This is a genomic window from Salinisphaera orenii subsp. halophila YIM 95161 (assembly GCF_003732545.1).
Classification (GTDB): Bacteria; Pseudomonadota; Gammaproteobacteria; order Nevskiales; family Salinisphaeraceae; genus Salinisphaera; species Salinisphaera orenii_A.
Genome location: NZ_AYKF01000143.1, coordinates 57,031 through 107,438, shown reverse-complemented (window position 1 = coordinate 107,438; position 50,408 = coordinate 57,031). Strand labels below are relative to the sequence as shown.

The window sequence follows — 50,408 nt, the reverse complement described above, 5'->3', positions numbered from 1 at the left end:
TCTTGATCGTGGCGCGCCACGATCGGCGACTCGCGCCTTGCAGAACACGATTTGAGGTCTCCAACGCGGTGTTCGTATGAGGTGTTAACAGGCCCTAGAACACGTCGCTCTTGTCCGTCTCGGCCTCTTTCAGCAGTTCGCGGGCGGTGTCCAGATCGTCGTTCATCGCCGCGATGCGATCGGCGACCGCCTTGCTGTCGGCGCCGCGTTCGATCAGCAGCGGCAGGGTGGCGTTGAAATCCTTCTCGAGACTGGAGACCAGGTCGGCGTCCCGTTCGATGAGCGCGCCCTCGACGCCCTCGAAGCGCTGCATATAGGCCTCGTTGACGAGGGTGGTGGCGCGTTGCCCGTCGCCCTCGCGATAGGCTGCCAGCACCTCGTCGAGCCGCTTCTGGATGATGTCGATGGTTTCCGGGCCGCTGGCAGGCGTCGCCTTTTCGGTGGCCGTGTCCTCGGAGCCGGCGACCGTGTCGCGCTGCTGCGCGGCGTACTTCAGCGCGCCCATGCCCTGCCAGAGCGCGGCCTCGGTGCGCTGCTGCCATTGCCGGACCTCGGCCTCGGCGCCGTCCTTGTGGATCGCCTCCTCCAGGCCGCCGAGGGCGACCCAGATCGGCGGATAGAGCGAGATCGCGTGGGTTTCCAGCGCTTCGTGAAAATCGACGTGCTCCCAGTCGTCGACCAGGGCGTCGGCTCGCTGGCCCAGCTGCTCCGAGGCGACGCCGTCGCCGGCATAGTCGGATGCGATCGAGTCGACGGTGGCGACGAGTTGCTCGATCTCCTGCTCGTAATCGTCGAGATGCGTCTCGAATGCATCGACGTGCGCGCCCTTGTCGCCGTGCGCGAAGGCGGGGGCCGACAGCCCGGTCGCGCCAAGGATCAGCGCGGCGGTCAGCGCGGTATTCAATCCGGTACGTGCTCTCATCGTGCCCTCGTGCAAAACAGCGGTTACCGGAATTTAACTGATAATCATTCCCATTCCAATGCCGCAACGCGAATCGACCGCATGTCGAGGTCGCGCGGAGGCGCCGGCATCGCCCTTTCGTTACGGGAAAAGCGTCCCGGGTACCGGCGATCGCCCGCGCCGGCGTCTCCGCTTTATGGTTGTCCGCGCTTGCGCCCCGGTAGGTGCGGCGGCGCGCGAGCCGATGTCGCCGGGCCCGCGCCGGCGGTTCGGCGGCGTTGCGGCCTACCACTTTGGTCGCAGCTGCGCCGCGTTCAAGGCCCGTGCGACGGGACCCTTAAGTTCAGTCTAAGTCGCTTAACGTCGTCTTCGTTGAACGCCGCCAGCGCCTGTGGGATCACTCCCGTCACAACGAAAGCGAAAGGAGGAGATGAATGGTCATCTACGGTGTGGCCCTGCTGGCGGCGTGCATGCTCGTCGGCAAGCTGATCGGCGAAGTCATCGGCATCGCGATCGGCGTGGATTCGAACGTCGGCGGTGTGGGTCTGGCAATGCTGCTGCTGGTGTTCGTGGTCTATCGCATGCAGAAGGCGGGCTGGCTGGACACGACGTCGCGGCGCGGCGTGGAGTTCTGGAGTTCGCTCTATATCCCCATCGTGGTCGCTATGGCGGCGGGCCAGAACGTGGCCGGCGCGATCGCCGGCGGCCCGGTGGCGCTGGTCGGCGGCCTGGTGGTGGTCGCGGTGAGCTTTGCGCTCGTGCCGGTGATCGCGCGCCTGGGCAAAGGCAAGTACGCCGTGCCGCTCGACGATCTCGACACCGCGCGGGAGGGCCGTCATGAGTGAACGCCTACTCGACGTGATCGCCGGCAACGGCCTGATCACCGCCTTCGCGGCGGTGGGCCTGCTGATGCTGGTCTGCAACCTGATCTCTAAACACCTCACCGCCGGGCGTATCCACGGCTCGGCGATCGCCATCGCCGCCGGTCTGCTGCTGTCCTACATCGGCGGGGTGAGCACCGGCGGCGAGGACGGTCTGGCGGATATCGCGCTGTTCTCGGGGCTGGGTCTCATGGGCGGCTCCATGCTGCGCGACTTCGCCATCGTGGCCACGGCCTTCGGCGTGGATGTCGAGGAGTTGCGCAAGGCCGGCATGAACGGCGTGCTCGCGCTGCTCGTGGGCATCGTGGTGCCGTTCTTTCTCGGCGGCGCGATCGCCTATGCCTTCGGCTATACCGACGCGGTGTCGGTCACCACGATCGGCGCGGGCGCGGCGACCTATATCGTCGGCCCGGTCACGGGCACGGCCATCGGCGCGAGCTCGGAACTGATCGCGCTGTCGATCGCGATCGGCCTGGTGAAGTCGATCTCGGTGATGATCGTCACGCCGATGGTGGCGCGCGCGATCTCGCTGAACAACCCCTCCGCCGCGCTGGTGTTCGGCGGCATGATGGACACGACCAGCGGCGTGGCCGGCGGGCTCGCGGCCACCGACGCGCGCCTGGTGCCCTACGGCGCGATGACGGCCACCTTCTATACCGGCTTCGGTTGCCTGCTCGGCCCGTCGGTGCTGTATCTGATCGTGCGCGGGGTGCTCGGTGGCTAGCGCGCGGCCGGACCTAGGCGGTGACCGCGATCGCTGCCTCCTCGAGTGCGGCGATGCGCGGGTCGGCCGCCCGCGACTTCAGATAGCACAGCCCGAGCGTCTGGGTGACGCGCTGGGCTTCGGTCACCGGCGTGAACGACAGCGCGCCCGGGTAGATGTCGTCGATGCGCCCGGGCAGCAGGGCGTGGCCGACGCCGCCCTTGACGAGGCTCGTGAGCGTGAAGATGTCGTTGGCCCGCAGCGCCACCCGCGGCGTGATGCCGGCGGTCTGGAACATGCGGTAGCTGTCGCGCCCGGTGGAGAACTCCTGGGAGAGCACCACGAACGGCGCGCCGTCGTAGCGCGCCAGATCGATCGACCCGGCGGGGCGGCGGGGCGCGTCGCCCGCACGACAGGCAAGCTGGATCTCGTCGTCGAACAGCGGTTTGACGATCCGGTGGCGCTGGCGGCCGAGTTCGTGCACGCAGATCAGCGCGGCATCGATATCGCCCGCGGCCAGCTTGGCCTCGAGATCGGCGTTGGAGCCGAGCACCAGCTCGATATCGCACTCCGGCACGCTCTCCTTGAGCGCGTTGACGATACGCGGCACCAGCGCAACCGTGAGCGAGTACAGCGAGCCGATACGAAAGATGCTCGGCGAAATGCCGGCCGCCGCGCGCGTGTCGTCCACACTGCGCTGGATGCGCTCGATGATCTCGCTGGCATGGCGTTCGAGCACGAACGCCGAGTTCAGCGGTTCGAGCGAGCGGCTGCGGTGCGCGAACAGCGGGCAGCCCACGGCGGATTCCAGCGAATGGATCGCCTTGTGGATGGACACGCTCGACAGCGACATGGCTTCCGCCGCGCGGGCGAGGTTTCGTTCGCGCATGAACACGAGAAAGATCTCGAGCTTGCGCAGGGTGATTTCGTCGCTGCTCAACACAGGCCTCGTGGTGGCCGCGCATCGCCGGAGCGTTCGGTGCCCGGCTCGCGCAACTCGACGTTAACAAACCCAACGACCGGTTTATTGAACCGCCGCACTCCGCATTCTAACGTGAGCGCGGTTCGCGCCAGCCAGGATTTCACATGACACAACGCAACTGGACGACCCGCCGCGACGACAAGCGGGCGCGCATGGCCGCCGCCGAGGCGTGGCTCGACGGCAAGGTGCTCGAGCGCGATCGTGTCGGCGACGCCCTGCAGGCGCTGATCCGCTCCGGCGATCGCGTCATCGCCGAGGGCAACAATCAGAAGCAGGCCGATTTCCTGTCGCGCGCGCTCGCCGAGCTCGACCCCGACCAGGTCCACGATCTGCACATGATCCAGCCCAGCGTCGGCCGGCCCGAGCATCTGGCGGTGTTCGAGAAGGGCATCGCGAAGAAGCTGGATTTCGCCTTCTCCGGCACCCAGAGCCATCGCATCGGCCAGCTGATGATGGACGGCACGATCGAGGTCGGCGCCATCCACACCTACATCGAGCTGTATGCGCGGCTGTTCGTGGATCTGATCCCCAAGGTGGTGCTGGCGGCCGCCTTCAAGGCCGACCGGGCGGGCAATCTCTACACCGGGCCCTCGACCGAGGACACACCGGCGCTGGTGGAGGCGGCGGCCTTTTCCGGCGGCATCGTCATCGCCCAGGCCAACGAGATCGTCGACGACGTCTCGCAGCTGGATCGCGTCGATATCCCCGGGTCCTGGGTGGATGTGGTGGTCGAGGCCGACAAGCCGTTCTATATCGAGCCGCTGTTCACCCGCGATCCGCGCCACATCACGCCGGTCCAGATCTTCATGGCGATGATGGCGCTCAAGGGCATCTACGCCGAGCACGGGGTGACCTCGCTCAACCACGGCATCGGCTTCAACACCGCGGCCATCGAACTGCTGCTGCCCACCTACGGCGAGAAGCTCGGCCTGCGCGGCAAGATCGCGACAAACTGGGTGCTCAACCCGCACCCGACGCTGATCCCCGCCATCGAATCCGGTTGGGTGGAGACCGTGCACTGCTTCGGCACCGAACTGGGCATGGAGCACTACGTCGCCGCGCGGCCCGACGTGTTCTTCACCGGCGCGGACGGCTCGCTGCGCTCGAATCGTGCCTTCTGTCAGCTCGCCGGGCATTATGCGGCCGACATGTTCATCGGCTCGACCCTGCAGATGGACGCCGACGGCAACTCCTCGACCGTGACGACCTCGCGCGTGTCCGGCTTCGGCGGCGCGCCGAATCTGGGCTGCGACGCGCGCGGGCGCCGTCACGCCACGCCGGCCTGGGCGAACCTCGCCCCCGAGGGCGACCCACTGGCCCGCGGGCGCAAGCTCGTGGTGCAGATGGTCGAGACCTTTCAGGCGGGCCTGACGCCGACTTTCGTGGACACGCTGGATGCGGTCGCGGTCGCCGAGAAGGCCGGTCTGGATATCGCCCCCGTCATGGTCTACGGCGACGACACCACGCATCTGCTCACCGAAGAGGGTCTCGCCTATCTCTACAAGGCCGGGTCGCCGGCCGAACGGCGGGCCATGATCGCGGCCGTCGCCGGGGTCACGCCGCTGGGGCTGTCGGCCGATGCGACGACCACGCAACGCCTGCGCGAGGAGGACAAGGTCCGCATGCCGGAGGATCTGGGCGTGTCCCGCACCGAGGCCACCCGGTCCCAGCTGGCGGCCTCCAGCATCGCCGACCTGGTCGACTGGTCCGGCGGCCTGTACGCGCCGCCGCCGCGGTTTCGGAGCTGGTGATGGCCGCGCCTGAACGAACCGTCCCGATCCGGGCGGAGACGCTGGCGGCGATGCTCGCGCGCACGGCGACCGACGCGCTGCGCGCGGAGGTCGATCTGACCCCCAAGCCGGGTCTGGTCGATGCCCGCGACGCCGGCGCCCACCGCGACATGAGTCATGCGCTGATGCACGCCTCCGCCGCGGCGCTGACCACCGGCTTTCACGACATGGCGGCGGCCGCCGCGGTAGAGCGTGAACCGGCGCGGCTGCGCGCCGAGCTGGGCGTGCTCGGCCGCGAGAGCGAGGCCCGCATGATGCTGGCCACCGGCGGTGTCAACACGCACCGCGGCGCGATCTGGTGTCTGGGGCTGCTGGTGGCCGCGGCGGCCGCCGAGCCGGGGCGCTGGCAGGGCCGCTCCTTGCTGGCCCGGGTCGCCACGTTGGCCGCCATCGACGATCCGGCGGTGTCGCCGGCCCGCGAATCCAACGGCCAGCGCGTGGTGCGCGCCTTCGGTGTGCCCGGCGCGCGCGGCGAGGCCGAGCGCGGTTTTCCCGCGGTGCTCGATGCCGCGCTGCCGACCTTGCGCGACGCGCGCGCGGCCGGCGCGGGCGAACGGGTGGCCCGCTTGAATGCATTGCTTGCGGTGATGGCCACGCTCGAGGACACCTGTGTACTCAGCCGCGCCGGACCGGCGGGCCTGCGGCGGGTCCAGGCCGGCGCGGCGGCCGTGCTCGATGCCGGCGGCGTCGGCAGCGTCGCCGGCGGGCGGGCGCTCGCGCGCCTGGATGGGCTATTGCTGTCGCTCAACGCCTCGCCCGGCGGCAGTGCCGATCTGCTGGCCGCGGCGCTGTTCGTCGATGCACTCGAAACCGCGGCCTGCGCCGCCTGGGGTGGGCACGCCGCGCCGGGCGCGGCCGCAGCGAAGGAGACACACCATGCAAACACTGTCGCTTGACTATCCCGCCGGCGCGCCCGCGGCCCGGCGAGCGCTGGCCGGGGTGGTCGGTTCCGGCGATCTCGAAGTGCTGCTCGAGCCGGGGGCCGACGGCCGCTCGACGGTCGAGATAAACACCTCGGTCGACGGCGTGAACGAGATCTGGACGGCGGTCGTGGATCGCATCTTCGCGGACGCGGCCCAGCCGGCGGTCGCCCTCGAGATCAACGACTTCGGCGCCACGCCCGCGGTCGTGCGGCTGCGTATCGCCCAGGCGATGGAACAGGCCGCCGGCGCCGACACGGGAGCGCACTGATGGACACCGCGACACTGATCGCCCGCGAGAGCTTCGTCGAGCGCGGCGCCCGCGAACGCGTCGCCGGACTGCTGGATGCCGGCACGATGCGCGAGCTGCTGGATCCGTTCGAACGCCTGCGCTCGCCCTGGCTCGCCGAGCAGGACATCGTCACCCAGGCCGACGACGGGGTCGTGATCGCCCGGGGCGCGATTGCCGGCACGGCGGTCGTGTGCTGCGCGGTGGAACCGGCCTTTCAGGGCGGCGCCATCGGCGAGGTCGGCGGCGCCAAGATCGCCGGCGCCCTGGAGCTGGCGCTGGAGGACGCCGAGGCCGGCCGGCCGGTCGTGCCGGTGCTGCTGCTGGAGACCGGCGGGGTGCGCCTGCAGGAGGCCAACTGCGGTCTGGCCGCCATCGCCGAGATCCATGCCGCGATCGCCGCGCTGCGCGCCCACGTGCCGGTGGTCGGGGTGGTCGCAGGGCCGGTGGGCTGCTTCGGCGGCATGTCCATCGCGGCGGGGCTGTGTTCGCAGCTGATCGCGACCCGCGAGGCCCGGCTGGGCCTGAACGGGCCGCAGGTCATCGAACAGGAGGCCGGCGTGGACGAGTTCGATTCACGCGATCGCCCCATGATCTGGAGCCTGACCGGCGGCGAGCAGCGGCGGGCCACCGGCCTGGTGGACACGCTCTGCGCCGACGACGCACAGGCGATCGCCGCCGAAGTCGCGGCTGCGGTCGCAGCCGGTCCCGAAGATCCGGCCCGCGTCGCGGACGTCGACGCCGCGCTGGCCCGCCTGGCGCGAATCGACGGCGACCGGCGCGCCGAGGCGGAGTGGGTCCGCGATGCCTTCCAGACACCCACGGATGACGGGAGCGATTCATGACCGCGACGACCCCCTCCAGCCGCGGCGGCCGCTGGCTGGCTGCGCTCACCGACGAGGGCCCGGCGCTGCCCGGCTATCCCGACAGCGTGCGCGTGGTCGACGGCGAACTCGACGGCACCCCGACGCGCTACATCGCGGTCGTGCCCGATCCGGCCAGCGACTTCCCTCGGGCCCGCGGCGGCGAAGTGGGCCTGGTCGAGGGCTGGGCGCTGGCGCGCGCCGTACGTGAAACGATGACGGCCGATGTTGACGGGCCGCGACGGCCGATCGTGGCCGTGATCGACGTGCCCAGCCAGGCCTACGGACGCACGGAGGAGGCCTTCGGCATCCACCAGGCGCTGGCGGCGGCCGCCGACGCCTATGCCGCGGCCCGGCGGGCGGAGCACCCGGTGATCGGGCTGATCGTGGGCAAGGCCATGTCGGGCGCTTTTCTCGCGCACGGCTATCAGGCCAATCGGCTGATCGCCCTGGACGATGCCGCGGTCGAAGTACACGCCATGGGCAAGCAGGCCGCGGCCCGCATCACCCAGCGCACGGTCGAGGGTGTGGAGGCGCTCGCGCGCACGATCACGCCGATGGCCTACGACATCCGCAGTTTCCAGCGGCTGGGGCTGCTGCACCGGCTGCTGTCGGTCGCCGATGCGGATTCGCCCGCCGGCCCCGATGTGGCTGCGGTGCGCGATGCGCTGACCGAGGCCTGTAGGGACATCGGCGACAGCCGGGATCTGGGCGCGCGTCTCGGCGAAGGGCGGGCGGCATCGCTGGCCGTGCGCCGGCGTCTGCGTGCACAGTGGCAGTCCTGACCGCACGAGCTAGGACGACGCCGACGGTGGATTACAGCCGCCACACGGCCGTGCCGCGGCCGCACGATCTCGTCTGGATCGAACCGGACGCGCTGGGTGAACACATCGCGCCCTGGGCTCTGGCCCGCGTGGCCGCCGGTCAGCCGGTGGTGGTCCGGCGCGCGCGCCGCGACGCCGGCCGCGGGCTGCCGGTGGGGGTGCGCGGCGCGCACCGCGGCCAGCGCGAGGCCGCGCGTCTCGAGCCCGGCCGCTGGCAGGCGCTGCGCACCCCCGAGTCGTTGGCGGCCGACGGCGCCTGGATCGAGCACCCGCGCGCGGCGGCGGTGGCCGCGATCGGCGCCGCGGCGGGTGCCGCCTGTCTGCTCAATGCCGGCGGCTGGTGCTGGGGTGTGACCGGCGCGGTCGGCTTCGAACTGGCCACCGGCGAGCCGGTCTGCCACGCCGACTCCGATCTCGACGTACTCATCCGCGCGCCCGAACGGGTGCCGCGCGCCGAGGCCCGGCGCCTGGCCCGAGCGCTGGAGGCATTGTCCGCGCCCTGCGATGCCCAGATCGAGACGCCCGCCGGCGGGGTGGCGCTGGCCGATTGGGCGGGAGCGGCCAAGCGGGTGCTGGTCAAGAGCGACGCCGGGCCGTTTCTGTGTGCCGATCCGTGGTCCGAGTCGGGGTCCGCAGACGCGGATCGTCGCCCGTCATCCGTGGCCGAGTCTCCGAGCGGATGACGGCGCTGTTCACCTTCGCGGGGCAGGGCGCCCAGCGCCCCGGCATGCTCGCCGATCTGCCCGACAGCGCGGCGGTGCAGGCCACGCTGGCCGAGGCCGCCGACGTGCTCGATCGCGATACGGCCGAGCTGGATACGGCCGCGGCGCTGGCCGACACCGAGACGGTCCAGGTCGCCTTGACGGTGGTCGGCGTCGCGGCGGCGCGGGAGCTCGCCGCGCGCGGCGCCGAGCCGTCAGCGGTGATGGGGCTGTCGATCGGCGCCTGGCCGGCGGCGGTCGTCGCCGATGCGCTCGATTTCGCCGACGCGCTGCGACTGGTGGCGCGGCGCGGCGCGCTGATGCGTGATGCCTTTCCCGAGGGCCACGGCATGGCCGCGGTCATCGGACTCGAAGAGGCGCCGGTGCGGGCGCTGGTCGAGGCCGCCCGCGCCGAGGGTTGGATCGTGTATGTCGGCAATATCAACAGCGACCGGCAGATCGCCGTGGCCGGCCGCGACGACGCGCTCGCACACATCCGGGAGCGCGCCCTCGCGGCCGGCGCCTCGCGGGTCGTGCGGCTGGACATGGCGGTGCCGTCGCACTGCGAGCTGCTGGCCGCACCCGCCGAGACGCTGGCCGAGGTCGCGGCGGGGGTGACGTTCCGGACGCCGCGGTGTGCCTATTTCAGTGCCAACGCGCGCCGTCGCCTGTGGCGCGCGGCGGCGGTACGCGACGACTTGGTTCACAACATGGCGCGGCCCGTCTACTGGGCCGCGAGCGCGCGCATTGCCGCGGAGTCGGGTTTCGCGCTGGCCGTGGAGATGCCCCCGGCGCGGGTGCTCACGGGCCTGCATCCGGATGTGGCGCCGCCCGGCGAGGCCGTGGCCGTGGTCGATGCGGGCTGGCATAATGCCGCCGCTCTGATTGCGCGCGCCGCGGTTCGCGACGACCGCTGAAGCGCCCGCCCGGCGGCTGCCTTCCGGCCGCCGCGACCCGCCAGCCAGGAGTCCGACCGCATGGTCACGCGTGAGCAAAGCCCCGTCGCGCACGCGATCTTCGTCGGCGTGCTCGGCATGCTGACGGCCATCGCGCCGCTGTCGATCGACATGTATCTGCCGGCGATGCCGGATCTGGCCGATGCGTTTTCGGTATCGGCCGCCCACGTGCAGTACAGCCTGAGCCTGTTCTTCGTCGGGCTGGCGCTGGGCCAGCTCACCTACGGCCCGATCGCGGATCGCTACGGTCGCCTGCCGGTGCTCTATTTCGGCATCTGTCTGTATCTGGCGGCCAGCCTCGTCTGTGCGCTGGCGGTGTCGATGCCGGTGCTGCTCGCCGCGCGTCTGGCCGCGGGTTTCGGCGCCGCGGCCGCGCCGGTCATGGCCCGCGCGATCGTGCGCGACCGCTTCGAGGGCGCGCAGGCCGCCAGCGTGATGTCGTTCGTGGTCATGGTCATGGCGACCGCGCCGCTGGTCGCACCACTCGTCGGTGGCGTGGTGCTGGCGGTGGCCTCCTGGCGCGGCATCTTCGCGCTGCTCTGCGTCTATGCGGCGATGTGTCTGATCGCGCTGCGCCTGCTGCTGCGCGAGTCGCACCCGCCCGCGCGACGCGTGCGCGATCGCAGCCTGTTCGCCCAGTACGTTGGCTATCTGGCGCTGGTCCGGCGCGGGCCCATCGCCCTGTTTCTGGTCTGCGGCAGCCTCATGTTCGGGGCGCTGTTTTCGTACGTGGCGGGCAGCTCGTTCGTCTACATCGAGCAGTTCGGCATTCCCCAGTCGCAGTTCGGTTTCTATTTCGGTGCCAACGTGCTGGCCATGCTCATGGGCACCTTCGCCAACGGTCGGCTGGTGATGCACTTCGGCTATCGGCGGCTGCTCGGCGTGGCCGTCTGCAACACTCTCGTCTGCTCGCTGGTGCTGCTGGTGGCCTCGGTTACCGGACTGGGTGGTTTCTGGGGGGTGGCAGTGCCGCTGTTCTTCCTGCTGTCGACCGTGGGCGTGGCCGGTGCGAACACGGTGGCGGGACTGCTCGATCAGGCGCCGGATGCGGCCGGGGCGGCGTCGGCACTATTCGGCGTCTGCCAGTTCACCGCCGGTGCGTTCGCGAGCTGGTGCGTGGGCGTGCTCGGCGGCAACGCCCTCGCCATGGCGATCGTGATGACGATCGCGGCCGGTGGTTCGGTGGCTGCGTTCATTGCGCTGCTGATGCGCGTGCCGACACCGGGTGCGGCTGCCGGGGAGCGCCCGGGCCCGGCCTAGCGGTCCAGTCTCAGCATTTGACTGGGCTGGATCGAGCCAGTGGCGCATTTGCTCAGAAAGCAGGCGAGGTCGAGGCGCTATTGCTGACTGGCCAAGCTTGGCGCGCAAACCCAGCGCTATTTCAGTAGCGGCTTAGGGAAGAAGAGTGGCTTGTGACAGCATCCGCCAGAGCGGATCTGCCAAGCCGCCCAGAGCGAGGGTAAACGACGCACATAAGAAGACAGAGACTGCCGCCCAGTAGCCGAGTGTGTGCATGGGCCGTGCCGGCTCGGCGAAATATACGGGTGCAAGCACGTGCAAGTAGTAAACCAGCGAAACGACGGTATTGACCAGCGCCACCACCGCCAGCCAGGCATAGCCGGATTCAATCGTGGTGACGAACAGCGCCAGCTTGCCGACGAAACCGGCAAGCGGCGGAATACCCACCAGCGAGAGAAAACTCAGGATCAATGCGGCCGCGAGCAGCGGATGGGCGGTGGCGAGGCCGCGATAGTCGGTCAGATTCGTGCGCCCGCGTAGCTGCGTCACGACACCAAATGCTGCGAGGTTCGCGACGGCATAGCTCGCGAGAAAGAATAGCAGCGCCGGCAGGGCATAGGGGTCGAGACCCAGCACGGCGACCGCCATCAGTGCGTAGCCGGATTGCGAGACCGAGGACCAGCCGAGCATGCGCCGCACGTCGTTCTGGCCAAGCGCGCTCAGGTTGCCGATGGTCATGGTCGCGACCGCGATCGTGGCAACCACGGCGCGCCAGGCGATGTCTTCCTGCGGGAACAGATCGACGAAGCGGGCCAGCGCGATGGCCGCGCCGACCTTGGGTGCAATAGTGAGAAAGGCGGCCGCGGGCGGCGGGGCGCCCTCGGCGACGTCCGGCATCCAAGTATGGGCCGGCACGGCAGCGAGCTTGAACGCGACACCCACAACGACAAGGCTGAAGGCGACGTGCGTCATCCATTGCGGACTGTCGTTCGTGCGGGTGGCCAACTCGCCGTAGTCCGTGGTGGCAAACAGCCCGAACATCAACGTCACACCGAGCACGAGCAGAGTGTTAGCCAGCGCGCCGACCAGGAAATACTTCATGCCGGCTTCGACCGAGAGCGGCCAGTTACGGTGGTAGGCGGCCAGCGTATAGCCCGTCACCGAGGACAGCAGGACGGCCATGATCAGCTGCATCAGGTCTGCCGCGCCGGCAAGCAGCATGGCCCCGAGTGTGGCCAACAAGAAGATCGCATAGTATTCGCCGTGGCGCCGGTCGGTGCGCAGCCATTCGGGCGTCAGCAGAACGCTCAAGGCAGCCGTGGCCAGGATGATCAGGCGCGCCCAGATGCTGGCGCCGTCGAGGGCCCAGACTCCCGAAAATGTGATTCTTGGGGCCTCGCCCAGTTGGGCGAGACAGAACGCGGCTGCCACGGTCAGACCGATGAGCGCGCCCGGGGCAGCCAACCACTGATCGCGCTCGCGCATAAAGCTTGCCGCCAGTAGCAGCACGACAGCGCTGACCAGAACGCTGAGTTCGGGGAGAACGTCGCCGACCGGCATCCTAGAACCCGGCCGTCAAAAAGGCGGTTGCACTGTTGATCGGTGTCAGCAGCCAATTCGGATATATGCCGATCACCACGATTAGCAGTGCGAGTATGGCGAGGGTACCGATTTCGACGCGCGCGAGATCCCCGAAACCCTGGCGGTCGGCAGGCAGCTCACCGAAGAACAGCTGCTGCAGCATCTGCAGGAAGAGCGCGGCGGTAATCAGAATCCCCAGAAGCGCGATGGCGGCCAACCACGGATAGACGCTGAAAGCACCGACGAATATCTGCAGCTCGGCAACGAAACCGGCGAGCCCTGGCAAACCCAGGCTCGCGAACGACGCGAGAACCGTGAAACGCGTGAGGTTCGGCGCGACCTGGCTCAGCCCGCCGTAGTGCTCGAGGTCGTAGTCGCCGGTGCGCTGCCAAAAGGCGCCGCAGATTAAGAACAGCGCGCCGGTGATCAGCCCGTGCGCGACCATTTCCACGGTGGCGCCGGTCAACGCCATCTGCCGCGCGGCCTGCTCGCCGCCTATGGTCGCGGCCGCGGCGATACCCAGCAGCACATAGCCCATATGATTCACTGACGTATAGGCAATGCGGCGTTTGAGATTGCGCTGCGCCATCGAGACCAGCGCACCCCACAGGATCGAGATGACCGCCAGAACGGCCAGCACGAAAGCATAGCGTGCGAAGGTCTCGCTGAGCATCGAATAGGGGATGCGAATGAGACCATAGGTGCCCATCTTGAGCAGCACGCCCGCGAGCACGGCCGACGCCGGGCCGGGCGCATTCACGTGCGCTGGCGGCAGCCAGGTATGCAGGGGTACGAACGGCGTCTTGATGCCGAAGCCGACGACGAAGCCCACCAGCACCAGCGTCGCGCGCAGGTCCATGCCTGCGAGTGGCTGCTCGGCGATCAGCGTACGCATGTCGAAGGTCAGCGGGTCGGTCGCCAGCACGAGGCCGATGATCGCCAGCAGAATGGCTAACGAGCCGGCAAAGGTATAGACGAAGAACTTGATCGCGGCGCGCTCGGCATCGCCGTGGCCCCAACGCCCGATCAGGAAGAACAGACCGACCAGGCTCAGGTCGAAGAAGACATAGAACAGCGCCAGATCCAGGGTCAGGAACACCCCGAGCGATACCGCTTCGAGAAACAGAAACCACGCGTAGTATTCGCGTGCCCGCCCCCGCGTTTCGGCGGGCCAGGCGATGGCTGCGACGAACAACACGGCGCTCATTGTGGCTATTACCAGCGCGATGCCGTCGACACCCATACGCCAGCCGATGCCGAGCGCCGGGATCCAGGGGTAGTCGACAACGTACTGAAACGCGGGTGCGCCCGCGCTGGTATCGAAGCCGAGCCAGACTGCCACGAGCAGGAGCAACGGCGCACTGCCTACGCCGCAGGCGAGCCAGCGGTACGCCGGTTCATTCAGGCGTAAGAAACTGAACGCGAGCGCGCCCAGCAGCGGGATCAGAATGGTGGCCGTGAGCATGCTAGCGCCCCACAAAGAGAATGATTGCCAACACCACGGCGCCCGCGGCCATGAAGGCGAGATAGTGGTGCGAAAGCCCGGTCTGGAAACGGCGGCTGTCATCGCCGCTCAGGGCAAACCAGCGATTGGCGCCCTCCGGCAGGCCGTCGGCAAGACGGTCCAGCCCTCGATAGGCGACACGCGCCGTGAACAGCCCGCCGGCGCCGATTCGGCGCACGGCGCCATCGATGATGGCATCGTCGAACCCCGCGCAGCGCTGTGCGAGCGCCTGAATGGGGCGCCCGACCAAGCGCTCGATCGCGAAGGGCAGGCCGAGCCAGTCGGCGCAGCTTGCGATGGCGCCGCTCGCGCCCAGCGCCGGATGCAGGCGCGCGATCACGAGGCCGCCGTAAAGGCCGACGCCGACAGCCAGCAACGAGCCGATGGTCTCCCAGGCCGGGGCCGCCGGAAACGAGGTCGCGAACCAGCTACCCAACGCCTGCTGTATGACCGGCAGCCAGAGGAGGGTAAGCGCCAGGCTGGCGGCAGCCAGCGAACCGGTCGCTATGGTTTCGGTCGTTCGCGACGTAGCGCTGATATCGTCGGCACCAGGGCCGTAGGCGCTATAGACAAAGCGCATGGCATAGGCTGCGCTCAGGGCGCCGGCAAGCATGACGGCGAACGCCAGCCACGGGCTGAAATGCCCGGCGGCCGTGACGACCATTTCCTTCGTCCACGCTGCGCCCAGCGGCGGTATGCCGGCCAAGGCGAGCCCGCCGACCGCAGTTGCCACGGCCGCGACCGGCAGCACGCGGCCGAAGCCCATCTCCGTTAGGCTGAAACTCACGGCCTGGCGGCCCGCGATGCCGGCGCTTAGAAACAGCAACGCCTTGAAAGCCGCGTGCGCGACCAAGTGGAGCAGCGCTATTTCAGGATAGCCCGCGCCGACCGCAACGAACATCAAACCGTAGTGCGCGGAGGTGGACGCCGCGAGCAATTTTTTCGCGTGCGGCTGGAGCAAAGCGGTCAAACCGCCTGCGAGGGCCGTGGCGATCCCGATGCCAATTGTCGCAGGACCAAACCATGGCATCTGAGCGAGCGTCGGCTCGAGCCGGATCAACAGATAGGCCCCCGCAGCGACCATGGTGGCCGAATGCAGCAGGGCAGACACCGACGTCGGCCCGTCCATGGCACGAAACAACCACGGCGCGAACGGGAGCTGGCCGGATTTCGCGGCCGCGCTCAGTACGATCCCGGCAACCAGAATCGTTTGCTGTGGCCCACCGACGGTTTCGAGCGCGGCAAAAGCGAAGGTACCCGTATCCCTGAACACGACCATGGCCGCAGCGAACAGTCCGAGATCGCCGAAACGGGTCATCACGAATGCGTAGCGCGCCGAGGCCGCATGCGATACGCGTTGCCGTTCGTGCCCGATCAAGGCCCAAGAGCAGGCGCCGACTAGCTCCCAGCCGATAAGCAGGGTGATAAGGTCGGCCGCGATCACCAGCAACAGCATGGCGCCGACGAACAGCAGCAACAGCGATACCAGACGGTTCAAACCCTGCAAGCGTTCGTGGGCCGCGGCATAGGCCAGCACGGGAAGCGCAATGACCGGTACCAGCAACGCCATGACGACCGACCGTGAGGTCAGCACCACCTCAAACTGAAGTGGGGTACTCCAGGCAAATCTTCCGACCCAGCCGTCCAGGCCCGCGAAAACAGTCAGCAATAGTGTGACCAGCAGCACACCACAGCCCGTAGCGCCCAGAGCGGGGCGGCGCTGCATCGGCGACGCGTGAACAATCGCGGCAGCGAGAAGCGGAACCAGGGCGACAAGCCAGAGCATGATCAATGCTTCAGGGTCGTCAGGCCTTCGGTGACATCGGCCTGGCGGTTGCGATAGACCGCGGTGATCAATGCGAAGCCTACGGCCATTTCGACCGCCATCACGGCCATCGCGATGATGGTCAGCAGCTGGCCTGTGGGCAGGCCGCCTGCGGTAAGCGACCAGAATCCGACCGCTGCGAGCATGACGCCGTTGAGCATCAGTTCAAGGCCCATCATCAGCATTACGAAAGACTGCTGCGACAACGTGCCGTATAGTCCGATGCCGATGAGCGCGGCGGCGACGATCAATATCGTTGTGAGTGTCATGAGCGCTTCCCGATCAATGGTGGTGATGGGCGTGGCCGCTGGCCTGTTCGGGCTGGCGCCCGGCCGGTTCGCCACCCGGTTCCAGGGGCGGCGGCACGGCGCCGGTATCGGCCTCGCCGAAGCGTCCGCTGCGGCTCGACAGAATGACGCTGGCAACCATGGTTGCCAGCAGCGTGACACCGGCGGTTTCGAAGATCAGCATCGAGTCGCCGAGCAGTTCCTTGCCGAGGCCGACGACGACCTCGGCGTCCGGCGCGACCGGGTTGGAGGAAAAGCGCGTAACAACGATCAGACCGGTCAGTGCAGCGAAGACGAACACGCCGGCTGCGATCGAGAAACGGTGCTGGTGCACCATCATCATCGGATTCAGGCCCGCCGGGTTCATCATGTACATGACCATGAACAACGCCATCACCATCATCTCCACTGCCATCATGAAGACGGTCGCGATGCCGAGATATGGCGCGTTCAGCAAGACCATGATCAAGCCGACGGCGATGAACGACAGCATCAGGAGGAACGAGGCGCGAACCATCGAGTCGGTGCAGAACACGCGCCAGCCGCTTACCACGGCGATCGCCGCGAAGATCCAGAATGCGATATCGGTGACGTTCATAGCGCCAGTACTCCGGCCCATACCAGGTGCACGAACGATAGCGGCAGTAGCACCGTCCAGATCAAAGTCATCATCCGACTTGGCGAAATCCGAGCCAGCTGGTGGCTGAGGCCGACCAGGGCCAGAAGCACGGCTGCGGTCTTGAGCACCAGCCATACCGGCCCGGGCAGCCAGGGCCCCAGGTAGCCGCCCAGGAATACACTGGCCGCTACGGTGGCCACCGCTGTAAGCATCGCGAGCCGCGCGAATTCCCAGACCAGTCGCGGCGCGCCGGATACCTCGGCCGCGGTGCCGCCCGCAATATCCGCCGAGTCGGCATAGTTGAACGGGCCTCTGAAGCTTAGAGACAGGCCAAGCAGCAGGAAAAGCGGGAGCCCGAGCGGCTGGCGGATGACATTCCAGAGTTCGCGCTGGGATTCGATGATCTTCGGAACAGCCAGCGACTCGGCGGGCAACGCCGCGGCGATAAGCACGAACATGCTGATCAGCATCACCGGCAGCCCGATGGCGACATAGCGGTAGGCGCCGATCAGGCCGAGTTGAGAGTTGGCCGACCAACCGTGCAGGAAGACGACCACGACCGTCAGCGCTTCGACGGCGCCCCACCAGACGATGCCGACTTCGAGGTCCGCAAGCACGCTGGCACCGGAGAAGGGCACGAGCGCGACGCCGGTACCGGCCAGCCCGGCATACAGTGCAGGCGCCAGACGCCAGTTCAGCAAATCCGGCGCTTCAGTCAGATTGGACTGCTGGCGCAGCATCGTAGCGCACCGGTAGAGCGGGTTGGCGAGCGGGGCGCGCGGCGGTCGACCTTCGCGCGCGGCCGACCATAGACCGTCGAGCACGGCTATGTACCACGCCATGCCGAGGAGGAAAGCGACCCAGGCCACGGTCAGAACGATCGGGGTCATGGGGCCTCCAGTGGCGCCATGCGACACAGCGCGGCGCTATCGAAACTGTTGAGCACCAGCAGCGCCTCACTCCATTCAAGTCCGGGTAATAGCTCGGTTAAGCGATAGTCGACCGGCGGTGCCCGAAGCGCCCATGGCGCCTCGACAAGTGCGCCTTGGCCAATCATCGCGTCGGGCGCCGCCGAAACGAGCGCCAGCGCTTGTTCGGCTTCGTCGAACCATTGCGCCAGACGCGCTCGACAGTCGCTTTGTGTTTGCGTGACCGGCGTGAAGTCGAGTCGCTTGTACATTGGGTTATCGCTGCGGTCGTCGATAGCGTGGCCGGCAGCGCGCTGTGCCGGTCCACCGAGCTCACGCGCCAGTCGGTCATCGATCCGACCGAGTCCCGGTGCGAGGGCAGCCGTCAAACCGGATCGGGCGGCCGCTTTTCGCAGCGGCGCAATAGCGATGGTCTCGTTCGCGCGTACGCGTGCCGCCAATATTTGGGCGCGCCGACTCAGTGTCGGCAATCCGACGAGCGACAGGAGGCGGGCGATGCACACGAGATGGTGCGCAGCGCGTGCTCGCTCGATCTGGGCCAAGGCCGTCGTTTCGTGCAACAAGCGGTCGAACGGTACGCGATCGACGTCGCGCGGCGGATAGGGCGGCTGAACCACTTCGGCTGACTGGATCACGTCGCCCTGGAACGTGACCTCCAGTACCAATCCAGCCGGCCAGTACGGCATGAACGGCCCGATCTGGGTGGTGTAGACATCCAGCGCCAGCCCGTCGCGAATATCCGGCGTCGGCGGCATGGGCATCATGCGCCCGTAGGGCACGCCACCCATCATCCCTTCGCCGCCCTGACCGTGATCGCCCTTGCCGCGCCAAGGTGCGGGTGGTTCGTCCGGGAGCCGGTGGGTCTCCGATGCATGGGCGCCGGAAATCAGGTTGCGGTAAAGCGCACGTAAAGAAATTACTGGATCGTCGAATGATGCAGCGCGCTGGGCTTCGTCCACGTCGTCGCCCTGTTCGTCTCCCCACCAGAACGTGGCGCGTGGGTGGGGGAGCTGGTCGTGGATCCGGTCGAGGTAAGCTTGGTCGCTATCCCGGACGCGACCCGCGACCAACAGGATGCTGGCGTGTCGGGGTGTGGCGGTTACGTCGATATCCGCACTCTGCAGCAAGCGCTCGACGGCAGGGGCGCGGTCGCGCCCCATGGCTACGAATAGCGGCACGGGGGCGCGTGCCGCCAGGCGCTCGAGCATCTTCACTGCCACCGAAAGATACCTTCGCGCCAGCCGTAGAGAATGCCCACCGTCAGGATGGCGAGAAACATACCCATCTCCGCGAGTGCCTTGACGCCTTCAGCGACGTACACGACTGCCCACGGGTACATGAACATCATCTCCATCTCGAAGGCGATGAATAGCAGCGTCATCGAGTAGTAACGCACGTGAAACCGCTGCCAGGCATGCGTTTGCGGTGCGCTGCCCCCGAGGAACGGGATCTTCTGCGACTCGACCACGCGATCGCGACGAGCGCGTGCCGCAACCCACTGCAACAGCAGGGCGCCCGCCACGATCGTGCCCATGATGGTGAATAGGCCCGTTAACGCCATTGCGTTCTATCCCCTTTGCCTTGTCGCAAGTGGGTACGAAAAGTCCACAACTATGCTAATGAGATGAACGTCTTCTAGATATCCGGTGATTTCCCTATCAGTACCAGGCGCGGATACCGACCACGAAAGCGGTCGACGACGTTTCCTCGCCTTCGGCCTGGGCGATGTCCTTGGTTTCGCCATAGGTCTGCTCCCAGCGTACGCCGATATAAGGCGCGAACTCGCGCTTGATCTCGTAGCGCAGCCGGATCCCCATCTCGGTGTTATTGAGGCCGCTACCCAGCCCGTATTCCGGCACGTCCTGGGCTGAGGCATTGATTTCGGCCCGTGGCTGCAGGATCAACCGCTGGGTAAGCAACAGCTCGTACTCGAATTCGCCCCGGAAACTCACGTCGCCGTCTTCGCTGACGAACAGTGCGGTATCGGACTCGAACCAGTATGGGGCCAGGCCCTGCAGGCCGAGCACGGCAAAGCCACGGTCCGGGTTCGGATTGACGTCGTAGCGCAGACCGGCCTGGGCACTCCAGAACGGCGTGATCGTGCGGTTATAGAGTGCCTGGAACTCGGTGTCCTCCGGCGAGCCGCCACGCATCGGGCCCTCGCCTTCGGTCTTGAGCCAGAGCTTGTTGTAATCGCCGCCAATCCAGCCCTGGGCGTCCCAGAGATAGTTGTTGGTGCCGTCGACATCGCCGTATTCGAGGCGATCGATCAGAAAGAACTTATGGACCTGCTGATCGTGGATCGGTTTTTTCCAGGCCAGCGGCGCCCCGCTTGAGGGCTCGACGGGCCCCTGGGGGATGACTGAGTCGAGATCGGCTTTGCCATCGGATGCCGCAAAAGCTGGGGCCGTAGATCCCAAAAGAAGAACGGCCGCGCCGAGGATGGTTGGGGTCGATTGTTTAAGCATTCTTGTCTCCGGATTGATCGCTCACGCGCACGACGCGGAACATGCCCATTTCCATGTGATAGAGCAGATGGCAGTGAAAGGCCCAGCGGCCCGGTTCGTCTGCCGTGACCAGCAGCGATGCGCGCGAACCCGGCAGCACGCTCAGGGTGTGCTTGAACGGCAGGTGCTCGCCCTGGCCGTTCTCGAGCTCCATGAACATGCCGTGTAGATGGATGGGGTGCTCCATCATCGTGTCGTTGACCATGATCAACCGGATCCGCTCGCCGTACGGAAATTCGATCGGTGTTGCATTGGAGTACTTCACACCGTCGAACGACCACATATAGCGGTCCATATTGCCGGTGAGATGGATCTCGATGGTCTTCGACGGTTCGCGCTGGTCCTGCATCGGCATCACGTTACGCAGCTGGCTGTAGGTGAGCACGCGATGGTTGACGTCCTCCAGCCCGGTGCCGCGCTCGGCGAGGCGATCACGCTGTACGTTGGCGATGTTGATATTGCCGGCACCGTGCATGTCGGGGCCGTGCTTGGCGATCACCGGCCCGGATTGTTCCATCATTGCGCCCGTACCCATGGTCCCGGCATTCGGGCCCGTGCCATGGGCCATCTTTTTCATATCGTGGCCCATGCCGGCCATTTTTCCAGACATCTTCGAGTCGGCCATCTTGTGGCCTTGATGCGACATCCCGGCCATGCCCGATTCCTTTTTGGGCATGTTCATCTTTTGCATCGAGCCGTGATCCATCGCCATCTGGCCGTGGCCCATCGGTTTCGCGCTCTTGCTGTGCGACATGTCCATGCCGCCCATGTCCATCTGGCTCATGTCCATGCCCATATCCATCATCGTGCGCTGCGGCTGTTCGCGCAGTGCCGGCACGGGGGCGACCATGCCCGCCCGCGGCGCGAGCGTGCCGCGGGCATAGCCGCTGCGGTCCATGGTTTCGGCCATGATCGTGTAGGCCTGATCGGCCCGGGGCTCGACCACCACGTCGAAGGTCTCGGCCACGCCGATCTGAAACTCGTCGGTCTCGACCGGCTGCACTTCCTTGCCGTCGGCCGCTACCACGGTCATCGGCAAGCCCGGCATGCGGACGTTGAAATAGGTCATCGCGGAGGCGTTGATCACGCGCAGGCGAATACGCTCGCCGGGCGTGAACAGGCCGGTCCAGTTGGCATCCGGGTGTACGCCGTTCATCAGGTAGCTATAGGTGTAACCGGTGACGTCGGCGATATCGCGCGGGCTCATGCGCATGTCGCCCCAGGCAAGGCGATCCTTCAGCGTGGTGGCGACGCCGGATTGGCGAAAATCCTCGGCCAGATCGCCGAGCGTGCGCTCGCTGAAGTTGTAGTAATCGCTCATTTCCTTGAGCTTTGCGAGCAGACGATGCGGATCCTCGAAGGTCCAGTCGTTGAGTACGATGACGTACTCGCGGTCGGCATTGATGCCGTCGTCGCCTTGCGAATGAATCACGATCGGCCCGGTCTGGCCAACTTGCTCCTGCAGCCCGGAATGGCTGTGGTACCAGTAGGTGCCGGCCTGGCGCACCGGAAAATCGACTTCGAAGGTCTCGCCGGGATCGATGCCGGGAAAGGCGACGCCGGGCACGCCGTCCATCTGGAACGGCAGCAAAATGCCGTGCCAGTGGATCGAGGTCGACTCGTCGAGATGGTTATGCACCCGCAGGTGGGCGTTCTGTCCTTCCCAGAGTTCGACGATCGGGCCGGGCGTGGTGTGGTTCAGCGTAATGGCTGATGCTCGCCCGCCAGCGATGTCGATCATCTCGCGCCGCACGTGCACGTCCATGAGCACATCGCGGGGCTTGCCGCCCGGCACGTGGGCCGCAGCGGTGTTGAGGTGGCGCGTCATGCCATCGCGGGCATAGGCAGGTAGAAGAGCATTGAAGCCTGCCAGCAAGCCGGTTGCGCCCATGGCCTGTAACAGGCGACGGCGGTCACTATCGTGTGTTCGATCACTCATGGAAGGGTGCTCCTGAATTCGTGTTCTATAGATGGACGAGTCCGTGATGCTCAGCCGTGTGCATGAGCACTACCGTCCGGATCTGAATGGGGCTGTCCTTGGGTCTCGCCGTGTGAGTCTGAACGCCCGCTGGCCTCGTCCGAGGCGTGATCGCCACCGTGGCTCTCGTCAGATTCATCGTGATGGCCTTCATCTCCATGGCCGATGCCCTGAGCCTTTGCGGTCTGCAGCATCTGCCGGTAGTCGGTGGCCGACATGCCGGGCAGTTGCTCGACAAAGGCAGTCATCGCCCACATCTCCTCGTCGCTATGGGATGCGCCCCAGGCAGGCATGGCCGATGCCTTGATGCCGTGCTTGATCACCCAGAAGAGTTCAGCCGGGCTTTTCTCTTCGGCCGCGTGCGTGAGTTCGGGTGGTTTGGGGTACATGCCGCGCGCAGCGACCGACTGTTGGCCGCCGGGCGGGGCATGACAATCGCTGCACATAGCGTCGAAGTTGGCCGCGCCGGCCAGCAGCTGTTCTTTGCCGCCTAACTCGGGCGCCTCGATATCGGCCGACTGCCGTTCGACCGAGCGATGGACTGCCTGATTGAGTACCCAGTAGGTAATCGGCCAGTGCTTGTCGGTGGCGGCGACGTTGTAGGCGCCGGAATAAACCACGCCGGCCGCCGCCGCGCCTAGGGCCAGAATGCCGACGACCAGCGTCGTCAGCGCGATTTTAAAGACTTGCATTGTTTCGTCTCCAAGGAACGGCGAGCGCGCGCAACTCAAGTCGAACACTTGTGCCGAGCGGCATAAAGTGCGCTTTCTATCTGAACCGGATCAGGTTCGGACGAAATAGGCTGTGCGATTTACAACGCCGTTCGAGCTGAATAATCGGCGCGAGCAATGCGCCGTAGGGTTTCAGCTATGTGACGAGAGACGGGGGGCGATAGGGCGGGCGGTTAAAGCCACGCGCAACCGCGTCGACAGCGCGACTCGCAAAATGCGCAGCGGGAGGGTACTGCGGACCATCCAACGAGTGATCGTTGACCGCGCTCGACGAACAATGCCCTACGAACGCGCAACAGCAGGGTTCGTGGCTATCGGATCCATCGTCCGTTGCCTGCTCTTCGGCACTGGCATGGCTTGCTGTTTGCGCGTGCGTATGGACTGCCGATACGCCGCCGACGGACGATTGACTGGTGACATGCATGCACGACATGCCGTAAACACCGGCTTGCGCTACCAGCATTTGCAACAGCAGAAGTATGGCAATCGATGCACGCATTACGGACTACGATAACGGCTTAGGGGCAGCAGCTCAAGCTACAAGAAGAGGGGCGGCAAATGCCGCCCCAATCTCATCAATCACGTTATTGATCTTTGTGCGGGCCAGCGTGGATGTGTGAACGAGGGCTGGTGTGAGCCGGATCGTCTTTCGGAAGTTCCCTCCCGCGTTCCATTCCTTGATTGCTGATCGAGTCGCCCGACGTTGAACTATCGATTGACCCGTTACTGGCATTTGCCCTATCTGCAGAGATGTCGTAGTCGTCACTGCCTCTGGGCCCCGCATCTTGGCCGCGTATCGGCGACATTCCGTGATTGCTTCCGGAATGCCCGAGGGATGCGCTATCGATCGACGTATTCCACGGCGCTCGGCGCTCGGTTTTTCCAGGGATCTGCTTATTCAGGGCACGTCTTTCGTCGGGCTTATTTAAAGCCGCATCGCTAATGCGTTGTCCGGACATACCGTTGGCTGTTGATAGGTCTTCGAACCGGCTAATATGCGCGGACGCAACCGCGACGCTGCCGAGCGCGATGGCGCCTGCCGAGAGCAGCGAAATAAACGCCGACGTTTTCGTTGGGTGATACATGTCTCTGTCTCCATCGTATTGACAGGGTGTCCGTCTGTTGCAAAACAAACGTTTCGCCATGTCAGTGATAGTGAGTTCGCATGTCCGGGATGCGAAACGAATCGTGCGAACTCGCTTGTCAAACAGTCGAGATCAATCCGAGATGTCGGCCGATCGTGGCCGTTGATTAGTCGACAAAACGGTGCATCGACGTGCACCGATACAGTTGGCTATGACAATGGAGACGGGGGACGGTAGGGCGGGAAGGCGAAGCCGGGTGCAGCGTCATCACGAATGCGGCCGGCGATCTTCGTAGCGCGGGCAAACAGCCTGCCGTACAACATGCTTTCGGCGTTGATGGCGCTTGATGGGCAATGGCCGCTAGCCGTGCAATGGGGCGCAAATTCGGCACCGCCATTGTGCCCGCCGTGATCCGCTTGCGCGGCATTCTCTTGTGATACGTGTTGGGCTGCAGCGGTTGCGTTCGACGACGCTTCGTGGACGTGCGTGACCACGGGTGCGACAGCTTGGGCCATCATGGCAACGAAGAACAGTATGAATGTGGCTATTACACGCATCACATAATGTTAGATGGCCATGGCGGCGATAAGTTTCAATGGTAGTGTCAAAAATCGATGCGCCGCCCTGGCTTGAACGTGGCACCAGGGATACGGACTCGGGGCCCGGTTGCCCTCGCTGTCAAGGCGAAGCGGCTGAACCGACCAACGAGGCCGATAGGGTCGAAGGCGGCAAGCAAAGCCCGGAGTCGTTGCACGCCTGTATGTCGGCCTCTACCGTAGCGCGATCGATGTCGGCACGTTCGGCAAGAGTGATAGTCAAGTTCAAGGTGCCCGAATAAACACGGATCGGACTGTCGAGGCCGACATCCATTTCATTGCCCGTCGGGTAAGCGACGTCGGCCGCTAATCGAACGTTGTCGGCGAGGACGTCCACCTCGGTCGGTATAAGAAAATCGAACGAAGCCGGATTCGCATTGATATGCCAACCCGGTTCGATGTCGAGTTCGACTCGAACCTTGTCGCCTTGCCGGAACGCATCAAGGTTTACATGAGCTGCACTGAAGCGTTGCCGGGTCAATCCCGAGTCGGGTGCGCCGTTCGGGGCGATCGACGACTCGGACGCCGCGTAAAGATCGGTCGCATCCCGCCCAGTGCTTCGGGTCTCCTTAGCCGAAACGTCTTTTTCCGCTCGCGTCTTACCAGCGACATCGGATGAGGGCGACTGCCAAAACAGGAAAAAGCCACCCGCCGCAATAGCGGCAGTCGCAGGCAACAGCCAGCGAAGCACAAGATCTTTACCGGTTGACACGCGTCTGATCTCCACTGGTTTCGATGGCCGCTTTCAATGTGCTGACCGTAAATAAATCGGGCAGGCGCCGATGGATTGCACCGTCGGGTTGCAACACCACGGCAAAAGGCAGGCCGGCGCCACCGAACGAGCGCAGGTAAGCGTCAAGCGCAGCGTCCGGCCGTGTCAGATCGGCGCGCAGGACGTGCATGTCGGCTGCATCGACGGCTCGCGCAATCGCCGTGTCCGCATACACGGTCTGTTCCAGAACTTTGCAGTTAATACACCAATCCGCCGTGAACTCGACAAGCACCGGCGCGCCTGCAGTGCGGGCCTCGGCAAGCGCGCGCTCCGTTAGCGGCTGCCAAGGCAACGCGTGCTGTGTGCCGGCCCCACGATCAAAGCCGAGCGTGACGGCGCCGGCCACGCCAGCGACCAAGACGAGCGCCGGTACCAAACGCGCGCCGAATCCGGGGCCGACCACCAATGCGCGGATCAACCAGAAAGCCAGGGTCCCGAGCCAGGCGGTCCACAGCAGGGTGCCGACGCGTTCCGCGAGCACGGTCGTTGCAAAAAACGTCGCGCCGGCCAGGAGAATCAGGCCCATGACCTGCTGCACGCGTGACAGCCATGCGCCGCTGCGTGGTATGCGTGTCAGTAGTCCGGGTCGGGCCAGCAGAACGAGATAAGGCAGGGCCAACCCAACGCCCACCGCCATGAACAGCGCAAAGATCGTGCTCGGCGCCTGCGTGAGGGCAAACGCCATGACGCCGCCCAGGAAAGGTCCGGTGCAGGGCGCAGACAAAACCGCGGCCAGAAAACCGGCCAAGTAGGGTTCGGCATAGCCGTTGCCCTGGACGCGGTAGACCCATTGGGGTGGTTGTACGCCGCGCCCCGCGAGACTGTAAACGCCAAGGCCGGCGAGCAGGAAAGCCAGTGCCGCGCGAAACCAGAACGCCTGGAACAGGGTGCCCCAGGTCCAGTTCAGCATGGCGGTCGCCAAAGCGAGCGCACCGAAGAAGGTGAGCGTGCCAGCCAGCAGCGCGATCGCTGCCAGAAAGCGTTGTCGCGAACCGTTGCCCACCACGCGCGCGATCGTGCGCAACTTGACGGGCAACGCGGGTAGCACACACGGCGTGAGATTGAGCAGCACGCCGGCGAACAGCGCCAGCAGGAGATTCGTCCAGATCGTCATCGCGTGGCGTTTTGGCGGCGGCGATCCCGCGCCCTGGAATGGTCGTGCTCGCGGTTTCGCTCATGCGCGCCCCGCGATCGGATGACGCGCGCCGCGCCGAACAAGATCAGCGCGGCAATGCCTGCGAGAGTCCAGATATAGGCCGGCAAGTGCAGCGCCTGACTACCGAGCAGTACGCTCAGTACGGTCAGCGGCAAAATACCCACGCCGGTGGTCCAGACGAACGTCCATCGCGGCACGCCGGCGAGTCCCGCGGCGTAATTGATCAGGTTGAACGACATGATCGGTATCAGGCGCGCGGTCAGCAGTGTCGTAATACTGCTATCACTCACGAATGCATCCAACCGCGCCTGGTAACGCAGCGGAACCAAGCGTGACCGTGCGGCCGGGCCCAGGGCCCGTGCGATCTCGTAACTCAGTATTGCGCCGATCATTGCGCCCGCCCAAGTGAGCAGTACACCCAGCCAGGAGCCGAAGACGACGCCATTGGCGATTGCGATCACCTCGGCCGGGAACGGTACGAAGGAATGAGCTGTCATCAGGCCGATGGACGCGGCAGGCGCCCAGGGGCCAGCGCGCTCGAGGAGCGTGCGCAAACCGTCACTACTAAAATCGACAGCAAACAGGCTGTATTCGACCAAGCACCAGATGATGACGATATCGATCCAGAGCAGTGCTGCGGTTAGCACCACAGCCGCTATCAGCCACCCCTTGCGCGCGGTGCGTAGCAATGTGCGGAAGACCACGGCCAACAACACGAGGCCCAGTGCGGCCAACGCCAGGCAGACGAACAGCAAATCGGCGTTCATCGCCATCGGGCTTCTCGCTGATTTTTTCGTTTCGGTAGAAAATTAAGCTTGAACATGGGTACCACGGGCGGTCATGAGCCCCCAGAGCCAATTGATTTTGTAGGTTTCGATCTGCACGGCGGTGTAGCCGCTTTCTTTGAGCATTCGAGCGCACTCATGCGTTCGATAGGTCCGTGCGTGCGCATGAGCGCGCAGCCGTTGATAGCGCTCGAACAGCCGGCACATCAGATAATCGCCACACCAGTCCGTGAGCACGAGCTGGCCGCCGGGGCGCAGCACGCGCCGCATTTCAATCAGTGCGTCTAGCGGCCGCGCGACGTAGTGAAACATGCTGCAGGAAACGACGACGTCGAACTGCGCGTCGGCAAACGGGAGCTGCTCTGCCCATCCCTCATGAAGCGCGATGTCTGACGAGATTTTGCGGCGCGCGACCGCGAGCATTTCCGGTACCGGATCCAGCCCAACGAGCTGAGTTGCTGGATGACTGGTCGAAAGATGATAAAGCAGGGCACCTGTTCCGCAGCCGACATCGAGTAAGCGATCCTCGGCGCGTAACGGCAGGCGCGCGATCGTTTCCCGCGTCGTCGCCTCGATATAGAACGACCAGTTGGTATCGTAACTGCCGGCGAGCCGAGTGTATTCCTTGATGACTTGAGTTTGAGGGCCTTCCGCGTTCATTGCGTGTCGGCAACCGTATTCTGTTACTGGGCGATCCCGGGCGGTCACGACCGAACGCGGTAATAGCGCATCATGCCGTTGTCCTCGTGCTCCATATTGTGGCAATGGTACATATAGAATCCCTCGAAATCGGTGAAGGTCAGCGCGATGCGTACACGCTCGCCGGGGAGCACCAGAACGGTGTCGTGCAGGCCAGCGTCCACCAGCCCCCCGCCCAATTCTGACCAACCGCGCTGATCGTCGATCTTCTGACGTTCGACCACTGCAAACTGCAGACCGTGCACATGCATGGGGTGCGGCATCATGGTGTCGTTAACGAACTCCCAGATTTCGGTGTCGCCGAGCAACACGATTTCATCATCGGCTACGGTGGTGCCTTCGAATTGGCGGCCGTTGATGGAAAAGCCTCGCATCATCTGCGTCGCCAGATCGAAGCGGCGTATCGGCGTATTCGGGGTCATGTGCGGCGGCTTCAGGTCGTCGTTCAGAACCGTGGGTAGCGACCGCCCATCGCGCGAACGATGCGTCACGCGCAGGGTAAGCAGATCGAATCGGGCGCCGGCGGGCAACCCGGATCCGCCCATCATGTTTCCCATCATTCCGCCCATACCACCCATCATCCCGGCGCGGTAGTGGTCGCTGACAAGGCGCAGTTCATTGCCGATTGTGGCATCCGAGAAGTCGACCCACAGATCGATACGCTGCGCCGGTGCCAGGGTCACGTACGGCTGCGGCTGCGCTCTTGCGAGCAGTCCACCGTCCGTCCCAATGACCGTCACCGGCCGGCCGTCGCTCCAGGCCAGCTTGTAGATACGGGCATTGGAGCCATTGAGAATCCGCAGGCGATAGGGTTGGGTTCCGACCTCGCGGATTTCCGGCGGGCGGCCATTGATCAGGATACGGTCACCGAGAAAGCCACGCATGCGCGTCATCATCGAGCCCGTGCCGCCGAGATAGGTCAGTTCGTTGTCGCCGGCGAAACGGCGGTCCTGTAGTACCAGGATCATTTCCTGATCGCCGTCGGGTAGTCCGAGTGCGCGTTCGGTTTCGTCTTCTATGATCAAAGGTCCGGCCAGTCCGGCATAGCTTTGAAAACCGACGCGGCCGCCGTCGCGGCCATGCGGGTGCGGGTGATACCAATACAACCCGGCCCGGTCGACCACGTCGAAGGCGACGGTCATGTCCTCGTCCGGCTTGATCGGCAGGCGCGGTTGGCCGTCGACATCCGATGGCACATGCAGGCCGTGCCAGTGGACCGTTGTGTCTTCCGGCAGCCGGTTTTCCAGCCGAACGCGCGCACGTTGGCCGCGGTGCAGTCGGATCAGCGGGCCGGGATAGCTTTCGCCAAGGGACGTCAGCGTATTCTGCGGCCCGTGGATCAAAGCAGCCGTATAGCGCCAGACCTCGCTGGGTGTGCCCGGCAGTATGGGTGCCGTATCCGGTTGGGCGCGCAGGCGCAAGTCTACGTCGAACGGGCCCTGTCCTACGCCCCGATAGCTTGGAGCACGCCTGTTGCTGCCCGCGATCGCCTGATTTTTGCCAGCGGCAAGCAAGAACGTCGGCGACAGGATCGAAATGCCTGCAAGGCTGCCGATACGCCCCAGGAGCCGTCTGCGTTTTTGATCGACATGCTTGAGGCGATGTTCCTTGACGTCGCTCATATTAATACGCAATGGCGGGTGGAAAGTGCACTCGGCCTAGTGGCGTTCGCTACGCAGGTACTTGATCAGCCCCAGAATGGCGAGCACCAGCAGGACTAAAACGAGTAGCGCGAACAGCATCCAAGCAATCATCATGGGTCCGCCCATCATGCCGCATTGCATCATTGAGCCGCCCGTCATCCCGTCGTCACCCATTCGGCCGGGACCGGTCTGTTGCGCCGCCGCGGCGATGTTGGTGAACAGGACGGCCAGCAGCATCAATGGAATGGTCGCGAACATTTTCATGGTTTTCGTTTTCCTTGTGGCTATCGTTGATATGTAGCCAAGAGCCAGAGGGTGTACTTTTGCGGGCTTTTTCGCCTGCATTTTGTGGCCTGAATTCAACATGCCGGCAAAAGCCCCGAACACGGTGGATGTCCGTATCCGGGGCAACGACATCCGGTCGCCGCTACTTGTTCGGCTGCTTGGTCATGCGCAGATAGGGCTTGAGCTCGTTCCAGCCGGCCGGGAACAGCTTCTCGGCCTCCTCGTTGGACAACGCCGGCGACACGATCACGTCGTCGCCGTCCTGCCAGTTGGCCGGGGTGGTGACCTTGTAGTTGTCGGTCAGCTGCAACGAATCGATCACCCGCAGAATCTCGTCGAAATTACGCCCGGCACTCTTCGGATAGGTCAGCGTCATCCGGATCTTCTTGTTGGAATCGATGATGAACACACTGCGCACGGTCGACGTGTCGCCGGCGTTCGGGTGGATCATGTCGTAGAGTTCCGCGACCTTGCGGTCGGAGTCGCCGATGATCGGGAAGTTCACGGACTGGCCTTGGGTTTCCTCGATATCGGCCGACCAGCGTTTGTGATCATCCACCGAATCCACCGAGACCACGATGGCTTTCACATCGCGTTGGGCGAACTTTTCCTTGAGTCCGCCGACCGCGCCCAACTCCGTGGTGCAGACCGGTGTGAAATCGGCCGGATGCGACATCAACATGCCCCAGCCGTCGCCGAGCCACTCGTGAAAATCGATGCGGCCCTCGGTGGTATCGGCCGTGAAATTCGGTGCGGTATCGCCTAGACGTAGGCTCATTTCTATACTCCTGTTCGATGAAGAAAAGGCCGGCGGCCCCAATTTCGGTGGCCGCCGGCGCGTTCGTGTCTAGCCCTGGTCGGTTGAACCGTTAGGGCCGTCCATATTCTCCATCTTGCTCTGCATCATCTTGTTGCAGGTTTCCATCATGTCGTTCATCCGACCCATCATTTTCATCATGGGCATGTTGCCATCGCCCATCATGCCCATGCCGTGGCCCTTGCCGTCCTGGCCTTGCATCATGTGGCCCATGTTGTCCGCGGATGCCGACTTCGTGCCGTCGCCTTGCGTGGCGGCGAATACGGCGGGCACGCTCGCGATCAGGGCAGCGGCGATGATCGTTTTTACTTTTGTACGCATCGTTCTAGTCCTCTTGGGATTGGGCAGAAGGTGCGCTCGACGGCGCTATCTGCTTTGAATAACGGGTCTGAGTGTTTGATTCCTGCCGGGCCGTTGAATCATCGCTAGCCTTCGGTCGCATGCTCCACATCATCCAGCCCATCATGATCATGCAGGGCAGAGTGAACAGCAGTGGGACGGCCCCGATGGCCACGACCCAGTTCCAGTTGAATACGAGCCCGACCGCCGCGGCGGCAACGCCGCCCACAAGCACGCTGCGCGGCTCGAGCCAGCGCCGGGCTGGAGGAGCCGAGTCGGACGACGAAGTCGATGCTTCGGAATTACAGCTTTTCATCATTGATACCCTCGGTAATTGCCTGATAAAGGCTCAGTACGTCGTGTAAACGTCGCCATTCAGCGTTTTGATGACGAACGGTTCGCTCTTTTTGCCGGGCATGCCCGGCGAGCCGCTCGGCATGCCGGGTAGCGCAATACCCCGGATATCGGGTTCCTCCCGCAGTAGCTTGGCAACGACCGGTTCAGGCACGTGACCGACGACGACGTAGTCGCCGATGAGGGTGGTATGACAGGACGACAACGCCGGTTCGACGCCGTGCTTTTCGTTGAGAGTCGCCATATCGTCGGTGTCGAGCACGTCGACGTCGTACCCCTTGGCATTGAGGTAGTCGGCGTACTGCTCACAGCACATGCAGCCCGGGTTGTGGTGAAGGCGAGCCTGTACCGGTGCCGCGATGGCCGCGCCGGTCGAGATAAACAGAACGAGCATGAGCGTCAGGCGCGCCACGGTCGCATTACGTAGTTGGGTCATTGGAAGAACTCCACGTGATCTAGGGAGGTCCGGAAAGCCGTTAGGCGTGCACATGCGACGTAATGGTTGATGTCGCATGACAGGCCAGCACTGACCGCAGGGGCGCGGTCTGTGTAAGCTCAGCCGGAGTTTGTGACGCGCTCAGGCGTCAGTCAGATCAAGCGTGGATAGCTCGCGGGGGAAAAGGGTCGGGCCCCTCGAGTTGGCGGCCCAAATGCGTTTCGATATGAAACGCGGGTACCGCGGGCGGCTGGGGCGTGATCCCGGCCGTATTGTGCGCCACATCAGCCATCATGCCGCAGATGGCCACTGCGCAAGTCGAAGTCGCCGCGGTGGAATGCTGCGACTTCGCGGTGTCGGCCTGACACAACGTGCAATCGCTTGCCGTAGCCTCGGCCGGCATTGTCCACGCCATGACCGCTGGACTGGCCAGCACGCTGGTGAACACCAGCATCGAGATCAGCGCGTGGAGCACGGTGGACTTCATAATTTCAGTATAGGCCACAAATCTGCCGTAAACAACACCCGGAGTGGGGTACGGAGTCGTTATTTCTTCAGACAACCGGGTGAATAATGCGGCGTCTATTTCGGAACGGCCCGGCCTTCATACATATAGGTCATGGGCTTTGGACCTTTCATGTAGCCGGTTTCGAGATGTGTACAGTCAAAGCCGGCTTGTGCGATCAATGCCTGGATCGGGCGATCCAGGTGACAGCCGCCGCTGATCTTCGACCAGAAAGGCGTCAGGCGGCGCTGCCATTGGGCCACGGCTGCCTCCGGCCCTAAGCCATGTTCGACGAATAGAAGCTGGCCGCCTGGTTTGAGCACGCGGCGCATTTCCGCCAGCGCCCGATCCGCATGCGGGATGCTGCACAGCGTCCAGGTCGTCACGATCGTATCGAGGCTCTTGTCATCAAACGGAATGGCTTCTGCCGAGCCCTCGATCAGCGCAACCGGCCGGTCGGAGTGCTCCGCCGCGCGTCGCGCGATACGAACCAATTGTGGTGACGGCTCCAAGCCGTAAATGCCGCGGACATGCGGCCCGTAAAACGGCAGGTTGAGGCCGGAGCCGATGCCGATTTCCAGGACTTCGCCCTGCGCGCCGGATAACACACGCCGTCGATAGGGCGCCAAGTGGCGATTACGCATGGCCATATGACAAAGCCGTGGTAACACTACGTCGTTGTAGAAGCCCATCATTAAGCTCGCTCGTTGCTACTCGCTCACGCTCGCCATCGCATCAAAGAATATCGCCGGCCGTTGCTAGAGTGAGTTGACGAAGATCGCGGCTACACTCTTCGTATAGATGACCGCAAGCCCCATCGAGTTGATTTCGACGCTACCGGGCCGGGCTTTCCTCAGGTGGCGTCGATGATGCAAAGCTAAGCCTCGCCTCGCGCAATACACCGAAGGCCGAATAAAGGAACAAAGTCGCAATGGCCGCACCGACAATGATATCCGGCCAGATACTCCCCGTGAGCGCAACCAGGCCTGCCGCCAGGATCACCCCAGTATTGGCAAACAAGTCATTGCGAGAGCATATCCAGGACGATTGCATGTTGACGTCGTCGTCGCGGTGACGAGTAAGTAAAAGTAGACATAGTACGTTGGCGGCGAGCGCTAGCATTCCAACAACCGCCATTATGGTCGGTTGCGGCGTATGTCCGCTGATGACCTTGTTGATAGCTTCGCTCAGAACCAGCAGGCCGAAGATGAGCATGACCATCCCTTTGAAACCCGCCGATACGGCTTTCCAGCGTGCGCTTCGCGCGACGACGAATAGACTCAGGCCGTAGACAAGCGAGTCGCCCAGCATGTCCAGTGAATCGCCGAGCAGGGCGGTCGACGCCGCCCACCAGCCGGCGGTGAACTCGAACAGAAACATCGCAGCATTGATGGCCAGTACCATCCACAGCATCCGGGCTTGCTGACTGCGCATCTGTTGCAGATGCGCATCATTTTCATCACAACAGCCTGTCATTGATTCCTCCTTTTGACCTTCTGATGCCTGATGATCAACCTTGAAGTAACTTCAAAGTCAAGAGGGATCAGAAATGTTCACCATTGCGCAGGCAGCACGCCGCGCCGGCTGTCCGGCATCGACCATCCGCTATTACGAACGCGTGCGTCTTCTGCCGTCGGCGCGCCGTGGCACGAACGATTATCGTTACTACGAAGTCGCTGACATCGAGCGTCTGGCGTTCGTGAATCGCGCACGGCAGTTGGGTTTTTCGATCGACGCGGTGGCGGACTTGCTTCGGCTGGCCGATCATCCGCACTCACCGTGCGATGGCGTCGACACCCTGATTGCGACGCAACTTCATTCAGTCGAAAAACGCATTAGACAGTTGCAGACGCTGGCTGCGCGGCTGCGACAACTACAGAGTGCATGCGACGGGGAGCATCCGATACGCGAATGCGGCATCCTCGCCGCGTTATCGGATACGAGGTGGAATGAGGCATAGGCCACCAGTGGCGTGATGGACGATTGGTAAACGGATACGCCTGATCGGTTATCCCCGTAATAGTGCGGATATTTCAGAAAGCTTCTGGCCTTGTCTTACCCCAGGTGGTGAGGGGGTAACCTCATGCCGCCGTGGCCGATTACATAGATCTCAGTTCTCATTCCAATAGCGAATTTTCGCGGTCTGGTTTGACGTGACGCAGCACGCATCCTAGCCTACTTCAATCAAACCCCACCCCATAGGGGGTGGATGTTTTCAGGAGAGGAAGATGATTCGGTTGCAAATCGAAGGCATGAGTTGCGGCCATTGCGTGTCGGCCGTGCGGGACGCGCTGGCCGGCGTCGCGGGCGTCGATCGGGTCGCCGCGGTGGATCTCGAGGCCGGCGAGGCAGCGGTCGAGGGCCGCGCGGATACGCAGGCGCTGATCGCCGCCGTCGAGGAGGCGGGCTACACGGCCCGGGCCGCCTGATGGCCGAGGAAAGCAAGACTTGCTGCGATCGCCTCGCGATCGATCCGGACATCCGCGAGGATGCGGCGTCGCGCCTGCGCTCCATTCGCGGGCACGTCGACGGCATTCTGCGCATGCTCGAGCGCGACGATGTCTACTGCGTGGACGCGCTCAAGCAGATCAAGGCGGTCAACGGCGCCCTGTCCAAGACCGGTGATCTGATCCTGCGCGGGCATCTCAAGCATCACGTGGTCACGGCCCACGAGCGCGGCGACGAGGACGCGATCGTGGCCGAGCTCATGGACGTTCTCAAATACCGCTAGCGGCGGGGGAGGCCGATATGGCCCGAACGGACACGAAGCAGATCGATTTCGGCGTCGACGGCATGAGCTGCGGCGCCTGCGTGGCCCGCGTCGAGAAGGGCCTGGCGAAGGTCGAGGGCGTGCGCGATGCCCGCGTCAATCTCGCGACCGGACGGGCGCGCGTGGACTTCGATGCTGGTGCGAACGACGTCGGCGCCCTGTTCGAAGCGGTCGAGAACGCCGGCTACACGCCGATCGCCGACACTCTCGAGTTCGGCGTTCGGGGCATGACCTGCGGCGGTTGCGTGGCACGCATCGAAAAGCGCCTGGGCGCGCTCGACGGCGTGATCCGGGCGACGGTCAATCTGACCACGGAGCGCGCGCGGGTGGAGTATCTGGCCGGCGTGGTCGATCGGGACGCCATCTTCGAGCGCGTGACGGCGACCGGCTATACGCCGGTCGAGCTCGACGCCGACGAGACCGCGACCGAAGATGACACCGGGGACGCCGACGAGGCCGGGCGCCTGAAGCGGGCCGTGCTGTTCGCTGCGGCGTTCACGATTCCGCTGTTCGCGATCGCCATGGCGCCGATGGTCCCCGGCGTGGCGAGCGCGATGCACGGGCTGATGCCGGAGCGCGCCTGGAAGGGCGTCGAACTATTGCTCGTCCTGCCGGTGCTGTTCTGGGCCGGCCGGCGTTTCTACACCCAGGGCTGGGCCGAGCTGCGGCACGCCGCGCCGGGCATGAACAGCCTGGTGATGATCGGCTCGAACGCCGCGTTCTTCTATTCGCTGGCCGCGTTTAGCGTACCGCAGCTGTTTCCGAGCGATACCGCGAACACCTATTTCGACGCCGCGGGCATGATCGTCACCCTCATCCTGCTCGGGCGCTATCTGGAGGCACTGGCCCGGGGCCGGACGTCCCAGGCGGTCCGGGGTCTGATGCAGCTGCAGGCCCGGACGGCGCGGGTGCGTCGCGACGGCGACTGGCAGGCGGTGTCCGTCGACGCGGTGGTGGTCGACGACGTCGTCTCGGTGCGGCCCGGCGAGCGCGTGCCGGTGGACGGGCAGGTGGTCTCCGGCGAGAGCTATGTGGACGAATCCATGATCTCGGGCGAGCCCGTGCCGGTGGAAAAGACCGCCGGCGCCGAGGTCGTGGGCGGCACCGTCAATCAGAGCGGCCATCTCGAGATCCGCGCCACGAGTGTCGGCGGCGACACGGTGCTGGCCCAGATCATCCGCATGGTCGAGGAGGCGCAGGCGGAAAAGCCGGCGATCCAGGCCATCGCCGATCGCATCGCCGGGGTCTTCGTGCCCATCGTGATGGCCATCGCGGTGGCCACCTTCGTCGCCTGGCTGATCCTCGGCCCCAGCCCGGCGCTGGCGCTGGCGTTCGTGGCCGCCGTGTCGGTGCTGCTCATCGCCTGCCCCTGCGCCATGGGGCTGGCGACGCCCACGGCCATCATGGTCGGCACCGGTCGCGGCGCGGCCATGGGGGTGCTGTTCCGGCGCGGTACCGCGATCGAGCAGCTGGCGGGCGTCAACACGGTCGTCTTCGACAAGACCGGCACCCTCACCGAGGGCGCGCCCGCGCTGACCGAGCTGGAGCCCGTCGCGGACTTCGACCGCGACACTGTGCTGCGCCGGATCGCGGCGGTCGAGGCGCTCAGCGAGCATCCGGTGGGCGCGGCGATCGTCGCGGCCGCCCGCGATGCGGGCCACGATCTGCTGGCGGCGACCGACTTTGCCGTGCACACGGGTGAAGGCGTCGAGGCCGAGGTCGAAGGCCGGCGCGTGCAGATCGGCGCGGCCCGCTACATGCAGCGGCTCGGCATCGATACGGCCGCCCTTGAGGCGCGCGCCGACAGCCTCGCGCGGGCGGCGCGCACGCCGCTGTTCGCGGCGATCGACGGGCGATTGGCCGCACTCGTCGCGGTGGCCGACCCGGCCCGGAGCGAGGCGCGCGACACCGTCGATGCGCTGCACGATCTGGGCCTGGATGTGGCCATGCTCACCGGCGACAACGAGGCCACCGCCCGTGCGATCGCCGACGAGCTCGGCATCGACCGGGTGATGGCCGGCGTCATGCCCGATGCCAAGGCCGACGAGATCAAGCGCCTGCAGCGCGACGACGCTCGTGTGGCGTTCGTCGGTGACGGCATCAACGACGCCCCGGCGCTCACCCGCGCGGACGTGGGCGTGGCCGTCGGCAGCGGCACCGACATCGCCATCGAGTCCGGCGACGTCGTGCTCATGCGCGCCGATCTGGCAGGCGTGGTCAATGCGATCGCGCTGGCCCGGCGCACCATGAGCACCATCCGCATGAACTTCGGCTGGGCCTACGGTTACAACGTGCTGCTGATACCGCTCGCCGCCGGCGTGTTCTATCCGTGGACCGGCTGGCTGCTCAGCCCGGCGCTGGCAGCGGCTGCCATGAGCCTGTCGAGCGTCTTCGTGCTGACGAACTCGCTGCGTCTGCGGCGCTTCGCGCCTGCGCTGGCACCGCGTGCCTCGGCGTCGACAACGCGGGGCGGGCCCGCCAACGCCGACGAACCCGAGGCACCAGCGGTCCGCGATGCCGCCTGATCGCGCGGGGCGCTGCGGCGCGGCCGGGCGTCGCCGCTGCGGTCGGTGGCCGGGCCGGGCGGCGTTCCGGACGGCGCTCGCGCCCGTCGGTGCCGGCGCCATCCGGCGCGCCCGCGTGGCAGAATCGGCGGCTGGAATTGATGCCGGAGCACAGCCGTCATGTCCGAATACGCCGCGCGGCAGGCGATCATCGACCACGGCCGGGCGCTGACCGCGGCCGGCCTCAATCACGGCACCACCGGCAACATCAGCGTGCGCCACGGCGACGGCCTGCTGGTCACGCCGACCGGCATGGGCTACGACCGGCTGAGCGCCGAGGACATCGTGCCCATGCACATGGACGGCGGTTTCGACGGCCGGCTGCGGCCGACCAGCGAGTGGCGCTTCCACCGCGACATCCTGCAGCAGCGCGCGGACGTTCACGCCGTGGTGCATACCCATGCGCCGTACGCCACGGTGGTCTCGATCCAGCGTCGGGAGATCCCGCCGCTGCATTACATGATCGCGGCAGCGGGTGGGCCCACCATCCGCTGCGCGGATTACGCCACCTTCGGCACGGCCGCGTTATCCGAGGCGGCGTTGACCGCCCTCGACGGCCGGCTGGCCTGTCTGCTGGCCAACCATGGCATGATCGCCTGCGGCGCCACCCTCGACAAGGCCGTGGCGCTGGCGGTGGAGGTCGAGGAGCTGGCGCGCCAGTATGTCCTGTCGCTGCAGCTCGGCGGGCCGGTGTTGCTGGACAGCGCCGAAATCGATCGGGTGCTGGAGAAGTTCAGGACCTACGGCGCCCAGCCGGACGCGGTCTGACGACGCGCGGCCCGCCGTGCGGCGTGGTGCACAGGCGCCGTGTCACAGGGTTGGCCACCCGGTGTAGGCGCGCTCTTCGGCACGGCGCCGCCACGGGTCTCGGTGTCGTCACGACGCCGCACCGGCGCGTGCGGTCACGGATTCGGCGTGGCCGGCTCCGGTAGATCGATGCGCCGGTCGGTGGTCCCCGTGCGATGAGCGATAGCCGGGCGCGGGCCGGGGCGCAGTCGAATCGTTGGGTCCGCTCGGGTTGTCGGCCCGATTTGGCCCGGTAGGGCACGCCTGAGCCTTGCTCCGGCACAGAATCCTGGTGCATCGAGCGGCCGGGTGGAGTAGGGGTCGCGCCGGCAGCCGCCCGTAACGCGATGGTCTGGGATCCGCCCCCATGGCAGCGGCCTAGCATGCGCGCCGGCCCTGGCTTTCGGGCTACGGGCGAGGACGACGCGGATCGGTGGCGGGCCACGTTTGGCCGGATCGGAGCCGTGGCGTGCTCGTCCTAATCCGTTGGCGCTGCATGATCGGCGGCCGCCGTGAGCGCGCGACGCGTTCGTGCGCATCATCGATTCGGCCGCTCAGGTGTTTCCCTTCGGCCTGGAGATCCGTCGGCAAACACGCCCTCGGACGTTCGCCGACATCCTCCCGCCCTTGGCCGTCGCCAAGCGCTCAGCCGATGGTCTCTCCGAGCAGCGTGAACAGCCGCCGATAGTGGCGGTCATCCGCGGTCGGGTTGTAGACCGGCGCGTCGGCGGCGGTGTAGCCGTGGGCCGCGCCGCGGTAGAGCTCGGTTGTGAAGTCCACCCCGGCGGCGGCCAGGGCCGCGTCCAGACGCCCGATCTGATCCGGTGGCAGCAGCTCGTCGCCGTCGGCATGACCCAGATAGACGCGGGCCTCGATGGCGTCGACGACGTGCACCGGGCTGTCGGGGTCGTCCGCCGCGGCCAGGCGCGCCGAGTGAAAGCCCGCCGCGGCGGCGATGCGTTGCGGATGCCAGGCGGCCATGCGCAGGGCGAAGGCGCCGGTCATGCAATAGCCGACGACCGCGACCCCGCCGGCGGCGAATTCGGATTCGTGGTCCACGCAGCGCAGCAGGGCGTCGAAGTCGCGGGCCTGGGCTTCCGCGGTGAGATGACCGGCGTACTCGAACAGTGTGGGCCGCACGTCGTCGTCGCGGAAGGATTTGCCCTCCGGCACCACCGGGCCGGTCGCGTCGCGATGATAGACGTTGGGCATGAGCACGGCGTAGCCGCCGTCGGCGATACGCTGCGCCTTGTCGTGATAGCAGGGGCGCAGCCCGCCGATATCGGTGAACAGCACCACCGGCGGCATCGGCCCGGCGGCATCGTCGGGTGTGACGATGTGGGCGTCGATGTTGCCGCCGTCGGCGGGAATGTCGAGGACGCGCTGCATGTCGGCCTCCGTTTCGGGGTGCGCCAAACCGCGCATTCTGCCATGGCGGCGCCACGGCCCGAGCCGGGGCGACGCCTTTCGCGGGCGCGCCGATCCGGTGCCTCCTATCGCGCGTGCGGGCGACGAGCGGCCTTGCCCCGCGAGCGTCCGCGGCCAGAGCCTGTCAACGCTTCATGCGAGCCCGCGCCAAGCGCTTTCTGAAAATCGACTATGGGCGGCAAGGCAAGGCGCAATCAGTCTGCGCCAGCGTGCGAGAACACTGGAATGCCGCACCTTGTTCATTTCATGGGGCGCTTGGCCCTATGGGTTGAGCCGCCCCTGAAACAACCATGGGCACTCCGCGGCGTTGCCAGTCCGGATCGTGGCTCGCCACGATCGGCGACTCGCGCTTGCAGCACACGATGTGCGATCTCCGACGCGGCGTTCGCATGAAGTGTTAACAGGCCCTAGTCGATCCGCGAGACCGCGACTTCCTGCGTCGTGGTGTTCGCCGGCGGGCCGAACTGGTTGAAGATGGCCACGTCGGCGGCATCCCGCCCGTAGCCCACGGCCACGTAGCCGGCGACAGGCCCGGCCTGGGTGGCGTCGAAGACGTGCCAGCGGCCGCCGACATAGGCCTCGAACCAGGCGTGCATGTCCATTGGCACGAGGCCGTGTAGATAGCCGACCCCCAGTCGCGCCGGAATGCTCAGGCCGCGGCAGAGCGCAATGCCCAGGTGCGACAGGTCACGGCAGACGCCGGCCCGACGCTGGTTCACGTCGATGGCGGTGATCGGCACGTCGCTGGTGCCCGGCTCGTAGCGCACCCCGGCCCGGATCCAGGCCGTGATCGCGGCGACCTGATCGTAGCCCAGCGCGCAGCCGGCCGCGATCTCCGCGGCCATCCGGCCGAAGCGATCGGATTCGCAGAAGCGGCTCGGCAGCAGGTGGATCAGCACGTCGTCGGGCAGCGTCTCGATATCCACGAACGGTGCGCCCGGCGCGGCGCCGGCGGTGTCGGCGACGCGCACATCCGCCGTCGTGGCGATCGCGAACGCGCCGGGCGGCGCGGTCAGGCGCTGACAGCGATTGCCGTAGGTGTCGGTGAACTCGAAGGCGTGCACGCCGGGAGACAGTTCGTAGGTCTCTCGCGCGACCCACTGGTGCGCTTGGCTGCGTGGGCGGAGCATCAGAATCAGCGGCGTCGGCACGGCGAAGTCGAACGTCAGATCGCAGCGGGTGTGCAACCACATGGGTTTGGCCTACGGGTGTGGGGGTGGCGGGGCGTCGCACCGCGGCGCTCGCGGCGACAGTCGCCCGTCGCGCCGTCGAGTATCCGCCTTTGCAGCGGCTGTGAACAGCGTCGGTTCGAGGCGCGCCGGCGCCGGCCGGGGTGTCCGACGCGGACGACGCGCTGCGAATGCCGGCGAGCGCTGTGCTATTCTCCGCGCCCCTGTTCGCGCGCCAGGCCTTCCCCGCGGACACTGACCACAGGATCCGGATTTGACCACGCGACTCGAAAGCCGCCCGCAGGGCCGTGACTCACGCCACCGGTGCAGTCCGCCCTAGCCCCGGGCCGGCTTCGGTCGATGCGCGCTCGCGCGTCGATCCGGCCGCATCCTGAACTCGGCCCGCGCTGTCCGCAGCCGGGCCCCGCGCCCATCGATCCGACGCTCTGTGTCGATCCTGGTGCCCTCCGGTCGCCGGTAGCCGGCGACTGAATCGGGCGCGCTCCTTCTTGTGGCCCTGTTTTCGGCCACGTCAATTCGTGACGGAAAGATATCGAATGCTCCAGACCATAGCCCACCGCTGGCTGTCCAACGTGCGTCCCGATCTGCTGGCCGGCATCGTCGTCGCGCTGGCCCTGATCCCGGAGGCGATCGCCTTCTCGATCATCGCCGGTGTCGACCCGAAGGTCGGCCTCTATGCCTCGTTCTCGATCTGTGTGATCAGCGCCTTCGCCGGAGGGCGCCCGGGCATGATCTCGGCCGCGACCGGTGCCATGGCGCTGCTGATGATCACGCTGGTCAAGGATCACGGTCTGCAGTACCTGCTCGCGGCCACGCTGCTGACCGGCGTGCTGCAGATCGCGGCGGGGTGGCTACGGCTCGGCGCGCTCATGCGCTTCGTGTCGCGCTCGGTGGTCACCGGCTTCGTCAACGCGCTGGCGATCCTCATCTTCATGGCCCAGCTGCCGGAGCTCACCGGCGTCACCTGGCACGTGTATGCGATGACCGCGGCCGGGCTGGCGATCATCTATCTGTTCCCCTATCTGCCACTGATCGGTCGTATGCTGCCGTCGCCGCTGATCTGCATCGTGGTGCTGACCAGCGTCTACGTCCTCAGCGGCATCGATGTGCGCACGGTCGGCGACATGGGCGAGCTGCCCGACACGCTGCCGGTGTTCCTGTGGCCGGAGGTGCCCCTGAGTCTGGAGACCCTGCGCATCATCTTCCCTTATGCCGCGATGATGGCGGTCGTGGGCCTGATGGAGTCGATGATGACCGCCACCATCGTGGACGACCTCACCGACACGCCGAGCGACAAGAACCGTGAATGCCGCGGCCAGGGCATCGCCAACATCGGCTCCGGCCTGCTGGGCGGCATGGCGGGCTGCGCGATGATCGGGCAGTCGGTGATCAACATCAAATCGGGCGGCCGCACGCGGCTGTCCACGCTCGCGGCGGGCGTGTTCCTGTTGATCATGGTGGTGTTTCTGTCTCCGCTGGTCTCGCTCATTCCCATGGCGGCGCTGGTCGCGGTGATGATCATGGTGGCGATCGGCACGTTCAGCTGGGAATCGCTGCGGGACCTGCGCAAGCACCCGATGAGTACCAACATCGTGATGGTCACGACCGTGGTGGTGGTCGTGGTGACGCATAATCTGGCGATCGGCGTGTTCGTCGGCGTCCTGCTGGCCGCGCTGTTCTTCGCCAACAAGGTCGGGCGCGTGCTGCGCGTGGACAGCGCACCCACCGAGGACGGGGCGGGGCGGGCCTATGAGGTGGTCGGACAGGTCTTCTTCGCCTCGGCGGATCGCTTCAGCGAGGCCTTCGACTTCAAGGAGACGCTCGAGCACGTCCGGATCGACGTGCGCCGGGCGCATTTCTGGGACATCACCGCGGTCGGGGCGCTCGACCGGGTGGTCATCAAGTTCCGCCGCGAGGGCACCGACGTCGAGGTCGTCGGGCTCGACGAGGCCAGCGCCACGCTGGTCGACCGATTCGCCGTCCACGACAAGCCCGGTGCAGTGGAAGATCTGATGGGCGGCCACTGAGGAGACAACACAATGGATAAAACGATAACGGCCTGCATCGACGACTCCGAGTACGCCTCGGCGGTCTGCGACGCCGCGGCCTGGGCCAGCCGGCGTCTGACGGCGCCGATGTCGATCCTGCACGTCATCGACAACCACGCCGAGCCGGGCGTGTCCGACGCCAGCGGCCAGATCGGGCTCGGCACCCGCGAGCATCTGCTCGAGGAGCTGGCCTCGCTCGACGAGCAGCGTGCCAAGCTCGCTCAGGAGCAGGGGCGCCTGATGCTGCGCGCCGCCCAGGAGCGCGCTCGTGAGGCCGGGGTGGCGGACGCCACGACCCGGCTGCGCAACGGCGCGCTGGTCGAGGCCCTGGTCGAGATCGAGGATTCGATCCGTCTGCTCGTGCTCGGCAAGCGCGGCACCAACGCCGACGCCGCGCGCGAGCATCTGGGCTCCAATCTGGAGCGGGCGATCCGGTCGCTGCACTGTCCGATCCTCATCACGCCGCCCGGATTCGGCGCACCGAAGCGTGTACTGATCGCCTTCGACGGCAGCCGCACTGCACTGCGGATGATCGAGCGCATCGCCACCAGCCCGCTGCTGCAAGAGGCCGAGTGCCACATCGTCTTCGTCGGCCAGGACAGCGAGGCGCTCGCCGAACAGCTGGCCACCGCCGGCCGTCATCTCGCCGACGCCTGTGCCGAGGTGCACACGCAGACGCTGACCGGCGAGATCGAGACCACTCTACGCGACTACCAGCAGCGCCACGACATCGACCTGCTGGTGATGGGCGCCTACGGTCATTCCCGCATCCGTCATCTGCTGATCGGCAGCACCACGACGGAAATGATCCGCCACGCCACCATTCCGCTTCTGATTCTGCGCTGAAGCCGCGGATCGGCCGTCACGCTCGGCGCGCTCGACAAGGCAGTCGTCGGGTGGCGGCCGGGCCGCGATGGCATGGGTCGGCGCGGTTCGCTGGGAGGCGGCCGGCTGCGCCGCCTCGAACCGGCCGGACTTATTAAATCCTTGCGAGACAGGGCCGGGCGAGGTTGCGTCCTCACGGGCCGCTGCGGTCGATCGCCGTGCTTCAGCGACTGGCCCGACGCGCCATCGGCGGATTCTCCTGGGCGGAGAGATAATCGATCAGGCTCTGGCCGCCCTCGATGATGTCGCGTCGGATCGCCTCGCGCACCATGGCGCCGTCCTGTGTTTCCAGCCCTTCCAGCACGACATCGTGCGGATGCACCGCCCAGCTGAAGTTTCCGGTGTCGTAGAGATGGCTGAGTATCGGCCCGCAGCGCATCCAGAGCGTCTCGAGGATCTGATAGTTGATCGGCATGCCGCTCGCCGTGATCACCCCGAAGTGAAACTTTTCGTTGAGCAGCAATGCGCGGTCGAAATCCTCTGTCGCATGGCAGTCGGCGATCTCGTGCTGAATCGCCCGTAGTGCCTCCAGTTCGGCCGACGTGATGCGCTGGGCGGCCTGCGTGCCGGCCTCGCCCTCGAGCATGATCCGCAGTGACTGAATCTCGCGAAGCTCGGCCAGCTTGAGCAGCGGCACGACGGCGGTGCCTCTGGCGTCGAGTTTCAGCGCGTTCTCCGAGACCAGCCGGATCAGGGCTTCGCGGATCGGTGTCGCGCTGATCCCGAGATGCTTGGACAGCGGCCGCAGACGCAGGCGCTCGCCGGGCGGCAGTTCGCTGCGCATGAGCGCGCGTCGCAGCTGCTGATAGGCCAGATCGCTGAGGTTGTTCTTGGTGACCTGTGAAAGCTTTCGGGTGGTGTCGGTTTCCATAAGCGAGGGCGCGGGTTGACAGAGTGAGAAGTTGTTATTCAGTATTCGTTATAACAAATTACATGTAACGAACATCGGGTTGTACTCAATCCGATTATGCGACGGCCGGACGCGAAGACAGAAACCGATACAAGCGGCCGTCGGCAAAGCGAGGACAGAGGAGAAGTGATGCTGGCGTTGCGCAAGACGAGCACCGCGTTCGGGCTGGACGTCGTCGAGGTGGACGAGCCGGGCCCGCCGGCGGCCCACGAGGTTCAGATCGAGATCGCTGCCACGGGCATCTGCGGCAGCGATCTGCACGTCTACGAGTCGACGCCCGGCTACGAGTTCATGCACGACCGGCTGCCGGTCACGCTGGGCCACGAATTCGCCGGTACCGTCGCCGCGGCGGGCAGCGCCACGACGTCGTTTCGCGTCGGCGACCGCGTCACCGCCTGGCCCACGACCGCCTGCGGCGACTGTTTCCACTGTCGCGCCGAGCGGCCCCAGGACTGTCAGGCGCGCGAAGTCATCGGCCTGCACATCGACGGTGGCTTCGCCGCCCGCGTCAACGTGCCCGCCGGCAACTGCTATCGGCTGCCCGAGGGCCTGGATCTCGATCTGGCTGCGCTCAGCGAGCCGCTGTCGATCGCCGAGAATGCGCTGGACGTCGGCGAATGCGCGGCCGGCGACGCCGTGGTGGTACTGGGCCCGGGGCCCATCGGTGTGGCGCTGGCCTGGCTGGCCCAGCACCGCGGCTGCGCGCCGGTGCTCCTGGCCGGGCTGCACGACAGCGGTCGGCTCGCGCTGGCCCGCCGGATGGGCGTCGAACATTGCGTCGACCTGGCCGACGAGCCGTTGGCCGACGCCGTAGAGCGCGTCTTCGGCCGGCCGGTCGATCGCGTCATCGAGGCGACCGGCGTCGTCGATTCCGTTCATCAGGGGCTCGCCGCGCTGAGATCGAGCGGCATCCTGGTCGTCGCCGGCATTCACAGCCAGCCGATCGAGATCCCGCTCACGCAGCTCGTGCGCGACAAGAAGCAGCTGCGGGCGGCACATGACACGAAGGCCGCGGCATGGCCGCGTGTGCTCGCGGTACTCGCCGAGCACGGAGAACGCCTGTCCGAAATGATCACCGATCGCCTCCCGCTGGCGGATGCGATCGATGGGTTCGAGCGGGCCCGAAACCGCGACGCGATGAAGATTCTGCTCAAGCCGGAGACCGCATGAACGCTGCAGCCTTGCCCGAGACCATGACCGTCGTCACTGCGCCGGAGCCGGGCGGGCCGTCGGCGCTGAGAACCGAATCCCGGCCGGTGCCGCGGCCGGCGGGGCGCGAACTGCTCGTACGGGTGGCGGCGGCCGGCGTCAATCGGCCCGACGTGATGCAGCGCATGGGCAACTATCCGCCGCCGCCGGGCGCCAACGACGTGCTCGGGCTGGAGATCGCCGGCGAGGTGGTGGCCGTGGCTGACGGCGTCGAGCGCTTCGCCGTCGGCGACCGGGTCATGGCGCTGGTCGCCAGCGGCGGCTACAGCGAATACGCGGTGGTCGACGAACGCAACGCGCTGTCGGTGCCCGAGGGCTTCTCGATGGTGGAGGCGGCCGCGGTTCCCGAGACCTTCTTCACCGTCTGGACGAACGTGTTCGAGCGCGGCGGATTGAAGGCCGGCGAGACGCTGCTGGTCCATGGCGGCAGCTCCGGCATCGGCACCACCGCGATTCAGCTCGCCGTGGCGCGCGGGGCCACGGTCTACGTCACCGCGGGCAGCGAGGACAAGTGCGAGCGCTGCCGGACACTGGGTGCCGAGGTGGCGCTGAATTACCGGGCGGTCGATTTCGTCTCCGAGATCCACGACCGCACCGACGGCCGCGGCGTGGATGTGGTGCTGGACATGGTCGCCGGAGACTATGTCGATCGCAATCTGCAGGTCGTGGCCGTGGACGGGCGCCTCGTTCAGATCGCGCTGATGCAGGGCCCGCAAGCCACCATCGATCTGCGTCATCTCATGCCCAAGCGGGTCACCTTCACGGGCTCGACGCTGCGGGCGCGCAGCGTCGAGGCCAAGGCGGAAATCGCGGCGGCACTCGCGGACTTCGCGACGCCCCTCTGGGCCGAGGGCCGCTGCCGTCCGGTCATCGATTCGACCTACGCGCTGGCCGATGTGGTGGCCGCGCACGAGCGCATGGACGCGCCCCATATCGGCAAGGTCGTGCTCGAGACGCTGGCGGCCGGCTGACGACGCGCGTTCTGCCACAGCGAAGATCGAAAAAAGAGGAGATCGAGAATGGATACAGGTGCGTCGAGCCGGAACGAGTCGAACACGAAAACGGGCGCCCAGCGCCTCGCGGCGGCACTGGCACGCCACGGCGTCACGGAGATATTCGGCCAGAGCATTCCGTCGAAGCTCTTTCTCGCCGGGCCCGACTACGGCATCCGCCAGATCGGGTATCGCACCGAGAACGCCGGGGCGGCGATGGCGGACGCCTACGCCCGGGTGTCCGGGCGCGTGTCGGTCGTCGCGGCTCAGAACGGGCCGGCGGCCACGTTGCTGGTGGCCGGTCTGGGGGAGGCGCTGACCGCATCCACGCCGATGGTCGCCATCGTCCAGGACGTCGCGCGCTCCAACACCGATCGCAACGCGTTCCAGGAACTGGACCACCTCGAACTGTTCAAGGGCGTCAGCAAGTGGGTGCGGCGTGTCAATCAGGCCGAGCGCATCGACGACTACGTCGATATGGCGTTCACCGCGGCCGCCTCCGGGCGCGGCGGGCCGGCCGTGCTGCTGGTACCCGTGGACGTGCTCGACGACGAACTCCCCGGGCCCGCCAGGGCGCGGCAGGCCGATCTCGGCACCTATCCGCTGGATCGGAGCGTGGCCGATCCGGATCGCGTCAGCGAAGCCGTCGACCTGCTCGCCGGCGCGCAACGCCCGCTGATCATCGCCGGCGGCGGCGTGCACGGCTCGAAGGCCTGTGACGCGCTGGCCGAGCTGCAGGCGCTCGGCTTCCCCGTCGCCACGACCGCCATGGGCAAGGGCGCTGTGGACGAACAGCACCCGTTGTCGGTCGGCGTGGTCGGCTATTTCATGGGCAAGCGCGGCCGCACCGCGCCGCTGCGTTCGCTGGTGACGGAAGCCGACGTCATTCTGCTGATCGGCAATCGCACGAACCAGAACGGGACCGACAGCTGGTCGCTGTATCCGGACAATGCCCGTTATATTCATCTGGATATCGACGCGCAGGAAGTCGGCCGCAACTACGAAGCCCTGCGCCTGGTCGGCGACGCCCGCCTGACCCTGCAGGCGCTGAACCGCGGGCTCGCCGCGGCCGATCTGTCCGCTCGCGAGCAGGCCCGCGAACAGCTGGAGACCCGCATCGGCGAGGCCCGGGCGGCGTGGAGCAGCGATCTGGCATCGCTGGTGGACATGGAGGCTCGGCCGACCCGGCCCGAACGCCTCATGCGCGATCTCGACGCCGTGCTGACGCCGGAGACGCTGGTCGTCGCGGATGCCAGCTATGCCTCGATCTGGGTCGCCAACTTCCTGACCTCCCGCAGGGCGGGCAGCCGCTTCGTCACGCCGCGTGGCCTTGCCGGCCTGGGTTGGGGCGTTCCGTTCGCGCTCGGCGCCAAGGCGGCCCGGCCGGAGGCGCCCGTGTTCTGTCTGACCGGTGATGGCGGCTTCGCCCACGTCTGGGCGGAGCTCGAAACCGCACGGCGCATGGGGCTGCCGGTCACGATCACGGTGCTCAACAACCAGATCCTGGGTTATCAGAAGCACTCCGAGCAGGTGCTGCACGGCGATTACACCGATGTCTGCGAATTCACGGCGGTCGACCATGCCGCGATCGCGCGGGCCTGCGGCTGTGAGGGCATACGCGTGGAGGACCCGGCCGACTATCGCGCCGCGCTCGAGCGGGGGCTGGCGTCGACGGCCGTGACGGTCATCGACGTCGTGACCGATGAGCGCGCCTATCCGCCGATCACCAGCTTCAAGGACAGCCCGAACCTCGATCTGCCGATCTGATCAACCGCTGTAGCCGCCCGCCTGAAGGCGGCACGTTCCCGAGAAAATGAGGAGATGACCATGTCGAAATCACGATCCATGTTCCGATACGCCGCGATCGGCCTGACCAGCGCGCTCGCCCTGGGCGCGGGGGCGGGGGCCGCCCACGCCGAGGTGAAGTTCGGCGCGCTCTATCCGTTCAGCGGCCAGCTGGCGCTGCTCGGCGAGGAGAGCGCGCGCGGGCTTGAACTCGCCGTCGATCAGATCAACAGCGAAGGCGGCGTGCAGGGCGAGCAGGTGACCCTCGTCAAGGGCGATGCCGTGGACAACAACCAGGCGATCGGCGAAGCGCGTCGGCTGATCGCACGCGAGGGCGTCAAGGCGATCTTCGGCACCTATTCCTCGTCCCGGTCGATCGCGGCCAGCCAGGTCGCCGAGCTCAGCCGGATTCCCTATTTCGAACTGGGTGCGGTCGCCGAGAAGGTGACCGGTCGCGATCTGGCCTATCTGTACCGAACCAATCCGACCGCCAAGGACATGGCGCGAACTATCGTCGACATGATCGTGGAGTCGGTCGCGCCCGAGCTCGACAAGGATCCGGAGGAGCTGCGCATCGGCATCATCCACGAGGATTCGAGCTACGGCAGCTCCGTCGCCGAGTTCGAGAACAAGTACGCCGAGGAGGCCGGCCTCAACGTCGTCGCCGAACAGGCCTATCCGGCCTCGACCGTCGACATGTCGTCGATCGTGCTCCGGCTTAAGGAAAAGAACGTGGATGTCGTTCTGCAGACCTCCTATCAGAACGACTCGGTGCTGTTCCTGCGGCAGGCCGACGAGGAGAACTACGACCCGAAGGCGATCATCGGCGGTGGCGGTGGCTACTCCATGGAGCCCACGGCCGAGGCGGTCGGCGCGGATGTGATCGAGGGCGTTCTCGATGCCGACTTCACGCAGTACAACGTCAATCCCGAGTTCGCTCCGGGCGTGAAGGAGTTCGTCGAGGACTACAAGGCCAAGTACGACAGTGCCCCGCGGTCGGGTCATTCGCTGAACAACTACGCCGGTGCGATGGCCCTGCTGCACGCCATCGACGACGCCGACGGCTTCGGACCGGACGAGATCCGGGAGGCCGTCGATGCCATAGACATCCCCATGGGCGAGACCGCTGCCGGTTACGGGGTGAAGTTCGGCGAGAACAACCAGAACACCCGCGCCAAGATGATGGGCATGCAGTGGCAGGACGGTGAACTGGTGACCGTGTTCCCGGAAGAGGCCGCGGTCTCCGAGCTGAAACTCCAGGACTAGCGTCATTCGCCGGAGCCTGTGCGCAGGCTCCGGCCCCTTTTCGGGGTCGATCATGGAAACCGTTCTGCAGATAACGGCCAACGGGCTCATGCT

52 protein-coding genes (1 of these 52 running past the window's edge) are annotated in these 50,408 nt (G+C 65.9%); 23 read left to right on the top strand and 29 right to left on the bottom strand.

From position 1 onward, the window contains the following. Nucleotides 1–94 precede the first annotated feature (94 nt). The gene (locus SAHL_RS17160; RefSeq protein ID WP_148045603.1) at nt 95–922 is read right to left on the bottom strand and encodes a hypothetical protein; all 828 of its coding nucleotides are present in this window, start codon (nt 920–922) and stop codon (nt 95–97) included. 413 nt (nt 923–1,335) lie between these two features. On the opposite strand from SAHL_RS17160, the gene madL reads away from it, so the two are divergent. Beyond that, nucleotides 1,336–1,746: a malonate transporter subunit MadL gene (gene madL, locus SAHL_RS17155; RefSeq protein ID WP_123592631.1), complete on the top strand. Its 411-nt coding sequence runs from the start codon at nt 1,336–1,338 to the stop codon at nt 1,744–1,746. Further along, nucleotides 1,739–2,506 carry a malonate transporter subunit MadM gene (madM, locus tag SAHL_RS17150; protein WP_123592630.1) on the top strand — a complete coding sequence of 256 codons (768 nt, stop codon included), beginning with the start codon at nt 1,739–1,741 and terminating at the stop codon, nt 2,504–2,506. The genes madL and madM overlap by 8 nt, the downstream gene beginning before the upstream one ends. Before the next feature lie 13 nt (nt 2,507–2,519). Here madM and SAHL_RS17145 read toward each other — a convergent pair whose 3' ends face one another. Next, complete coding sequence (locus tag SAHL_RS17145) at nt 2,520–3,425, bottom strand: LysR family transcriptional regulator (protein WP_123592629.1); 906 nt, start codon at nt 3,423–3,425, stop codon at nt 2,520–2,522. Nucleotides 3,426–3,571: 146 nt separating this feature from the next. On the opposite strand from SAHL_RS17145, the gene mdcA reads away from it, so the two are divergent. The 8 genes from mdcA to SAHL_RS17105 are packed head-to-tail and all read left to right on the top strand — an operon-like array spanning nt 3,572 to nt 11,070. Continuing rightward, a complete protein-coding gene (mdcA, locus tag SAHL_RS17140) occupies nt 3,572–5,218 on the top strand; it encodes a malonate decarboxylase subunit alpha (RefSeq protein ID WP_123592628.1) in 1,647 nt (548 codons plus the stop codon). Beyond that, the gene (locus SAHL_RS17135; RefSeq protein WP_123592627.1) at nt 5,218–6,153 is read left to right on the top strand and encodes a triphosphoribosyl-dephospho-CoA synthase; all 936 of its coding nucleotides are present in this window, start codon (nt 5,218–5,220) and stop codon (nt 6,151–6,153) included. The genes mdcA and SAHL_RS17135 overlap by 1 nt, the downstream gene beginning before the upstream one ends. Further along, entirely contained in the window at nt 6,134–6,448 is a 315-nt protein-coding gene (locus tag SAHL_RS17130; RefSeq protein WP_123592626.1) for a malonate decarboxylase subunit delta, read from the top strand. Before SAHL_RS17135 ends, SAHL_RS17130 begins: the two co-directional genes overlap by 20 nt. After that, nucleotides 6,445–7,311: a biotin-independent malonate decarboxylase subunit beta gene (locus SAHL_RS17125; protein WP_184947816.1), complete on the top strand. Its 867-nt coding sequence runs from the start codon at nt 6,445–6,447 to the stop codon at nt 7,309–7,311. Before SAHL_RS17130 ends, SAHL_RS17125 begins: the two co-directional genes overlap by 4 nt. Continuing rightward, the gene (mdcE, locus tag SAHL_RS17120) at nt 7,308–8,114 is read left to right on the top strand and encodes a biotin-independent malonate decarboxylase subunit gamma (RefSeq protein WP_123592624.1); all 807 of its coding nucleotides are present in this window, start codon (nt 7,308–7,310) and stop codon (nt 8,112–8,114) included. Before SAHL_RS17125 ends, mdcE begins: the two co-directional genes overlap by 4 nt. A gap of 26 nt (nt 8,115–8,140) precedes the next feature. Next, nucleotides 8,141–8,836, top strand: a complete 696-nt coding sequence (locus SAHL_RS17115) for a malonate decarboxylase holo-ACP synthase (protein WP_221178024.1) — start codon at nt 8,141–8,143, stop codon at nt 8,834–8,836. Next, the gene (locus tag SAHL_RS17110; RefSeq protein WP_123592623.1) at nt 8,833–9,771 is read left to right on the top strand and encodes an ACP S-malonyltransferase; all 939 of its coding nucleotides are present in this window, start codon (nt 8,833–8,835) and stop codon (nt 9,769–9,771) included. The genes SAHL_RS17115 and SAHL_RS17110 overlap by 4 nt, the downstream gene beginning before the upstream one ends. Nucleotides 9,772–9,831: 60 nt before the next feature. Beyond that, nucleotides 9,832–11,070, top strand: coding sequence for a multidrug effflux MFS transporter (locus tag SAHL_RS17105; protein WP_123592622.1), 1,239 nt, complete (start codon nt 9,832–9,834; stop codon nt 11,068–11,070). A gap of 132 nt (nt 11,071–11,202) precedes the next feature. On the opposite strand, the gene SAHL_RS17100 is transcribed toward SAHL_RS17105, so the two are convergent. The 20 genes from SAHL_RS17100 to SAHL_RS17010 form a co-directional block, all read right to left on the bottom strand. Then, nucleotides 11,203–12,609 (bottom strand): NADH-quinone oxidoreductase subunit N, encoded by a 1,407-nt coding sequence (locus SAHL_RS17100; RefSeq protein ID WP_123592621.1) that lies wholly within the window; start codon nt 12,607–12,609, stop codon nt 11,203–11,205. A gap of 1 nt (nt 12,610) precedes the next feature. After that, nucleotides 12,611–14,095: a complex I subunit 4 family protein gene (locus SAHL_RS17095; protein WP_123592620.1), complete on the bottom strand. Its 1,485-nt coding sequence runs from the start codon at nt 14,093–14,095 to the stop codon at nt 12,611–12,613. A gap of 1 nt (nt 14,096) precedes the next feature. Then, nucleotides 14,097–15,920, bottom strand: coding sequence for an NADH-quinone oxidoreductase subunit 5 family protein (locus SAHL_RS17090; RefSeq protein ID WP_123592619.1), 1,824 nt, complete (start codon nt 15,918–15,920; stop codon nt 14,097–14,099). A 2-nt stretch (nt 15,921–15,922) separates the two neighbouring features. Then, the gene (gene nuoK, locus SAHL_RS17085) at nt 15,923–16,228 is read right to left on the bottom strand and encodes an NADH-quinone oxidoreductase subunit NuoK (RefSeq protein WP_123592618.1); all 306 of its coding nucleotides are present in this window, start codon (nt 16,226–16,228) and stop codon (nt 15,923–15,925) included. A gap of 13 nt (nt 16,229–16,241) precedes the next feature. Continuing rightward, nucleotides 16,242–16,844, bottom strand: a complete 603-nt coding sequence (locus SAHL_RS17080) for an NADH-quinone oxidoreductase subunit J family protein (RefSeq protein ID WP_123592617.1) — start codon at nt 16,842–16,844, stop codon at nt 16,242–16,244. Next, nucleotides 16,841–17,755 (bottom strand): NADH-quinone oxidoreductase subunit H, encoded by a 915-nt coding sequence (locus tag SAHL_RS17075; RefSeq protein ID WP_123592616.1) that lies wholly within the window; start codon nt 17,753–17,755, stop codon nt 16,841–16,843. Before SAHL_RS17075 ends, SAHL_RS17080 begins: the two co-directional genes overlap by 4 nt. Further along, nucleotides 17,752–19,002 (bottom strand): NADH-quinone oxidoreductase subunit D-related protein, encoded by a 1,251-nt coding sequence (locus SAHL_RS17070; RefSeq protein WP_123592615.1) that lies wholly within the window; start codon nt 19,000–19,002, stop codon nt 17,752–17,754. Before SAHL_RS17070 ends, SAHL_RS17075 begins: the two co-directional genes overlap by 4 nt. 2 nt (nt 19,003–19,004) lie before the next feature. Further along, the gene (locus SAHL_RS17065) at nt 19,005–19,355 is read right to left on the bottom strand and encodes an NADH-quinone oxidoreductase subunit A (RefSeq protein WP_123592614.1); all 351 of its coding nucleotides are present in this window, start codon (nt 19,353–19,355) and stop codon (nt 19,005–19,007) included. Nucleotides 19,356–19,452: 97 nt separating this feature from the next. Continuing rightward, the gene (locus SAHL_RS17060; protein WP_123592613.1) at nt 19,453–20,262 is read right to left on the bottom strand and encodes a copper resistance protein B; all 810 of its coding nucleotides are present in this window, start codon (nt 20,260–20,262) and stop codon (nt 19,453–19,455) included. Beyond that, entirely contained in the window at nt 20,255–22,240 is a 1,986-nt protein-coding gene (locus SAHL_RS17055; RefSeq protein ID WP_123592612.1) for a copper resistance system multicopper oxidase, read from the bottom strand. Before SAHL_RS17055 ends, SAHL_RS17060 begins: the two co-directional genes overlap by 8 nt. Before the next feature lie 50 nt (nt 22,241–22,290). Further along, nucleotides 22,291–22,971 (bottom strand): c-type cytochrome, encoded by a 681-nt coding sequence (locus tag SAHL_RS17050; RefSeq protein WP_123592611.1) that lies wholly within the window; start codon nt 22,969–22,971, stop codon nt 22,291–22,293. A 623-nt stretch (nt 22,972–23,594) separates the two neighbouring features. Then, the gene (locus SAHL_RS17640) at nt 23,595–24,095 is read right to left on the bottom strand and encodes a hypothetical protein (RefSeq protein WP_148045601.1); all 501 of its coding nucleotides are present in this window, start codon (nt 24,093–24,095) and stop codon (nt 23,595–23,597) included. Nucleotides 24,096–24,773: 678 nt separating this feature from the next. After that, on the bottom strand, nt 24,774–25,382 hold the full coding sequence (locus SAHL_RS17045) for a protein-disulfide reductase DsbD N-terminal domain-containing protein (protein WP_184947812.1): 609 nt from the start codon (nt 25,380–25,382) through the stop codon (nt 24,774–24,776). 7 nt (nt 25,383–25,389) lie between these two features. Then, complete coding sequence (locus tag SAHL_RS17040) at nt 25,390–26,577, bottom strand: protein-disulfide reductase DsbD family protein (protein WP_123592609.1); 1,188 nt, start codon at nt 26,575–26,577, stop codon at nt 25,390–25,392. Continuing rightward, nucleotides 26,574–27,392: a TVP38/TMEM64 family protein gene (locus SAHL_RS17035; protein ID WP_123592608.1), complete on the bottom strand. Its 819-nt coding sequence runs from the start codon at nt 27,390–27,392 to the stop codon at nt 26,574–26,576. The genes SAHL_RS17040 and SAHL_RS17035 overlap by 4 nt, the downstream gene beginning before the upstream one ends. A gap of 36 nt (nt 27,393–27,428) precedes the next feature. Further along, on the bottom strand, nt 27,429–28,064 hold the full coding sequence (locus SAHL_RS17030) for a class I SAM-dependent methyltransferase (protein ID WP_123592607.1): 636 nt from the start codon (nt 28,062–28,064) through the stop codon (nt 27,429–27,431). 44 nt (nt 28,065–28,108) lie between these two features. Next, entirely contained in the window at nt 28,109–29,725 is a 1,617-nt protein-coding gene (locus SAHL_RS17025; RefSeq protein ID WP_123592606.1) for a multicopper oxidase family protein, read from the bottom strand. A gap of 36 nt (nt 29,726–29,761) precedes the next feature. Then, nucleotides 29,762–30,010, bottom strand: a complete 249-nt coding sequence (locus tag SAHL_RS17020) for a hypothetical protein (protein WP_123592605.1) — start codon at nt 30,008–30,010, stop codon at nt 29,762–29,764. A gap of 163 nt (nt 30,011–30,173) precedes the next feature. Continuing rightward, nucleotides 30,174–30,809 (bottom strand): peroxiredoxin, encoded by a 636-nt coding sequence (locus tag SAHL_RS17015; RefSeq protein ID WP_123592604.1) that lies wholly within the window; start codon nt 30,807–30,809, stop codon nt 30,174–30,176. A 69-nt stretch (nt 30,810–30,878) separates the two neighbouring features. Beyond that, complete coding sequence (locus SAHL_RS17010) at nt 30,879–31,169, bottom strand: hypothetical protein (protein WP_123592603.1); 291 nt, start codon at nt 31,167–31,169, stop codon at nt 30,879–30,881. A gap of 119 nt (nt 31,170–31,288) precedes the next feature. Here SAHL_RS17010 and SAHL_RS17005 point away from each other — a divergent pair, with 119 nt between their 5' ends. Beyond that, nucleotides 31,289–31,552 (top strand): hypothetical protein, encoded by a 264-nt coding sequence (locus SAHL_RS17005; RefSeq protein WP_123592602.1) that lies wholly within the window; start codon nt 31,289–31,291, stop codon nt 31,550–31,552. On the opposite strand, the gene SAHL_RS17000 is transcribed toward SAHL_RS17005, so the two are convergent. The 4 genes from SAHL_RS17000 to SAHL_RS16985 form a co-directional block, all read right to left on the bottom strand. After that, complete coding sequence (locus SAHL_RS17000) at nt 31,537–31,977, bottom strand: DUF411 domain-containing protein (protein WP_123592601.1); 441 nt, start codon at nt 31,975–31,977, stop codon at nt 31,537–31,539. The genes SAHL_RS17005 and SAHL_RS17000 overlap by 16 nt on opposite strands. 157 nt (nt 31,978–32,134) lie before the next feature. Continuing rightward, the gene (locus SAHL_RS16995; RefSeq protein ID WP_123592600.1) at nt 32,135–32,464 is read right to left on the bottom strand and encodes a hypothetical protein; all 330 of its coding nucleotides are present in this window, start codon (nt 32,462–32,464) and stop codon (nt 32,135–32,137) included. A gap of 95 nt (nt 32,465–32,559) precedes the next feature. Then, entirely contained in the window at nt 32,560–33,174 is a 615-nt protein-coding gene (locus tag SAHL_RS16990; RefSeq protein ID WP_123592639.1) for a class I SAM-dependent methyltransferase, read from the bottom strand. A 142-nt stretch (nt 33,175–33,316) separates the two neighbouring features. Then, on the bottom strand, nt 33,317–33,958 hold the full coding sequence (locus tag SAHL_RS16985; protein ID WP_123592599.1) for a cation diffusion facilitator family transporter: 642 nt from the start codon (nt 33,956–33,958) through the stop codon (nt 33,317–33,319). A 73-nt stretch (nt 33,959–34,031) separates the two neighbouring features. On the opposite strand from SAHL_RS16985, the gene SAHL_RS16980 reads away from it, so the two are divergent. From SAHL_RS16980 to SAHL_RS16960, 5 genes are all read left to right on the top strand, one after another. After that, a complete protein-coding gene (locus tag SAHL_RS16980) occupies nt 34,032–34,442 on the top strand; it encodes a MerR family transcriptional regulator (RefSeq protein ID WP_123592598.1) in 411 nt (136 codons plus the stop codon). A 268-nt stretch (nt 34,443–34,710) separates the two neighbouring features. Then, nucleotides 34,711–34,911, top strand: coding sequence for a CopZ family metallochaperone (locus SAHL_RS16975; RefSeq protein WP_123592597.1), 201 nt, complete (start codon nt 34,711–34,713; stop codon nt 34,909–34,911). Then, nucleotides 34,911–35,213, top strand: a complete 303-nt coding sequence (locus SAHL_RS16970; protein WP_123592596.1) for a metal-sensitive transcriptional regulator — start codon at nt 34,911–34,913, stop codon at nt 35,211–35,213. The genes SAHL_RS16975 and SAHL_RS16970 overlap by 1 nt, the downstream gene beginning before the upstream one ends. A 17-nt stretch (nt 35,214–35,230) precedes the next feature. Continuing rightward, nucleotides 35,231–37,777 (top strand): heavy metal translocating P-type ATPase, encoded by a 2,547-nt coding sequence (locus tag SAHL_RS16965; RefSeq protein WP_123592595.1) that lies wholly within the window; start codon nt 35,231–35,233, stop codon nt 37,775–37,777. A 159-nt stretch (nt 37,778–37,936) separates the two neighbouring features. Further along, nucleotides 37,937–38,584, top strand: coding sequence for a class II aldolase/adducin family protein (locus SAHL_RS16960; RefSeq protein WP_123592594.1), 648 nt, complete (start codon nt 37,937–37,939; stop codon nt 38,582–38,584). A gap of 663 nt (nt 38,585–39,247) precedes the next feature. Here SAHL_RS16960 and SAHL_RS16955 read toward each other — a convergent pair. Further along, nucleotides 39,248–39,991 carry a dienelactone hydrolase family protein gene (locus SAHL_RS16955; protein WP_123592638.1) on the bottom strand — a complete coding sequence of 248 codons (744 nt, stop codon included), beginning with the start codon at nt 39,989–39,991 and terminating at the stop codon, nt 39,248–39,250. 446 nt (nt 39,992–40,437) lie between these two features. After that, nucleotides 40,438–41,223, bottom strand: a complete 786-nt coding sequence (locus SAHL_RS16950) for a transglutaminase-like domain-containing protein (RefSeq protein WP_123592593.1) — start codon at nt 41,221–41,223, stop codon at nt 40,438–40,440. Between the two features lie 533 nt (nt 41,224–41,756). Here SAHL_RS16950 and SAHL_RS16945 point away from each other — a divergent pair. Together SAHL_RS16945 and SAHL_RS16940 are read left to right on the top strand one after the other, a co-directional pair. Next, nucleotides 41,757–43,247 (top strand): SulP family inorganic anion transporter, encoded by a 1,491-nt coding sequence (locus SAHL_RS16945; RefSeq protein ID WP_123592592.1) that lies wholly within the window; start codon nt 41,757–41,759, stop codon nt 43,245–43,247. 12 nt (nt 43,248–43,259) lie between these two features. Further along, a complete protein-coding gene (locus tag SAHL_RS16940) occupies nt 43,260–44,114 on the top strand; it encodes a universal stress protein (protein ID WP_123592591.1) in 855 nt (284 codons plus the stop codon). A gap of 202 nt (nt 44,115–44,316) precedes the next feature. Here the strand turns inward: SAHL_RS16940 and SAHL_RS16935 are convergent, their stop codons facing one another. Beyond that, nucleotides 44,317–45,024 carry a GntR family transcriptional regulator gene (locus SAHL_RS16935; protein ID WP_123592590.1) on the bottom strand — a complete coding sequence of 236 codons (708 nt, stop codon included), beginning with the start codon at nt 45,022–45,024 and terminating at the stop codon, nt 44,317–44,319. A 168-nt stretch (nt 45,025–45,192) separates the two neighbouring features. Between SAHL_RS16935 and SAHL_RS16930 the strand changes: the two genes are divergently transcribed. The 5 genes from SAHL_RS16930 to SAHL_RS16910 all read left to right on the top strand — a co-directional run. Continuing rightward, nucleotides 45,193–46,233: a zinc-dependent alcohol dehydrogenase gene (locus SAHL_RS16930; RefSeq protein WP_123592637.1), complete on the top strand. Its 1,041-nt coding sequence runs from the start codon at nt 45,193–45,195 to the stop codon at nt 46,231–46,233. After that, nucleotides 46,230–47,243: an NAD(P)H-quinone oxidoreductase gene (locus tag SAHL_RS16925; RefSeq protein WP_123592589.1), complete on the top strand. Its 1,014-nt coding sequence runs from the start codon at nt 46,230–46,232 to the stop codon at nt 47,241–47,243. Before SAHL_RS16930 ends, SAHL_RS16925 begins: the two co-directional genes overlap by 4 nt. Nucleotides 47,244–47,291: 48 nt before the next feature. Continuing rightward, a complete protein-coding gene (locus SAHL_RS16920) occupies nt 47,292–49,031 on the top strand; it encodes an acetolactate synthase catalytic subunit (RefSeq protein WP_123592588.1) in 1,740 nt (579 codons plus the stop codon). 78 nt (nt 49,032–49,109) lie between these two features. After that, complete coding sequence (locus SAHL_RS16915) at nt 49,110–50,315, top strand: ABC transporter substrate-binding protein (protein WP_123592587.1); 1,206 nt, start codon at nt 49,110–49,112, stop codon at nt 50,313–50,315. 52 nt (nt 50,316–50,367) lie between these two features. After that, a protein-coding gene (locus tag SAHL_RS16910; RefSeq protein ID WP_123592586.1) for a branched-chain amino acid ABC transporter permease crosses the window boundary here: on the top strand, nt 50,368–50,408 show its start. It continues 844 nt past the right edge of the window; the window shows 41 of its 885 coding nt (coding positions 1–41); the start codon lies at nt 50,368–50,370; its stop codon lies off the right edge, out of view.

Excerpts from the sequence above, each read along its gene's own strand:
- SAHL_RS17160 (WP_148045603.1), bottom strand. The coding sequence starts at position 922 with ATGAGAGCACGTACCGGATTGAATACCGCGCTGACCGCCGCGCTGATC.
- madL (WP_123592631.1), top strand. The coding sequence starts at position 1,336 with ATGGTCATCTACGGTGTGGCCCTGCTGGCGGCGTGCATGCTCGTCGGC.
- madM (WP_123592630.1), top strand. The coding sequence starts at position 1,739 with ATGAGTGAACGCCTACTCGACGTGATCGCCGGCAACGGCCTGATCACC.
- mdcA (WP_123592628.1), top strand. The coding sequence starts at position 3,572 with ATGACACAACGCAACTGGACGACCCGCCGCGACGACAAGCGGGCGCGC.
- SAHL_RS17135 (WP_123592627.1), top strand. The coding sequence starts at position 5,218 with ATGGCCGCGCCTGAACGAACCGTCCCGATCCGGGCGGAGACGCTGGCG.
- SAHL_RS17130 (WP_123592626.1), top strand. The coding sequence starts at position 6,134 with ATGCAAACACTGTCGCTTGACTATCCCGCCGGCGCGCCCGCGGCCCGG.
- mdcE (WP_123592624.1), top strand. The coding sequence starts at position 7,308 with ATGACCGCGACGACCCCCTCCAGCCGCGGCGGCCGCTGGCTGGCTGCG.
- SAHL_RS17110 (WP_123592623.1), top strand. The coding sequence starts at position 8,833 with ATGACGGCGCTGTTCACCTTCGCGGGGCAGGGCGCCCAGCGCCCCGGC.
- SAHL_RS17105 (WP_123592622.1), top strand. The coding sequence starts at position 9,832 with ATGGTCACGCGTGAGCAAAGCCCCGTCGCGCACGCGATCTTCGTCGGC.
- SAHL_RS17100 (WP_123592621.1), bottom strand. The coding sequence starts at position 12,609 with ATGCCGGTCGGCGACGTTCTCCCCGAACTCAGCGTTCTGGTCAGCGCT.
- SAHL_RS17095 (WP_123592620.1), bottom strand. The coding sequence starts at position 14,095 with ATGCTCACGGCCACCATTCTGATCCCGCTGCTGGGCGCGCTCGCGTTC.
- SAHL_RS17090 (WP_123592619.1), bottom strand. The coding sequence starts at position 15,920 with ATGCTCTGGCTTGTCGCCCTGGTTCCGCTTCTCGCTGCCGCGATTGTT.
- nuoK (WP_123592618.1), bottom strand. The coding sequence starts at position 16,228 with ATGACACTCACAACGATATTGATCGTCGCCGCCGCGCTCATCGGCATC.
- SAHL_RS17080 (WP_123592617.1), bottom strand. The coding sequence starts at position 16,844 with ATGAACGTCACCGATATCGCATTCTGGATCTTCGCGGCGATCGCCGTG.
- SAHL_RS17075 (WP_123592616.1), bottom strand. The coding sequence starts at position 17,755 with ATGACCCCGATCGTTCTGACCGTGGCCTGGGTCGCTTTCCTCCTCGGC.
- SAHL_RS17070 (WP_123592615.1), bottom strand. The coding sequence starts at position 19,002 with ATGCTCGAGCGCCTGGCGGCACGCGCCCCCGTGCCGCTATTCGTAGCC.
- SAHL_RS17065 (WP_123592614.1), bottom strand. The coding sequence starts at position 19,355 with ATGGCGTTAACGGGCCTATTCACCATCATGGGCACGATCGTGGCGGGC.
- SAHL_RS17060 (WP_123592613.1), bottom strand. The coding sequence starts at position 20,262 with ATGCTTAAACAATCGACCCCAACCATCCTCGGCGCGGCCGTTCTTCTT.
- SAHL_RS17055 (WP_123592612.1), bottom strand. The coding sequence starts at position 22,240 with ATGAGTGATCGAACACACGATAGTGACCGCCGTCGCCTGTTACAGGCC.
- SAHL_RS17050 (WP_123592611.1), bottom strand. The coding sequence starts at position 22,971 with ATGCAAGTCTTTAAAATCGCGCTGACGACGCTGGTCGTCGGCATTCTG.
- SAHL_RS17640 (WP_148045601.1), bottom strand. The coding sequence starts at position 24,095 with ATGTATCACCCAACGAAAACGTCGGCGTTTATTTCGCTGCTCTCGGCA.
- SAHL_RS17040 (WP_123592609.1), bottom strand. The coding sequence starts at position 26,577 with ATGACGATCTGGACGAATCTCCTGCTGGCGCTGTTCGCCGGCGTGCTG.
- SAHL_RS17035 (WP_123592608.1), bottom strand. The coding sequence starts at position 27,392 with ATGGCGATGAACGCCGATTTGCTGTTCGTCTGCCTGGCGTTGGCCGCA.
- SAHL_RS17030 (WP_123592607.1), bottom strand. The coding sequence starts at position 28,064 with ATGAACGCGGAAGGCCCTCAAACTCAAGTCATCAAGGAATACACTCGG.
- SAHL_RS17025 (WP_123592606.1), bottom strand. The coding sequence starts at position 29,725 with ATGAGCGACGTCAAGGAACATCGCCTCAAGCATGTCGATCAAAAACGC.
- SAHL_RS17020 (WP_123592605.1), bottom strand. The coding sequence starts at position 30,010 with ATGAAAATGTTCGCGACCATTCCATTGATGCTGCTGGCCGTCCTGTTC.
- SAHL_RS17015 (WP_123592604.1), bottom strand. The coding sequence starts at position 30,809 with ATGAGCCTACGTCTAGGCGATACCGCACCGAATTTCACGGCCGATACC.
- SAHL_RS17010 (WP_123592603.1), bottom strand. The coding sequence starts at position 31,169 with ATGCGTACAAAAGTAAAAACGATCATCGCCGCTGCCCTGATCGCGAGC.
- SAHL_RS17005 (WP_123592602.1), top strand. The coding sequence starts at position 31,289 with ATGCTCCACATCATCCAGCCCATCATGATCATGCAGGGCAGAGTGAAC.
- SAHL_RS17000 (WP_123592601.1), bottom strand. The coding sequence starts at position 31,977 with ATGACCCAACTACGTAATGCGACCGTGGCGCGCCTGACGCTCATGCTC.
- SAHL_RS16995 (WP_123592600.1), bottom strand. The coding sequence starts at position 32,464 with ATGAAGTCCACCGTGCTCCACGCGCTGATCTCGATGCTGGTGTTCACC.
- SAHL_RS16990 (WP_123592639.1), bottom strand. The coding sequence starts at position 33,174 with ATGGGCTTCTACAACGACGTAGTGTTACCACGGCTTTGTCATATGGCC.
- SAHL_RS16985 (WP_123592599.1), bottom strand. The coding sequence starts at position 33,958 with ATGACAGGCTGTTGTGATGAAAATGATGCGCATCTGCAACAGATGCGC.
- SAHL_RS16980 (WP_123592598.1), top strand. The coding sequence starts at position 34,032 with ATGTTCACCATTGCGCAGGCAGCACGCCGCGCCGGCTGTCCGGCATCG.
- SAHL_RS16975 (WP_123592597.1), top strand. The coding sequence starts at position 34,711 with ATGATTCGGTTGCAAATCGAAGGCATGAGTTGCGGCCATTGCGTGTCG.
- SAHL_RS16970 (WP_123592596.1), top strand. The coding sequence starts at position 34,911 with ATGGCCGAGGAAAGCAAGACTTGCTGCGATCGCCTCGCGATCGATCCG.
- SAHL_RS16965 (WP_123592595.1), top strand. The coding sequence starts at position 35,231 with ATGGCCCGAACGGACACGAAGCAGATCGATTTCGGCGTCGACGGCATG.
- SAHL_RS16960 (WP_123592594.1), top strand. The coding sequence starts at position 37,937 with ATGTCCGAATACGCCGCGCGGCAGGCGATCATCGACCACGGCCGGGCG.
- SAHL_RS16955 (WP_123592638.1), bottom strand. The coding sequence starts at position 39,991 with ATGCAGCGCGTCCTCGACATTCCCGCCGACGGCGGCAACATCGACGCC.
- SAHL_RS16950 (WP_123592593.1), bottom strand. The coding sequence starts at position 41,223 with ATGTGGTTGCACACCCGCTGCGATCTGACGTTCGACTTCGCCGTGCCG.
- SAHL_RS16945 (WP_123592592.1), top strand. The coding sequence starts at position 41,757 with ATGCTCCAGACCATAGCCCACCGCTGGCTGTCCAACGTGCGTCCCGAT.
- SAHL_RS16940 (WP_123592591.1), top strand. The coding sequence starts at position 43,260 with ATGGATAAAACGATAACGGCCTGCATCGACGACTCCGAGTACGCCTCG.
- SAHL_RS16935 (WP_123592590.1), bottom strand. The coding sequence starts at position 45,024 with ATGGAAACCGACACCACCCGAAAGCTTTCACAGGTCACCAAGAACAAC.
- SAHL_RS16930 (WP_123592637.1), top strand. The coding sequence starts at position 45,193 with ATGCTGGCGTTGCGCAAGACGAGCACCGCGTTCGGGCTGGACGTCGTC.
- SAHL_RS16925 (WP_123592589.1), top strand. The coding sequence starts at position 46,230 with ATGAACGCTGCAGCCTTGCCCGAGACCATGACCGTCGTCACTGCGCCG.
- SAHL_RS16920 (WP_123592588.1), top strand. The coding sequence starts at position 47,292 with ATGGATACAGGTGCGTCGAGCCGGAACGAGTCGAACACGAAAACGGGC.
- SAHL_RS16915 (WP_123592587.1), top strand. The coding sequence starts at position 49,110 with ATGTTCCGATACGCCGCGATCGGCCTGACCAGCGCGCTCGCCCTGGGC.